This is a genomic window from Streptomyces sp. NPDC088246 (genome assembly GCF_044741025.1).
Classification (GTDB): Bacteria; Actinomycetota; Actinomycetes; order Streptomycetales; family Streptomycetaceae; genus Streptomyces.
Genome location: NZ_JBIURV010000042.1, coordinates 1 through 51,271, shown reverse-complemented (window position 1 = coordinate 51,271; position 51,271 = coordinate 1). Strand labels below are relative to the sequence as shown.

The 51,271-nt window shown below is 69.0% G+C and carries 38 protein-coding genes and 5 pseudogenes; 19 read left to right on the top strand and 24 right to left on the bottom strand.

Annotated elements, in window-relative coordinates:
* Positions 1 to 1,508 precede the first annotated feature (1,508 nt).
* The 3 genes and pseudogenes from ACIPEK_RS36645 to ACIPEK_RS36635 form a co-directional block, all read left to right on the top strand.
* Positions 1,509 to 6,275 carry an RHS repeat-associated core domain-containing protein gene (locus ACIPEK_RS36645; protein WP_402005405.1) on the top strand — a complete coding sequence of 1,589 codons (4,767 nt, stop codon included), beginning with the start codon at positions 1,509 to 1,511 and terminating at the stop codon, positions 6,273 to 6,275.
* A gap of 9 nt (positions 6,276 to 6,284) precedes the next feature.
* A complete protein-coding gene (locus ACIPEK_RS36640) occupies positions 6,285 to 6,656 on the top strand; it encodes a DUF6193 family natural product biosynthesis protein (protein ID WP_402005402.1) in 372 nt (123 codons plus the stop codon).
* 147 nt (positions 6,657 to 6,803) lie between these two features.
* Positions 6,804 to 7,262: pseudogene (locus ACIPEK_RS36635) on the top strand (LuxR C-terminal-related transcriptional regulator); the annotation flags it as partial.
* On the opposite strand, the gene ACIPEK_RS36630 reads toward ACIPEK_RS36635, so the two are convergent.
* On the bottom strand, positions 7,254 to 7,871 hold the full coding sequence (locus ACIPEK_RS36630; protein WP_402005400.1) for a hypothetical protein: 618 nt from the start codon (positions 7,869 to 7,871) through the stop codon (positions 7,254 to 7,256). The pseudogene ACIPEK_RS36635 and the gene ACIPEK_RS36630 overlap by 9 nt on opposite strands.
* A 73-nt stretch (positions 7,872 to 7,944) precedes the next feature.
* On the opposite strand from ACIPEK_RS36630, the gene ACIPEK_RS36625 reads away from it, so the two are divergent.
* Both ACIPEK_RS36625 and ACIPEK_RS36620 read left to right on the top strand, forming a co-directional pair.
* Positions 7,945 to 8,511, top strand: coding sequence for a tetratricopeptide repeat protein (locus ACIPEK_RS36625; RefSeq protein ID WP_402005397.1), 567 nt, complete (start codon positions 7,945 to 7,947; stop codon positions 8,509 to 8,511).
* 803 nt (positions 8,512 to 9,314) lie between these two features.
* On the top strand, positions 9,315 to 11,090 hold the full coding sequence (locus tag ACIPEK_RS36620) for a hypothetical protein (RefSeq protein WP_402005394.1): 1,776 nt from the start codon (positions 9,315 to 9,317) through the stop codon (positions 11,088 to 11,090).
* Positions 11,091 to 11,220: 130 nt separating this feature from the next.
* On the opposite strand, the pseudogene ACIPEK_RS36615 reads toward ACIPEK_RS36620, so the two are convergent.
* A pseudogene (locus ACIPEK_RS36615) lies at positions 11,221 to 11,502 on the bottom strand (site-specific integrase); the annotation flags it as partial.
* Between the two features lie 38 nt (positions 11,503 to 11,540).
* Positions 11,541 to 11,840: a hypothetical protein gene (locus tag ACIPEK_RS36610; RefSeq protein ID WP_402005416.1), complete on the bottom strand. Its 300-nt coding sequence runs from the start codon at positions 11,838 to 11,840 to the stop codon at positions 11,541 to 11,543.
* A gap of 306 nt (positions 11,841 to 12,146) precedes the next feature.
* Between ACIPEK_RS36610 and ACIPEK_RS36605 the strand changes: the two genes are divergently transcribed.
* Together ACIPEK_RS36605 and ACIPEK_RS36600 are read left to right on the top strand one after the other, a co-directional pair.
* Positions 12,147 to 12,395 (top strand): hypothetical protein, encoded by a 249-nt coding sequence (locus ACIPEK_RS36605; RefSeq protein WP_402005391.1) that lies wholly within the window; start codon positions 12,147 to 12,149, stop codon positions 12,393 to 12,395.
* On the top strand, positions 12,392 to 12,793 hold the full coding sequence (locus ACIPEK_RS36600; protein WP_402005388.1) for a DNA-binding protein: 402 nt from the start codon (positions 12,392 to 12,394) through the stop codon (positions 12,791 to 12,793). The genes ACIPEK_RS36605 and ACIPEK_RS36600 overlap by 4 nt, the downstream gene beginning before the upstream one ends.
* Before the next feature lie 279 nt (positions 12,794 to 13,072).
* Here the strand turns inward: ACIPEK_RS36600 and ACIPEK_RS36595 are convergent, their stop codons facing one another.
* Positions 13,073 to 14,080, bottom strand: coding sequence for a helix-turn-helix transcriptional regulator (locus ACIPEK_RS36595; RefSeq protein WP_402005385.1), 1,008 nt, complete (start codon positions 14,078 to 14,080; stop codon positions 13,073 to 13,075).
* Positions 14,081 to 14,206: 126 nt separating this feature from the next.
* On the opposite strand from ACIPEK_RS36595, the gene ACIPEK_RS36590 reads away from it, so the two are divergent.
* Positions 14,207 to 14,944 (top strand): NIPSNAP family protein, encoded by a 738-nt coding sequence (locus ACIPEK_RS36590; protein ID WP_402005382.1) that lies wholly within the window; start codon positions 14,207 to 14,209, stop codon positions 14,942 to 14,944.
* 74 nt (positions 14,945 to 15,018) lie between these two features.
* On the opposite strand, the gene ACIPEK_RS36585 is transcribed toward ACIPEK_RS36590, so the two are convergent.
* The 12 genes and pseudogenes from ACIPEK_RS36585 to ACIPEK_RS36530 form a co-directional block, all read right to left on the bottom strand.
* On the bottom strand, positions 15,019 to 15,315 hold the full coding sequence (locus ACIPEK_RS36585) for a toxin-antitoxin system YwqK family antitoxin (protein WP_402005379.1): 297 nt from the start codon (positions 15,313 to 15,315) through the stop codon (positions 15,019 to 15,021).
* Positions 15,316 to 15,352: 37 nt separating this feature from the next.
* Positions 15,353 to 16,204 (bottom strand): immunity 49 family protein, encoded by an 852-nt coding sequence (locus ACIPEK_RS36580; protein ID WP_402005376.1) that lies wholly within the window; start codon positions 16,202 to 16,204, stop codon positions 15,353 to 15,355.
* Positions 16,205 to 16,215: 11 nt separating this feature from the next.
* Entirely contained in the window at positions 16,216 to 19,131 is a 2,916-nt protein-coding gene (locus ACIPEK_RS36575; RefSeq protein ID WP_402005373.1) for a hypothetical protein, read from the bottom strand.
* Entirely contained in the window at positions 19,128 to 19,568 is a 441-nt protein-coding gene (locus ACIPEK_RS36570; RefSeq protein ID WP_402005370.1) for a DUF6507 family protein, read from the bottom strand. Before ACIPEK_RS36570 ends, ACIPEK_RS36575 begins: the two co-directional genes overlap by 4 nt.
* A gap of 27 nt (positions 19,569 to 19,595) precedes the next feature.
* Positions 19,596 to 19,907 carry a pore-forming ESAT-6 family protein gene (locus ACIPEK_RS36565; RefSeq protein ID WP_402005367.1) on the bottom strand — a complete coding sequence of 104 codons (312 nt, stop codon included), beginning with the start codon at positions 19,905 to 19,907 and terminating at the stop codon, positions 19,596 to 19,598.
* A 43-nt stretch (positions 19,908 to 19,950) separates the two neighbouring features.
* Positions 19,951 to 20,283: a hypothetical protein gene (locus ACIPEK_RS36560; RefSeq protein ID WP_402005364.1), complete on the bottom strand. Its 333-nt coding sequence runs from the start codon at positions 20,281 to 20,283 to the stop codon at positions 19,951 to 19,953.
* 116 nt (positions 20,284 to 20,399) lie between these two features.
* Entirely contained in the window at positions 20,400 to 21,818 is a 1,419-nt protein-coding gene (locus ACIPEK_RS36555) for a DUF6177 family protein (RefSeq protein WP_402005361.1), read from the bottom strand.
* A gap of 35 nt (positions 21,819 to 21,853) precedes the next feature.
* Complete coding sequence (eccCa, locus tag ACIPEK_RS36550) at positions 21,854 to 25,828, bottom strand: type VII secretion protein EccCa (protein WP_402005358.1); 3,975 nt, start codon at positions 25,826 to 25,828, stop codon at positions 21,854 to 21,856.
* 22 nt (positions 25,829 to 25,850) lie between these two features.
* On the bottom strand, positions 25,851 to 27,086 hold the full coding sequence (locus tag ACIPEK_RS36545) for a MinD/ParA family protein (RefSeq protein WP_402005355.1): 1,236 nt from the start codon (positions 27,084 to 27,086) through the stop codon (positions 25,851 to 25,853).
* A gap of 58 nt (positions 27,087 to 27,144) precedes the next feature.
* On the bottom strand, positions 27,145 to 28,500 hold the full coding sequence (gene eccD, locus ACIPEK_RS36540) for a type VII secretion integral membrane protein EccD (protein ID WP_402005352.1): 1,356 nt from the start codon (positions 28,498 to 28,500) through the stop codon (positions 27,145 to 27,147).
* 241 nt (positions 28,501 to 28,741) lie between these two features.
* Positions 28,742 to 29,032: pseudogene (locus ACIPEK_RS36535) on the bottom strand (hypothetical protein); the annotation flags it as partial.
* A gap of 145 nt (positions 29,033 to 29,177) precedes the next feature.
* Complete coding sequence (locus ACIPEK_RS36530; protein ID WP_402005349.1) at positions 29,178 to 29,519, bottom strand: hypothetical protein; 342 nt, start codon at positions 29,517 to 29,519, stop codon at positions 29,178 to 29,180.
* Positions 29,520 to 29,767: 248 nt separating this feature from the next.
* Here ACIPEK_RS36530 and ACIPEK_RS36525 point away from each other — a divergent pair.
* The 3 genes and pseudogenes from ACIPEK_RS36525 to ACIPEK_RS36515 form a co-directional block, all read left to right on the top strand.
* Positions 29,768 to 29,923, top strand: a pseudogene (locus ACIPEK_RS36525) (phosphotyrosine protein phosphatase); the annotation flags it as partial.
* Positions 29,924 to 30,343: 420 nt separating this feature from the next.
* Entirely contained in the window at positions 30,344 to 30,691 is a 348-nt protein-coding gene (locus ACIPEK_RS36520; RefSeq protein WP_402005414.1) for a transcriptional regulator, read from the top strand.
* Positions 30,688 to 31,359 (top strand): nucleotidyl transferase AbiEii/AbiGii toxin family protein, encoded by a 672-nt coding sequence (locus ACIPEK_RS36515; RefSeq protein WP_402005346.1) that lies wholly within the window; start codon positions 30,688 to 30,690, stop codon positions 31,357 to 31,359. The genes ACIPEK_RS36520 and ACIPEK_RS36515 overlap by 4 nt, the downstream gene beginning before the upstream one ends.
* 605 nt (positions 31,360 to 31,964) lie before the next feature.
* Here the strand turns inward: ACIPEK_RS36515 and ACIPEK_RS36510 are convergent.
* The 7 genes from ACIPEK_RS36510 to ACIPEK_RS36480 all read right to left on the bottom strand — a co-directional run bounded on the left by ACIPEK_RS36510 (position 31,965) and on the right by ACIPEK_RS36480 (position 41,449).
* Positions 31,965 to 33,236, bottom strand: coding sequence for an LAETG motif-containing sortase-dependent surface protein (locus ACIPEK_RS36510; protein WP_402005343.1), 1,272 nt, complete (start codon positions 33,234 to 33,236; stop codon positions 31,965 to 31,967).
* 659 nt (positions 33,237 to 33,895) lie between these two features.
* A complete protein-coding gene (locus ACIPEK_RS36505) occupies positions 33,896 to 35,101 on the bottom strand; it encodes a VWA-like domain-containing protein (protein ID WP_402005411.1) in 1,206 nt (401 codons plus the stop codon).
* 131 nt (positions 35,102 to 35,232) lie between these two features.
* Positions 35,233 to 36,564, bottom strand: coding sequence for an AAA family ATPase (locus ACIPEK_RS36500; RefSeq protein ID WP_402005340.1), 1,332 nt, complete (start codon positions 36,562 to 36,564; stop codon positions 35,233 to 35,235).
* Positions 36,565 to 36,677: 113 nt separating this feature from the next.
* Positions 36,678 to 38,216 carry a hypothetical protein gene (locus ACIPEK_RS36495; RefSeq protein ID WP_402005337.1) on the bottom strand — a complete coding sequence of 513 codons (1,539 nt, stop codon included), beginning with the start codon at positions 38,214 to 38,216 and terminating at the stop codon, positions 36,678 to 36,680.
* Between the two features lie 191 nt (positions 38,217 to 38,407).
* Positions 38,408 to 39,184 carry a polysaccharide deacetylase family protein gene (locus ACIPEK_RS36490; RefSeq protein ID WP_402005334.1) on the bottom strand — a complete coding sequence of 259 codons (777 nt, stop codon included), beginning with the start codon at positions 39,182 to 39,184 and terminating at the stop codon, positions 38,408 to 38,410.
* A 752-nt stretch (positions 39,185 to 39,936) separates the two neighbouring features.
* On the bottom strand, positions 39,937 to 40,536 hold the full coding sequence (locus tag ACIPEK_RS36485) for a hypothetical protein (protein WP_402005331.1): 600 nt from the start codon (positions 40,534 to 40,536) through the stop codon (positions 39,937 to 39,939).
* 343 nt (positions 40,537 to 40,879) lie between these two features.
* Positions 40,880 to 41,449: a hypothetical protein gene (locus ACIPEK_RS36480; RefSeq protein WP_402005328.1), complete on the bottom strand. Its 570-nt coding sequence runs from the start codon at positions 41,447 to 41,449 to the stop codon at positions 40,880 to 40,882.
* Positions 41,450 to 41,533: 84 nt separating this feature from the next.
* Here ACIPEK_RS36480 and ACIPEK_RS36475 point away from each other — a divergent pair, with 84 nt between their 5' ends.
* The 4 genes from ACIPEK_RS36475 (at position 41,534) to ACIPEK_RS36460 (ending at position 47,433) form a co-directional block, all read left to right on the top strand.
* Positions 41,534 to 41,746: a transcriptional regulator gene (locus ACIPEK_RS36475; RefSeq protein ID WP_402005325.1), complete on the top strand. Its 213-nt coding sequence runs from the start codon at positions 41,534 to 41,536 to the stop codon at positions 41,744 to 41,746.
* Positions 41,747 to 42,176: 430 nt separating this feature from the next.
* Positions 42,177 to 43,103 carry a serine/threonine protein kinase gene (locus ACIPEK_RS36470; protein ID WP_402005323.1) on the top strand — a complete coding sequence of 309 codons (927 nt, stop codon included), beginning with the start codon at positions 42,177 to 42,179 and terminating at the stop codon, positions 43,101 to 43,103.
* Between the two features lie 4 nt (positions 43,104 to 43,107).
* Positions 43,108 to 45,309: a protein kinase gene (locus ACIPEK_RS36465; protein WP_402005320.1), complete on the top strand. Its 2,202-nt coding sequence runs from the start codon at positions 43,108 to 43,110 to the stop codon at positions 45,307 to 45,309.
* A gap of 39 nt (positions 45,310 to 45,348) precedes the next feature.
* Entirely contained in the window at positions 45,349 to 47,433 is a 2,085-nt protein-coding gene (locus tag ACIPEK_RS36460; RefSeq protein ID WP_402005317.1) for a PQQ-binding-like beta-propeller repeat protein, read from the top strand.
* A 106-nt stretch (positions 47,434 to 47,539) separates the two neighbouring features.
* On the opposite strand, the gene ACIPEK_RS36455 is transcribed toward ACIPEK_RS36460, so the two are convergent.
* Positions 47,540 to 48,670, bottom strand: a complete 1,131-nt coding sequence (locus tag ACIPEK_RS36455) for a site-2 protease family protein (protein WP_402005408.1) — start codon at positions 48,668 to 48,670, stop codon at positions 47,540 to 47,542.
* 220 nt (positions 48,671 to 48,890) lie between these two features.
* Here ACIPEK_RS36455 and ACIPEK_RS36450 point away from each other — a divergent pair, with 220 nt between their 5' ends.
* The 4 genes and pseudogenes from ACIPEK_RS36450 (at position 48,891) to ACIPEK_RS36435 (ending at position 51,186) form a co-directional block, all read left to right on the top strand.
* Complete coding sequence (locus tag ACIPEK_RS36450; RefSeq protein ID WP_402005314.1) at positions 48,891 to 49,475, top strand: TetR/AcrR family transcriptional regulator; 585 nt, start codon at positions 48,891 to 48,893, stop codon at positions 49,473 to 49,475.
* Positions 49,476 to 49,553: 78 nt separating this feature from the next.
* Positions 49,554 to 50,045, top strand: a pseudogene (locus tag ACIPEK_RS36445) (MFS transporter); the annotation flags it as partial.
* A 46-nt stretch (positions 50,046 to 50,091) separates the two neighbouring features.
* Positions 50,092 to 50,850, top strand: coding sequence for an SDR family NAD(P)-dependent oxidoreductase (locus ACIPEK_RS36440; protein WP_402005312.1), 759 nt, complete (start codon positions 50,092 to 50,094; stop codon positions 50,848 to 50,850).
* Positions 50,851 to 50,907: 57 nt separating this feature from the next.
* A complete protein-coding gene (locus ACIPEK_RS36435) occupies positions 50,908 to 51,186 on the top strand; it encodes a hypothetical protein (protein WP_402005309.1) in 279 nt (92 codons plus the stop codon).
* Positions 51,187 to 51,271 lie beyond the last annotated feature (85 nt).

Below are 51,271 nucleotides of genomic sequence, written 5' to 3'. Positions count from 1 at the left end.
ATAACCCCCCCCCCCCCCCCCAAAAAACAACCCCCCCCCCACCACTACCCCACCCCCACCCACTCCACATATCAACCCCACCCCAACCCCCCCCCCCCCCCCCCCCCCCCGGGGGGGGGGGCCCCCCCCCCCCACAACTCCCCTGTCAGTACATGCAAGGAAATCTGATCTCAATCACGTCTTGCCTTCAAGGGGGCATGAGGGGCGCACGGTGCTGTGGGGCCCTTCATCGCCCGGATGGTGATCGCGGCCGGGCCTGATCAGGAAAACCACTGGCAGGCCCGGACATCGATCACGGCCATGTCTCCACTTCTGGGCGCTGCTCGGCAACCGGCTGTCGCAGTTGCTGACTTACCTCGGTGTCGATGCTCCGCGCCAGTCTGCGCTGATGCTTCACCTTCGAGTGCTGGGGGATCGCCTGGGCGTGCTCGGCGGACTGGCCAGCGCAGACGCGTAGTGCTCATCCGACAGCCTTCCCCCAAGGTTCAGAACCTGCAGATGCTAGCGTTCAGCGCTGGGCCGGATGACGCACAGTCTGAAAATCACCGGCCGTGGACTGAATAGCGGCACAGCGAAAGATCCCGCAGCCCGTGCGCTGATATCTCGCCCTGCCTCCTTGCCGGGCTGCGGCAGTGGGCACAGACAGGCATGGGGCGACGACATCGGCCAACGGCTCCGGGAGCTGGAGAGTCAGCACGAAGACTGACGACCTCACCGGTACCGGCTGCTCTGCAAGGACGCGATTCGGGACAGGCTGCACTACCCTGCAATTGCCGTGCCCCATCCGTGCCCTTCGGAGCGGACAACAGCGGTCAAGCACGGTCACCAGAGCCCACGCTGCGCCCGCCTTCGCAGACCAAACAACCAGGTCAGCGGCCTGATCACTGACGCAAGCGCGGTGATTCCCAAGCTCAGAGGGCGAGTTCAATTCTCGTCACCCGCTCCATAGTTTGAAACTCAAAGCCCCAGGCCAACGGCGAATTCGAGGGGTCGTTGCAACACTGCTGGTCAGCTGGCTAGGTCCAGTAGCTTAGCGAGGCGCTCGGCTGGGGTTTCCCAGTCGAGCGTTTTGCTTGGGCGGCCGTTGAGTTCGGCGGCCACATCCGCCACCCCGCACCGGATCCGCACCTGGATGGCGCACCCTCGACCTCGGCTCGGGCAGCGAACGGCGGCAGCCTCCAGCGGGCCACCTCGACCAGGGGGCGTCCTCGCAGTCACTCACGGAGGGTGCGGGCTGCCATACGCCCCCACCTCGAAGGGGAGAACCACGGCGTCAAGACGTCAACGCCTTCACGCCGCGGCTGCCCGTCTGTCAGCGCCCGCCGGCCCCGAAAGGTCTTGGTAAGGCTGCCCGGGAATGAGATCCTGTTCGCATCTGCATTCAGTGAACGCAGTTATGTACGGGGGGACTTCACGCTGTGGCCGTAACTGTGCCCGATTGGGCCGACACCCTGCTTGACGTCATCGGCGTCAATTGGCCGAACGTAGATGAAGACGCGTATCGAGACATGGCCGATGCCCTCCGGGAGTTCGCCGAGGACGTAGAAGACGACGGTCACCTTGCCAACCAGCACGTGCAACGTTTGCTGTCATCCGGCCACGGCGAAGCCCTCGACGCGCTCAGCGGCCACTGGGGCAAGGTCAAGAACAAGCATGTTCAGGACCTGGCCGGCGGCGCTCGCACGATCGCCGGTGCCCTGGACAACGCAGCCACGGCGATCGAGGCCATGAAGTACGCGGCACTTGTCCATCTGGGCGTGCTGGCCGGCAAGGCGGGCATCTCCATGGCCCTGATACCGGTGACCGGCGGGCTGTCCATGCTCATCGGCGGAGGAGCGATCGCGGTCGCCCAGCAGGCCATCCGCCGGGTCATCAAGGAGTGCTTGGAGGAGGTAGTCAGTTACATCGTCTCCGCTCTGACCGAACCGGCCGTCGCCGCGCTGGAGAGCATGGCCGCGGATCTGGCGATACAGGTCGGCGCCAGCATGCTCGGTCTGCAGGACGGCGTCGACATGAACCAGGTCGGCCAGTCGGGGAAGGAGGGCTTCAACGAAGGAGTGGCGGGGGCCAAAGAGTCCTTCCAGCTCGCTTCGGCCAATGGCCCCGGGACCACACCCGGCAAGGGCGTGCACATCGAGCACGCGGAGCACGACCGGGCCGGCACCAGCCTGAAGCTGGTCAGTGTCGACGTTCACGGCAAAACGGCGGGCAGGCTGGCCAAGGCCGGGACGCACCATGGTCGAACCCGGGGCAAGGACGATATCGCCGGCGCCCTGGACCCCGTGATCGACAAGGCGATGAAAGCTCTCGGCAAAGCCAACAAGGCGATGGGAAACCACCTCGGCGAGGGGCTACCGAAGGCGGTCAAGGAGATATCCGAGGCTCAGAAGAAGATTGATCTGGATATCAAGGACGGGCTCACCAAGGTCCGCCATGGTGACGGAGAATCCGTCCCGCGCCCTGGAGCGCGTCGGGACTCCGCTCGCACCAAGGCGGATGCTCTGAAGGGCGCCAAGGACGAGCCGCGCCGTAACAGCATCTCACTGGACAAGAAGACCTGTGAGAACGACCCGGTGGACGTCGCCACCGGTGAGATGACCCTGCCGCAGACCGATGTGGCCCTGCCCGGAGTCCTTCCTCTCGTCCTCCGCCGGACACATCTCTCCAACTACCGCTACGGCCAGTGGTTCGGCCGCAGCTGGGCATCCACGCTGGACGAACGGATCGAACTCGACCCACTCGGCGTCGGCGCGGTGTGGTCACGGGAGGACGGTTCACTCCTCATCTATCCGCGACTGCCGCTGCCCGGAGACGACGATGGCGTCCTGCCCCTCGAGGGTGCCCGTCTTCCTCTGGTGTACGGCGGACAGGACAACGGAGAGACCACCTACCTCGTCACCGACCCGTACACGGGCCTGACACGCTCATTCCGTGGCGGCCCGTACAACACGTCCCCCGCCTACTGGCTCAGAGAGATCGAGGACCGCAACCTCAACCGGATCTCCTTCGCCCGCCTCGGCGACGGCAGTCCGACAACGGTCGCCCACTCCGGCGGCTACCGGATCAATCTGGCCGTCGAAGACGCCCGGATACGCGAGATGTCCCTGCGTACGCCGGACGGTCCGGCCACCGTCATGCGCTACGACTACGACCCTCTGGGCAACCTCGCCGGCGTCGTCAACTCCTCGGGACTGCCGCTGCGTTTCACGTACGACGCGGACGCCCGGATCACGTCCTGGACCGACCGCAACGACTCCACGTTCCGCTACGTGTACGACGACGCCGGCCGGGTGGTCCGCACGATCGGCCCGGACGGCTACCTGTCCTCCACGTTCGCATACGACACCCACCCGGAAACGGGCGACCGCGTCACCCGGTACACGAACTCTCTCGGCGCGACCAAGGTTCACCACTTCAACGACCGGCTCCAGGCGGTCGCGGAGACCGATCCGCTGGGCGGCGTCACCCGCCGCACCTTCGACCGCTACGACCGGCCCCTCTCCCGAACGGATCCGCTCGGCCGGACCACCACGTACACCTACGACGATCATGGAAACCTCACCCGGATCGAGCACCCTGACGGCAGCTCGGCCTCGGTCGAGTACAACGACCTGAACCAGCTCACCGCCGTCACAGGCCCGGACGGCACCACGTCGCGGCAGGAGTACGACGAGCGAGGCAATCCGACGCTCTTCACCCGGCCGGACGGGTCCACAACCCGACTCACCCACGGCCCGAAGGGCCAGCTCACCGGTGTCGATGACTCCCTGGGCGCGCTGGACCGGGTGCGCTGCGACGCAGCCGGCCTCCCCTTGGCCATCCGCGGCCCGCTCGGCACAGTCACCCGGTACACCCGCGACGCCTTCGGGCGCACGGTGAGGATCACCGATCCGCAGGGCCACGTCACCGAGCTGGAATGGACCGTCGAGGGCAGGCTTGCCCGGCGTACGGGGCCGGACGGAGCGCAGCAGTCCTGGGCCTACGACGGCGAGGGCAACTGTCTCGTCCACACCGACGCGGCGGGCGGCGAGACCCGCTTCGAGTACACGCACTTTGATCTGGTCTCCGCACGCACCACACCCGACGGCGTGCGCCAGGAGTTCACGCACGACTCCGAGCTGCGCATTTCCCGTGTCACCAATCCCCAGGGCCTGACCTGGGACTACACCTACGACTCGGCGGGACGCCTCAGCTCGGAGACCGACTTCGACGGCCGCTCTCTCAGCTATGCGCACGACGCCTGCGGGCATCTCACCTCCCGCACGAACGCTCTGGGCCAGACGATCCGCTACACGCGCGACACGGCGGGCCGAGTCACCGCCAAGGACGCCGACGGCACGGTCACCCGCTTCACCTACGACGTCCACGGCCGTCTCGCCTCAGCGACGGGCCCGGACACCGAGCTGTCGTACGTACGCGACAGCTCGGGCAGGGTCCTCCGCGAGATCTGCGACGGCCGCGAACTGAGTAACACCTATGACGAGGCCGGCCGCCGCACTCACCGGGTCACCCCTTCCGGGGCTGTCAGCACCTGGTCCTTCCCCGTCGGACTGCGGGCCGAGCTGAACGCTTCGGGGCAGCAAGTGGTCTTCGCATTCGACGAGACGGGTCGCGAGACGACCCGCCGGATCGGTGACGCGCTGACCGTAGAGCACGCCTACGACCCTGCGGGCCGCCTGACCGACCAGCGTGTCCGCACGCCCGACGACCGGATACTCCAGCACCGCTCGTACACGTACCACGCCGACGGCCATCTCACCTCGGTCGATGAACTGACCAGCGGGCACAAGCGGCTGGAGCTGACCCGAGACGGCCGGGTCACGGGTGTCGCCGCGGAGAGTTGGTCGGAGCGGTACGCGTACGACGAGGCCGGGAACCAGACCATGGCAACCTGGCCGGGCGCGGACGACGTCGCCGGCTCACGTGAATACGCCGGGACCCGCATCAGCCGGGCGGGCAGCATCCGTTACGAACACGACGCCCAAGGCCGGGTGGTCCTACGCCAGAAGGCCCGCCTCTCCCGCAAGCCCGACACCTGGCGCTACGGCTGGGACGCCGAGGACCGCCTGGTCTCGGTCACCACACCGGACGGCACGCGCTGGCGTTACCTCTACGACGCCCTGGGGCGCCGCACCGCCAAACAGCGCCTGTCGGGGGACGGAGCGACGGTTGCCGAGGAGGTGACCTTCACCTGGGACGGCGACACCCTGTGCGAACAGACCACCTCCATAGCGGGCTCCCCAGACTCCGTCGCCCTCACCTGGGACCACGACGGCGTGAAGCCGGTCACCCAGGTGGAACGACGGCTCGTGGACCAATCGGAAGTCGACCACCGCTTCTTCGCGATCATCACCGATCTCGTCGGTACACCCCGCGAACTCGTCGACGAGCAGGGCCAGGTGGCGTGGCACACCCGCGCCACCCTGTGGGGCACCACCTCATGGAACCGCGACGCCGGCGCCTACACCCCACTGCGCTTCCCGGGCCAGTACTTCGACCCCGAATCGGGCCTCCATTACAACCGCCACCGCCACTACGACCCGGAATCAGGCCGCTACCTCTCCCCCGACCCCCTCGGCCTGACCCCCGCCCCGAACGCGGTCACCTACGTCGACAACCCCACACGATGGATCGACCCGCTGGGGCTGGCAGGCTGTCCCCACCGGGCTGGGGAGCACCGGCACAGTGTGGTGTTGGGGGTGGACGTAGCACCGGACCGGGCATCGGAATCGCTGGCACGGTACCTTCGCAACGATCCCTCGGACTCCGAGTACGACCGGACCCGCGGCAGTGACCTGGGAGCACACACCTACAACGGACCGGACTACGCCGGCCGGGAACCCGGTGGCCCGGTATGGATGACGAACGTGATGGGGGCCGTGGGGGATCGCGGTACCACTCTGTCGATCACGCTCGACGGAATGCCCAACAGTGGCGGCAAGATAGGGAACTGGAGCTCGCCTGAGGACATTGTGGATGCGTTCCAGACAGCGGCGCAGCATGGAGCTCAGTTCAACAGCAAGCATGAGGACAACTACCCGGGCCGAGGCGACGGCACCGCCTGGGAAATGAGCGAAGTCGCCTACGCAGTACGCAACTACGATGGGGCCACCGCTTGGGGAGACCCCGATGACGAACGTCCTGGTCGATCGTGGGAAGAGATCCACTGGTACACCCGCAATGAAGAGGGAGGCTACACGGAAGTCAGCGTGCCCAAACCAGACATTCCAGAGATAAAACCGGACCTGTCGAATCTACCGGAACACTTGAGGTAACGAAATTTCATGGCGAGCAATGAAGAAGCCCGGAGCGCGGCTGAGATCGTGGCTGCGGAGTGGTCCGCTGTGCTGTCTTACGGACCCGATCGCATCGATCTGGCCGTACCCCGAACTGCTTACGCCCACCCGCCCTTGCGACAGCTCTACCCCATGGTCAGCCACGGCGTTCTGTACCTGAGCCGGTGCACCCAGTGGCCGTGGACACGTGACGTCGGTACGGCCTATCCGCTGGTCAAGGGTGGCTACCGAGTGCGTCGAGAGTCCGACAAAACTCTCCTCGGCGAGGTCGACACCGTTGAAGAGGCATACGAGTTGATCGCCGCCAATCTTCCTGACGGCTGCGGGCCAGCAATCGAAGGAACCCCGGACGATCTCTGATCGTGGCCCACTTTCGCAAACCTCGAATCTGCGCGCATTCGCGACGTGACTCCAAAGCGTAAAACCTTGGACCACCGGATGGCGAACATCGGTAAGGACACGCGAGCATATCGATGCCCGAGGGCCAGATGATTACCAAGCTCAGAGCTGGCAGGCCCTCGCGTGGCCGACCCACTGCGGGTGGTCATCGTCACCACCTTCGACCTCGACGAGTACGTCCGCGGCGCCCTGCACTCCGGGGCCGTCGGCTTCGTACTCAAGGACGCCGGCCCTGCCTTGCTCGTCGAGGCTGTCCGCGCCGCGAACAGCGGCGACGCCCTGATCTCCCCCTCCATCACCCTGCGCCTGCTACGCGACCTCGCCCCCGCCCGGAAGGCGACCGCGGCCCGGCCCGTCCAGCCGCTCTCCGCCCGCGAGATCGAGGTCGTCCGCGCCATCGCCAGGGGCCGTACCAACCAGGAGATCGCCGCCGCCCTGTTCATCTCCCTGAGCACCGTCAAGAGCCATCTGGCGACCATCCAGACCAAGCTCCAAGTCCGCAACCGGGTCGAGACCGCCGCCTGGGCCTGGGAGAGCCGGCTCATGGACTCCGACCAGTCACCCTGACCAGGAGACCACTGCCCGGCCGTCGTTGCAGTGCTGACTGCGTTTCAGCCCAGTCCAGGGCGGTCCGGACTTCGGATCACGGGCCGCTCCGCAGCAGGTCAGAATGTCTGCGTCCGCGCCCGGTCGGCTGGGTGGTCTCGGCCTGACATGGACAGCATCACCCGCCGGACCAAGACCGCCCCTCCCGGAGCTGTCCGCGTCGGCCAGGGCGAGGTGGCGGCCGTGCGCCACATGGTGAAGGCCCTCGGCGACTCGGCCTCCGAGCTCGGCGGCGGCCACGCCCGCCACCTGGCCGTCCGCCACCTCACCCAGGACGTAGCCCCCTGGCTGGAGGGCCGCTTCACCGAGGCCACTGGCCACGAGCTGTTCGCCGCGACCTCCCAGCTCGTCCACCTCGCCGGCTGGATGGCCCAGGACGAGGGAGACACCCCCGAACTGCGCGGACTCGCCCAGCGTTACTACGCGCACTCGTTCCGCCTGGCCGCCGAGGCCGGCGATCCGGAGCTTTCGGCGACCGCACTGCGAGGGCTGGCCGTGCAGTGCGTCGATCTGGGCTACCGGGCCGAGGCAGTCCAGCTCGGCGAAGCCTGCGTCGAATACGGCCGGCACCTCGACAACCCGCGCGGTCGCCTACTACGAGGCCACCCTCGCCAACGCCGCCGCTCAGGACGACGACCGGCGTATGGCCACCAAGCACCTCGCCATGTCCGAGACCGCCATCGCCAAGCCGGCAGCCGCGGACGGCAACTCCTGGGCCGCCCACTACTCCCCCGGCCGCTGGGCCCACGAATCCAGCATGATCCTCTCCCGCCTCGGCGACCTCGACGCCGCCGAGGAACACCTCCACCTCGCCCTCGACATCCACGGCCTCGACCGCCGCCGCACCCGCGCCATCGTCCTCGCCGACCTCGGCGGCGTCCGCCTACGACAAGGCGACATCGACGGCGCCATGGCCACCTGGCGCGACTTCCTCGACTGTGCCGACGGCATCCGCTCGGTGAAGGTCCAGGCCGCCCTCCAGGACATGCGCGTACGCCTCCGCCGATACAGCGGAGTGCCGGAAGCCCAGGAATCGCGTGAGCGGACGGCACACGCTGCAGGCTGGCCCTCTCCCAGTGGCGTCACTCTCGGCGGTTGCACCCCTTCGGCCATGCCTCCCGGCGGCCCAAGCAGGGCTCCGGCGAGACGGCCGAGCATGAGGCCCTCGAAGCTCCCCGTGGCGCTTTGGCGGACGACGGTCCTGGGGTGAGATCGGAGGTGCTGCACATCACCTCCGGAGTTCCCACCAGAAGGCGTGCCACAACGTGCCAGTAAGGGCGGTAAACAGCGGTCAACAAGGGACCTGCCGAGGCGCCCACAACAAGGCCAAGCGGGGATGTTTCCGCAGTTCAGACGCTGTGCGCAAGCCCAAGTGCTGGGTGATTCCCAAGCTCAGAGCGCGAGTTCGATTCTCGTCACCCGCTCCACGAAAAAGCCCCAGGCCAGCGGTCGGGGGCTTCTTTGTTGTCCGGATGCCGGGCGGCACAGGGGAAGCCAGTCGAGGGCGGAGGCAGGAAGCATGCTCTCCTGCTCACCCGCACGAGCCTTGCGATCACCGATCACCCGATGAGCAGTGTTCAGTCCGAGGAGGCCAGGGTTGGCTCGATAGGCACAATGACTCCTGCGATTCCCGTCAGCAACTTCTCCAGAGGTTGCTCCATCACCGCCACGATGAACGTAGCGTGCATAGCCATGGGAAACCTCATACACCCCCGGGCATGGGCGGAACGATCACCAGGTATGCCAGTGTTGCCAGGCGCAAGGTCGACCTGGCTCATCACACTTCACGCGCTGATCAAGGAGCTGTCTGCCAACAAGAAGCCGGCCTCAAGCGATCATGTGCCACCACCTCGGACCGGTGGACTGGACCGGCACCAGCTTCAGCGGCTCGTCCGCGCCGGACTGCTCTCTCACGAGGGGGCGACCCTTATGCCCAGTGCCGCTGCCGTCTCTTGGCATCAAAGTGGCGACCCTGCCGTGCTCGTGGAAGCGCTCCACTGCAACGTCAGGTTCGTGGGCGAAGCCATGGACGCCTTGTCCTCCGGGTCTCGTACACATGATCAGCTGCTGGGGCTGGCCCGCGATGAGTTCGACCTGCAGTGGGACACCGCGGCTCCTGTGCGCGACCGCACGGGGTGGCTCGCTGTCACGGGAATGGTTGACCTCTTCGACCGTCAAGTCCACCTGACAGAAGCAGGCCGACGCGTCTTGGCGACCATCGAGCTGGGAAAGCCCGATCCCGACGAGACCGACACCGTCGTGCAGCTCGCCCCCACACCCGGAGCCATCGCCATGCTTGTCGAACAGCTCGACGAAACCGGCCTCAGAGGGAGGGCGGACGGCGCAAATCTCTATATTCCGGGAGTCGCTGCTAACGGCGGGGTGTTGGATGCACTGCAGGTACTCACCGAGGCGGCCATTCCGTCGGTCAGTGACGCGGACTTCGTGCGATTCGTACAGAGCACCTTCCCCAAGGCCCAAACTGTGGCCACGGCACGAACGGCCAAGGACACCCTGAAGGCGCTCGGGCTGATTCAGCGGACGTCATCCGAGAGCTGGACCGCCACGCCGGCTGCCCTTGCTTGGGTCGAGTCGGGCGAACCGCTGGACCTTGCACGCACTGTTCATTCCGCGATCGCATTCTTCGGTGAGGTACTGGGAGAACTTGGCCAGACGGTTCGACCCACGACCGGCACGCTTACGGAACGCAGTTCGCTTTACCTCCCCAACCGCGGGAAGCCTCTGTCTCGCAGCGCGGTCAATACCCGTCTGAACCTGCTGGATGCCTGTGGGCTCGTCACCCGGCTCTCGCAGACCACTTACCGTACGACGGCTCTTGGGCGAGCGTTCAAGGAGTCGCTGCCCTGCTTCCAGCCGAACGGCGCCGCGGGTCGCGCTCCGTCCGACGGAGCCACCGAAAACCACCACGGCGACAGCCCTTCCGGCACCACTCACCAATCCGTTTCCCTGGGTTCGCACATCGCGGCGGTGCTGGAGGATGCCGCACGGGACAGCGCGAACCCCAAGCGCTTGGAGAAGGCCGCCGTCGTCGCGCTGGGCTACCTGGGCATGCCGGGCCAGCACGTGGGCGGCCCCGGAGCGGTGGACGGCCATGTGCGCTTCGGTGTCGGTACGGACTCGCGGATCCTGGCCATCGAGGCAAAGACTTCAGCCACTGGTCCGGTCAGGGATCAGCCGTTGTTCGGGTTGTCGGAGCATCGAGTGGGGATCGGGGCACATATTCACCTCCTCATCGGGCCGGGCTTCGAACGTCGCATGCTCAAGGAAGCCGACGACGATCCCGCCATCGCCGTGATCGATACCGGGCTGCTGGCCGAAGTCGTCCGTCGCCAGGAACAGACACCGCTCACCCTGACCCAACTAGCACCCCTCGTTGACCCAGCCCTGAAGGCAGCTCAGCGCGGCGACGCTCTGCGCGCGTACTGGGAGGCCCAGGCCATGCGCAGCCGACTCGAGTACGCCCTGGTCGACATCTTGAATGCCGAAGCAGAGGACCCACTGGAGGAGGGTGGCTGGCTCGATCTCACGTCGATCCGACGCGAGCTTCGGACTCGTGGGTACCGCGTCGACGAGGGCACGGTCGTGGAAGCCCTCGAATTCCTGGCTTCCTCCCGGATCGGCGTAGTTCAACGCTCTGAGCAGCGCTACCGCTGCGCGGCCAGCGTCCACACAGCAGGGCAGCGCATCAGGGCACTCGGATACCAGTGGGCAGCAGCGACACAACCCCATCAGCAAACGCGCTCAAGAGACGAAGCTGCCCATGCATAGCTGACCTCTCGAGCAGATTGGGTCGCTGGGCACTGCCCCGAAAGCTGGGTCTCTCGAACAGACTTGAATACCGAATATCCGCGCCAGACGCCTGATTATCAGCGGCTTCACGCCGAGCCCTCACAAGCTAGTCCAGGCCGGCCGCCGCCTCACGCCGCCGCTCGAAAGTCCGAGTACTGGTAGATGAGCGCGGCCCGTCCGGTCGACCGCCCCGCTCGCACCATCGTGTCCTTCAGCGTGGCACTGGACCGGCTTACCAGGGTGCAACCGGTGCAACGAAGACCGTAGAGGACGAAGCCGCTGGAGAGACCCACCTTCGAGCGAGTAGCGCGCCACTTACGCCCGAACGTGGAGCGCGGAACGGCTTGCCGTTCTCCCCCACGAAAGACAGTCCGTCCGGGCGCTTCTCAGCGTCGGCCCGCCTGCCGGAGTGCCGCGGAAGAAGCCCGTCTACATGAGATTGGGCAGGGCAAGCACGAGGGCGGTCGAGAGGCAGATGCTGAGGATGAACTTCCGCCACCTGAAAGGACGTCGTCGACCCCTGGCATCCACGAGCTGCGCGATCCAGGCAGCCAGGAGCACGCAGAGTGACCCTAGTGAGGCATGCCCGAGATGGCCGCCCTGCAGCGCCGTGGAGAGGTAGAAGACGCCCGCCATCTGAACAGCGACCGTAAGCACTACGACAGCCAGGACGATGCCAGCCTTCCTCTCGGCTTCCTCCTCCTCCGGCGTAACGATCCTGACTCGCACGTATCGAGGCATCGCTCTCCAACCAAGTCGAGAACAGACCGTATTGGTGATCACGCACCCTATCGAGATCCACGCCGATGACCCCAACCATGCGCCATCACCCCTGGCACACGAAGGGCGCGCCTTGCCTGTCGACGGAGAGGCGGCGACGGTTCCTACAGGTCGCACCGCTCGTCGAGGCCGAAGAGGGGAGGCAACGTCGCGACGTGTGGCGCCCCATCCACATTGTGTGGCCAGTGTCACGGAGAGTGGCAATGGGCCAGCAATACACAAGCCCTTGCGCGCATACTCCAGTATGCTTGCTACATGTCCTCAACGACTCGCATCACCGTCACGCTCCCCAGCGATCAGGTGGCGGAGCTCCGCAAGCTCACGGACAACGTCTCCAGCTATGTAGCGGAAGCCGTGGCCCGCCAGATCCGGCACCAGCTTCTGGGCGACGACCTTCGTCGGCACGAGGAAGAGCATGGAGACTTCAGCGACGAGGAGCTCGCCGAGGCCCACGCGAAGATCTTTGGCGCCGTCGGTTCCTCCAAGGGCGCGGACGCCGCGTGAGCGAGCGCATCGAAACCGTTGTCCTGGACTCGGAAGGACTCTCCGCCTGGATCACGCAGGATCGCAAGTTCCTCGCGATGTTGCAGGTCTTCCACGACATGGGAGCTGACCTCGCGATCGGGGCGAACACCATCGTGGAAGTCAGCCATTCCCGTACCAATATCCCCCGCCTGAACTGGGCCCTGTCCCGTATCAAGGTAGAACCGGTCACCGAGCGAGCAGCCAAAGCGGCAGCGGAGCTCCTCAAAGGCGCCGGGCTGCACGGACACAAGTACGCCGTCGACGCAACGGTCGCCGAGGTAGCGCTCCGCCAGCCGAAACCCGTCGCCCTGCTGACGTCCGACAGCGACGACATGGCCAAGCTCTGCGGCAGCCAGGTCCGCATCATCCCTCTCTGACCCTCCAGCCCACCCGGAGCATGCACCTCGGCAGGTTCTGTTGCACTGCCGCCACCCGTGCCCCATCCGTGCCCAGCGGAGCGGACAACAGCGGTCATGTACGGCGCCCGGAGACCACTCCAACCTCGCACGTCTCGACCAAACATGCAGGTCAGAGCCAATACGGCCGTTCAAGAACCGTTGATTCCCAAGCTCAGAGCGCGAGTTCGATTCTCGTCACCCGCTCTTCCACGAGGCCCCAGGTCAGCGATCTGGGGCCTCGTCGTTGCCCAGACTTCTCTAGACGTCGCGGACCAGCGCACCACCTGGCCCCTTGTTCTCGTAGGCTCGGGCGAGTATCCCTACGGTGGCGGCCATGGCCTGGCGGAGTTCGGCCGGTGCAACGACCTCTACATCCCCACCGAGCCTCAGCAGCTCGCCGCAGGCGTGCTCGGTGCCCTCGACCGGGATGACCGCCTCGACCCATCCGTCGTCGCCGACAGCGGTCGCGGTGGATTCGACTGCCCGCACCACCTCCGGGGGGACGTTGTCGGGCAGGCGCCGGCGTCCCCGGGGAGACAGGCGGACGGTGGCTGTGCCGGTGTAGCGGCGAGCCTGGAAGTCATCGAGGTAGGAGACCCAGTACGCGCCCAGGTCGAAGTCCTGCGGCCGGTCGAACCGCTCGCCGCCCAGCACCGCGTCGAGGACTTGGGCGACGCGGTAAGTCGCGGTCCCCTTGTCGGTGGCGGCCACGAGGTACCAGGTACCGGACTTGAGTACCAGGCCGTAGGGGTGGAGGTGGCGATCCACCTCCTGCGGGGCGCGCCAGCGGCGGTAGCGCACATCCACCGCACGCCGGGTGAGAACCGCGTCGACGAACAAGGGGAGATGCGGTATCTGTTCGGGTTCCCGGTACCAGCCGGGGGCGTCCAGGTGGAACACGGCCGCGGCCCGTGCCGCCTCCTCGCGCAGTCCTGCCGGCAGCGCAGCGAGAAGCTTCAGCCGGGCCGCCGACATCTCGGCCGTGAATCCCAAGTCGGCGGCGGGCCCGGGCAGTCCGGCAAAGAACAGTGTCCGCGCCTCGCCCTCGCTCATCCCGGTGAGACGGGTGCGGTAGCCGTCGAGCAGCTGGTAGCCGCCCCCGCGGCCCGGCTCCGCGTAGACCGGGACCCCTGCGGACTGCAGGCGCGCCACGTCACGGTAGGCGGTGCGCACGGACACGTTCAGCTCGTCGGCGATTCCCCGCGCGGACATACGGCCCCGCGATTGCAGCAACAGCAGCACCGAGAGCAGTCGACTGGCAGACATGCGCGCATTCTCCCCGGAAACCCTGACAGCACCTGTCACACAGCTCCCCTACCGTCGAACCACTTCCCGGCTACGACCGAACAGGCCGGGAGCCCTGCACGGAGAACACCGAACAGGAGTCTTGCTGTGCCACCCACCGAACTCGTCGGCCCACCGGCCGTGATCGAGCTTCGCCAGTACACGCTGCGTCCCCGCCGGCGCGACGAACTCATCGAGCTGTTCGACCGGGAGTTCGTCGAATCCCAGGAAGACGTGGGGATGAGTGTGCTCGGCCAGTTCCGGGACCTCGACGATCCGGACCGCTTCGTCTGGTTGCGCGGATTCCGGGACATGGAGGCGCGCCATCGCGCGCTCACGAACTTCTACGGCGGACCTGTCTGGGCCAAGCACGGTCCGCAGGCGAACGACACCATGATCGACTCCGACGACGTCCTCCTCCTGCGCCCGGTGTCGGCCGGGGGCGGCTTCACCGGCTCCCTGTCCGGGCGGCCCCCGGTCAGCGCTACGACGCCTGACCGGTTCGTGTCCGCCACCGTGTGGTCCTTCCCTCCCGGACGGCAGGACGGCATCGCGTTGATCCGGGACGGCCTCCTCCCCGCGCTCCAGAAGACGGGACCCGCACCGCTCGCCTTCCTGACCACCGAGCATGCGCACAACACATTCGCCGGGCTGCCGGTCCGCGCCGGCGAGAACGTCGCCGCGATCTTCACCTCGTACCCCGACGAGAGTGCGCACTGTCGACACCTCGCCGACATGCAAGCCCACCCCCTCACACGGGACGAGATCCTGCCGGGTGTCGAGCGGGAACAGACAGCAGCACCTCGGGTACTCCGGCTCGGGCCCACCGGTCGCTCGCTGATCTGACTCCGAAGCGACGCAGCGTCTGACCGGCGCGGGTGTGGAATCCACCGACATCCGTACCGGGCTTGACGTACAGCTCAGAAGCCAAACGCAACGGTGTTGATGTCATCGTCGAAGAATCGCCGCGCCTTCAGGGCTCCATTGGGATGCCATTCCCTGAACTCACCCGTCGCCACACCGTTTCGCACGGTCCCCAATGACTTCCGGGAACCGTCCGGATACCACCCCTGCGACAAGCCGTCTCGGATGCCTTCGGCATAGACGTCCAGGTAGACCATCTGCCCGCCCACGTACTCGGCGACCTCCCCGGTGAACGGCTCACCTCGGTACAGCACGCGATGACCCGGGTCCCCGTCGACATCCGGGGCATCCACGTGGACGCGACGCACCGGGCTCGTAACGCAGTCCGCCTTACGTGGGGAATTCGCCGCACCAGTTGCCGGCGAGGAGGGTGGCGGGCAGGTATTCGGACTCGGCCTCGATCGGAATGCCCTCGTTCTGGGCGAAGCAGGCCACGGCGAGCGGAGCGAGGGCGACGAGACCCGAGACCCGGGCCGCCCGGCCCCCGTCGGTCCAGTACTCCTTGTGCCACTCCAGGGCTGCGGCGAGGGCGCGGTTGAAGCCGGCGTGGTCCCCGCGAACGACGCGGTGGAACATCTCCATCGGCGGATACATCAGCTTGCCCGCGGCTTCCGGATGAGTGGCGGCTGCCGGGTCCGTGCCGTCGATCGCGGCCACCAGCTTCGCGCTGAGGCCGTCACCACCGAGCCAGTAGGTCTGCAGCGCGTCGATCCAGGCGTATTCGAACGCGTCGAATTGCGCGTTGTTGTCCCGGAGCAGCGACAGCGGCACCCGGCACAGGGCCGTGATCCTGTCCCGCTCCCGGCACACCACGGCCAGGTAGAAGGCGGTCAGCCAGGTACCCGGCGTCACGTACTGCTGTGGGCCGGTGGCCCGGAGCGTACGGTCCTCGTGCGCGATCCGGCACTGCACCTGGCCCTCGGCCGCGGTCGCGGCGGCGAACACGGCCGAACCGACCTGCATGGCGTTCACCCAGGCATCCCACGTGGGAAAGATCGACCCCCGCGGATCCGTCAGGCAGCGCACCTTGGCCACCATGAGCGTGGTGTCCAAGGCTTCGCCCAGACCAGTCGAGTCCGCCTCCAGACCACCGATCCACTCCTCCGCACTCTCCTTGAGCACGGTGAGCGCTGCTTCTGCGTTCTCTGTGGGGAAGGGATGGCGGGGGATGACCGAAACCAAGGCATTTCTCCTTAAAAGAGCTTGAAGTCTTTGAGTACGGCTCCAGCATACGTACCGGTGTTTTCGGAGGCCTGGACGAGAACGTAACGCAGTGTCTTGTCCTTGATGGCGTCCTCGATCTCCTTGATGTACTTGGCTTCGCCCGGTGATTCGATGACGCGATCCTTCATGTCGGCCACGATGGTGCGGACGTAATCGAGACTTCCCTGCTTCACCATGAACGTGCCGCCGCTGGGATGACCATTGCTTTGACGCCAATCCAAGGTCCCGTTGGGGCTCTTGGCCTCGACGATGATGAGGTTGCCGTCCTTGTCACGCCAGAGCTGGTCGAACCTCTTCGAACCGTTCGCCGTCTCCGGCAGGTCGGTCAGCTCGTGAGCTCCTTCGAACTCCACCTGCCGGAGCATGTGCCGGCGGGCGGCTTCCTCACCGAGGGCCTCACCGAGCTTGCTGTTGTTCGCGGCGCCCTCGCCGATCGCGTTGAAGTTCTCCTGCGCGTGGGCCAACTCGTAGGCGTTGTCGAAGCTCGGGTTCTGCTCGAAGGCCTTCTCCCACTTGGTCAGCTCCATGCCGGCCATGCGCTTGGCCGCGACCTTGTCCAGGTGCTTGAGGTCATCGGGCACGACTGTGGACCGGCCCCTTTCCAAGGTGTCGAGGTGGAACCCGCCCGGGTGCGCGTACGGAATCGAGGACGCGGCCATCCAGCCGCCGCCCGGCTTCTCGACCAGTTTCGGCAGGAGCTGGCCATCGACCAGTTCCTCCGCACTGTTCCGGTAGCCGGGCCCCCACTTGTCGTAGTGCTCGGCACGCCAGATGGGGTCCTCGTTGGCCAGCCGGACATGTTCGCGGGTGATCGCCGCGCTTTCGGCGGGCGTCCGATCCTTGGCCGGCACCTCACGGGCGGCCTCGTACTCCGCGTGGTGGGCCGCGCGGGTCGCCTCGTCAAGGGGTGCCGAGGGCGAAGGGCCGTGGGGGTCGGCGCCGCCCGTACCGCCGGGGCCGTCCGGGTGACCACCGCCCGTGCCGTCCGGGTGGGAGCCGCCCGAGCCGGGGCCGTCGGGGTGGCCGACCGGTGAGAGGTCGCCGGGGTGGGAGCCGCCCGTGGTCGGCCCGTCGGGGTGGGAACCGCCCGAGCCGGGGCCGTCCGGGTGGGAGCCGCCCGTGGACGAGCCGTCGGGTCGGCCGACCGGGGACAGATCGCCGGGGCGGGAGCCCCGGGGGGTGTTGTCGAGGTCGTTGCGCGGCGTGCCATCCGGGGCGTGGCCGCCCGGAGTGTGGTCGCCCGGGGTGTGGCCGCCCGGGGTGTGGTCGCCCGCGCGGCCCGTGGGGCTGTTGTCGAAGCCGTGGGCGCCACCGTGGGCGCCGTTGTCCACCGCGTGGACCGGGTCGGAGATGTCGCTGCCGACGCGGATGACGTCGTCGCCGCCTCGGCCGCCGACTCCCACCAGGACCGGGGCCTCCTGGAGGACCGGGACTTCCGTCTTGGGGGTGTTCGCGCCCGTGCCGAGCTTCGGGGACGGCTCCGGCCTGGCGTCGCCGGCCTTCTGGTAGAGGCTGCCGTCCTCCTTGTAGAGGTTGCCCGCCTCGTCGGCGTACTTCGCGGGGCCGTCGAATGGCCACTTGACCGTGCCCGGGGGCAGGGAGGTGGTGCCCTCGGGGAGCCTGATGGTGTCGTCGGAGACCTTGATGGCCCCCTCGGGTATCGGGGTGTCCTTGGGCAGCTGAATCGTTCCGTCAGGCAGTTCCATGGCGCCCTCGGGCAGGCTGAACGCACCCTCATCGATCTTGGGAACCTCGACCTTCCCCATGCCCTTCAGACCGGCCATCACATCACCGATCTTCGAGACACCGGCCCCGGCACCCTTGAACACATACGTCATCGGATCGATCGCACGACCCGCCTTGCCCGCCAACGAAATCGCCTTCGCCGCAAGCCCCGCCTTGCCCGCACCCGCCGCTGCACCACCGGCACCACCGGTGAACACCGTCGTCAACACGTTGAACGTGACCGCACCCGCCGCGCGGGAAGGGTTCGAACCCCACTGATCCCACGCAAGAAGCGCCTTGCCGGTCTCCTTCATCGCCGTCCGCGAATCACGAATCCACGGCGGCAAATCCTTGTCGTCCGCCATCCAGAACACCGCCGCCGCCGGCGTCGCGGTGATCACCAGACCCGTCGCGAGCTTCCCCAGCCCCGTCCACGCCTGCCCCGCCGCGTCCCAACCATCGACGCCGACCAGCGTCCCCAGACCCTTGATCGTGCCCCACACGCCATCAACGATCAGTCCCTTGCCGAAGTCATAGGCGTGCTCCCACACCTGCCACCACGGAACCGACTCCTCCACCGCGTCACCCCACGGCAAGGACTTCGCCTGCTTGAGAGCCTCGGCGTCATAGCCGTACATGCCCTCACCGTTGGAGCCGTCGTTCACCTTCAGCGGCGCACCACACACCAACGCCACGATCTTGTCGTGCGCGTGCCGCTCCGCCGCCTGGAACTGCGTCCACACCTCGGCGATCTTGTTCCGACGATCAAGGTTCTCATCAATGAGATCCCCGTCCTCGATCCAGTCCTCATCGTGCGAGACCTTCGACTGGAACGACGCCGCCTCCGCCTTCAGCTCCTCCAGCTTCTTCACCAGAGGCCGGATCTCCTGCGAGTACGTGCCCAAAGCCCCCGCGATGGTGCGCATGTCGCCACTGAACGACAACGTGATGTCCACGACAGGCTTCGTCACCGCGAACAACTGCTCCGCCTCGGGAGCCTGGTAATACGCCGACATCCCACCGAACGTCGTATGGACCGACGAGCCGGCATTCGCCAACGCGCCGCCATCCGCCGACAGCGCCTTCACCTTCTCGTCCAACACCGACAACTGACCCGTGAACACGGGCACATTGGCAGCATCAACCGGTGCGTTGCTCACTTGGCGCCTCCCGCGGCGTCCTTCAACTGGTCCAGGCGCACATTCTTCGCCGCGTCCTGGGCCTCCTTGGCCGCTTCCAGGTCACCTTGGACGTACTCGTTCGTCGCCTTGGCCGCGCCCAGGACGGCGGCCTGGATGCGGTCCACCACGGACTTGAGGTCCGTCTGCCGCTTCTCCAGGTACTGGCTGAGCGCGGCACCCACCGGTCCCGTGCTGCCCCGGTGCGACAAGGGCACCTGCCCCGTCGCCACCGGCCCCTGCATGGTGGGTGAGGGCACCTTGGCCGCCGACCCCGGAATCGCCGTACCGGCCGCGTAGGCGGCCTCCGACATGTCCGACATCAGCCTGTTCAGTGCCTTCTCCAGATCAGCCGCCCGCTCACCGGTGAGCTTGAGCTGGCTCTGCACACCCTGCGGCTTGATGTCCCACGACGTCATGGCTCCCCCGAAGCTCCGACAACCCACTCAGCCGATGTTGTCGACCGCGGCCTTGGCCCGCGCCAGCGTCTGCTGCGCCGTCGCGTCGTTCTTCTCCAGCGTCGTCTTGAGCAGCCGGATGATGTTCTTCACCTCTTGCGAGGCGCTCTTCCAACGCAGTTCCTTGGCGTGATAGTCGTCCGCCACACCGTCCGCCGCGAAGTCCGACATCGCCGCGTTCACCTGCGCCTCGCGCGCCGCGATCACCTGCTCCAACTGGCCGATGACCACTTGGATGTTGCCCTGCGCCTCGGTCGACGCACCCGTGTCGTAGGACCGACGGTCCGTGTCACCGGCCATCACACATCACACTCCCCGTGTGGTTGAAAGGATCTGAAGAGGATCAGCGGCCGGAGAACCGGGCCGCGTCGAAGTTGCCCGCGCCCATCTGCGTGCGCGCGTTGTCGCCGTGCTCCTGATCACCGGCCCCGAAGGCCTGCTCCATGCCGGACTGGCCGCCCAGGATGGCCGACAGCGAGGCGTTCAGTTCCTTCGTGATCCCGTCCGACCGCAGCTTGAACGAATCGAACGCGACCTTGCCCTGGCCGTTGAACTTGCCCTCCAGGGGCTGCGCCGCGTTGATCAACTGCTGGATCAGTGTTCCCAGGTCGGTACTCGAGTTACGCGACCCCGACATCAGGCTCGTCAGAACCTGCGCCCCCATGTCGAACTTCATTCCACTCCCCCACACACTCGAATGATCGTAAGTATGTTCATTTCTATGAACTCATATCGCTAGTGCAACCAGCAACCCAGCAGCTGTGACAAAGGCCTGACAAATCCGCAGTCCCGTCACTCGCCCTTCAGGTGACGCACCAACCGCTCGAAGTCGCTCCACCCCGAAAGGTCCGAAGGATCCCCCGGGAACGGGTAGTACAGCGCCGGGCGGGCCTTCGGTCCCAGTGTGACCGGCTGCACTGACAGCGGCGTGCGCCGTGCGCGGTCGCCCGGCATCGCCCGGACCTCCTCGGAGCCCAGGGCAAACGCCAACGGCACACCGGGGCCCTCGAAGCGGGCCGGTACCGCCAGGTCACGGCGTGCTTTGCGGAGCTGTACGAGCATGGAGCGCAGGGTGTGGCGGGTGGCGAGCGCCTCCGCGAGCCGCGGCAGCGCGTCCAACGGCGGTTCCTCGTGGGCCCCGTAGCCGAACGCGAGCGTGACGTCCTCCTCCACGCCCGCCTTCGTACGGGTCACCCGGACGCCGGCGACGCCCGGCCGCGCCGGGCTCCCGACGACCACGAACCAGCTCGGCTCGGGCGACCGCGCGTGGGCGACGTCGGTCAACCGCGCCGGGGACCAGGGCAGATTGGCGGGCTCGGCGGTCGCCCAGCCGGCCGGTGCCTCGCCGGTGAGCTCGCGCCAGACCGTCTCCAGGGCGCCGCCGAGCACCAGCCGGTCGTCGGCGGGGTGGACCGTCCGGAAGGAGACGGCCAGTTGGCGTTCGCCGGTGTCCGCGAACTCCCGGAACGAGGCCGCAACCGGGGTGCGCGGATCGTCCTCGGTCGCGTCCGGCTGCACGACCGTCGCGAACATGCCCTCCTGCCAGCGCAGCACGGCGCCCGAGCGGCCGTCGTAGTAGCCGTCCCGTTCGTCCTGCACGACCCAGCGCGAGGGCCAGCCGGGCAGGGCGTCGCGCACGGCCGGGGTGAGGGTGCTGACCGCCGGGCTGACGATCTGGAGTCCGCGCTCCGAGGCGGCGGCGGCCCGGAAGGCGTCCGAGAGCCAGGCCGTCATCGCGACCACGGGCCGGTCCATGATGACGACGGCGACCTTGTCGGTCAGGACGTCCACGGCGGGTTGCGCGGCGGCCGGCGCGGGGGCGACGCCCACGCCCTCGGACGGAACCACGGCCACGGAGAGCGCGGCCTCCGGCGGCCAGGCCGTGCCGCCGGTCAGCGCGGCGACCCGGGCCGCGAAGGTGCCCGCCAGCCGCTCGGCCTCCGCGACGCCGGTGGTGGCGCGGGCCTCGGTCCACCAGAACGGCACCGGTGGCTCCACGGCCCCGAACAGCCGCGCGGCCTCGCCAGGGACCTGTACGAGCATCGGCGCCTCGACGGCCACCAGCGGCCGGCCCTGCGCGTCGCAGAGCTGTACGACGGCGCCCTCGCCAGTGGTGTCCACCAGCTTGTCCGGGCCGCCGGAGAGCAGCCCTGCGAGCACGCTCCAGGCGTCGGGCATCCGCGGGGTGAGGGCTATGACGTCCTTGGTCATTGGGTCGTACGGTCCTTAGTGGTCTGGCGGTTTCGTCACTCGGGCGTGTACACGGTCTGGATCAGGCGATGGGTCTGCCCCCGTCGGACGAGCACACCGCGTCCGGCGGGCTGCTGCGAGGCGTACACGCCGGGGAAGAGCTGGCCCTCGCTGCGGTCGCCCGCCATCACCACGGCCGAGGCCCCCGATTCGCGCAGCCCCTGCACCAGCGGCTCGTACATGCCGCGCGAGGCGCCGGCGACGCGGCGGGTCAGCACGAAGTGCAGGCCGATGTCGACCGCCGACGGGATGTACGGCAGGAAGGGAGCGAGCGGCGGCTGCCCGGCGGTGGTGAGCACGTCGTAGTCGTCCACGAGTACCACGATCCGGGGACCGCCGCCCCAGCTGCCGGGTTCCAGGTCGTCCAGGGGGACACTGTCGTCGGGCATCCGCCGTTCCAGCTCGGTGGCGATGCCCGCAGCCAGTCCCGCGCACATCTTGGCGTTGTACGCGTAGCCCCCGTTGAACTCCTCGGGGATCGCTCCGCGCAGGGCGCGGCGCGGGTCCATGATGGCGAAGACCAGCTCCTCCTCGCCGTACCGCTCGATGAGTCCGGCCGCGATGGTCTTCAGCAGGTTCGTCTTGCCGCATTCGCTGTCGCCCATGACCAGCAGGTGCTGGTCGTGCGCGAAGAGGTCCAGCAGTACGGGCGCCAGTGCCGTCTGGTCGAGGCCGATCGGCACCCGGCGGGGTTCGGCGGCGGGTCCCGGCAGCAGGTGCGGCTCCAAGACGTGCGGCAGTACCCGTACCGGCTGGGCGGCCTCTCCGCTCCAGGTGGCGCGCACCTGGCGGGCCGTGCGTTCCAGTACGGCGCCCAGCTCCGCCTGGTCGGCCAGGCCGTCGGTACGGGGCAGCGCGACCTGTGCGAACAGCTTGCCGTCGGTGAGGACCCGGCCGGGCTCGTCGGACGAGAGGGTCTCGGCGAGCTTGCGCTCGATGCTGGACTCGCCGGGGTCGTTGAGGCGCAGCTCGACCCGGGTGCCGAAGTTCGACTGAGTGGCGATGCGGACGTCGTTCCAGCGGAGCATGCCCGCGACGACGTGGATGCCGTAGCCGCCGCCGCGCTTGAGGATGTCCACGACGGCGTCGTCGAGTTCCTCGAAGTCGTCGCGCAGTGCGCCGAAGCCGTCGATGACGAGGACGATCTCGGCGGAGGCCAGCTGCGGCAGCCGGCCCGCCGCGTGCAGGGTGCGCAACTGCTCGACGGAGTCGATGCCGTGGTCGCGGAAGAGGTCCTCGCGGGTGACGAGCATGTTCCGTACCTCTTCGACGGTACGGGCCGCGCGCTCGCGGTCGGCGCGACCGGCGATGCCGCCGACGTGCGGCAGACCGGACAGGGCCTGGAGGCCGCCTCCGACCAGGTCGATGCCGTAGACGCCGACCTCGCGCGGGGTGTGGGTCAGTGCGAGAGAGAGGACGAGGGTGCGCAGCAGGGTGGTCTTGCCGGACTGCGGTCCGCCGATGACGGCCGCGTGGCCGCCCGCGACGGTCAGGTCGAGGTACCACTCGCCCTGCCACTGCTTCGTCGGGTCGTCAAGCAGGCCGAGCGGCACGGTGAGCCGGCCGCGCCGCTTGGCGAGTTGCATCCCGCGCGGGCCGGCGTCCAGCGGGCCGGCGACCGTGTCCAGCGCGATCGCGGTGGGCAGCGGCGGCAGCCAGATCCGGCGCACGGGGGCGGCGGCGTGCTCCAGTTGTCCGACGATGACACCCATCTCGGTGGGGCCGGTCTCGCGGCGCCGGGCGGAGGCCTCCTGCGGCCCCTGGTTGTCCAGGTCGGCGAGGGTGTTGAACGCCTCATACTCCAGGGCGAGGGGACCGGTGTCCTCCTCCTCGGTCCGTCGGACGGGCCCGCGGTAGCCACCGGACACGTAGCTCGCCTTGAAGCGCTCGTAGTGGCTGGTGTCGACCTTGAGGTAGCCGAAGCCGGGCAGCGGGGGGAGGTGGAAGGCGTCGGTGGTGTCCAGGACCGTGCGGGACTCGTCGGCGGAGAAGGTGCGCAGGCCCAACCGATAGGAGAGGTAAGTGTCCAGGCCCCTGAGCTTGCCGCCCTCGATGCGCTGGCTGGACAGCAGCAGGTGCACGCCGATGGAGCGGCCGATCCGGCCGATGGACAGGAAGAGGTCGATGAAATCGGGCTTGGCCGTGAGCAGTTCGCCGAACTCGTCGATGACGACGAACAGGTGCGGCAGCGGTTCCAGGTCGGGCCGCCGGTCGGCGCGCAGCGCGGCGTAGTCGCCGATGTCGGCGACGTTACCCGCGTCCTTGAGGACCTGTTGGCGGCGCTTGACCTCGCCCGCGAGGGAGGCGTGGACGCGCTCGACAAGACCGGCCTGGTTCTCCAGGTTGGTGATGACACCGGCGACGTGCGGCAGGTCCGCGAACGGGGCGAAGGTCGCGCCGCCCTTGTAGTCGACGAGGACGAGCGCGAGGTCCTCCGGCGGGTGCGTGGCGACCAGGGCGAGCACGAGGGTGCGCAGCAGTTCGGACTTGCCGGAGCCGGTGGCGCCGACGCACAGCCCGTGCGGGCCCATGCCCAGCTCGGAGGACTCCTTCAGGTCGAGCAGGACCGGCTCGCGGGAGTCGCTGACGCCGATGGGCACGCGCAGAAAGGCGCGCTCGCCGCGCGGCGCCCACAGTCGGTCGAGGTCGAGGCGGGCCACGTCGTCGATGCCGAGCAGGTCGGCGAAGTCGACGGGTCCGGACAGCGGGGCATCGATCAGGGACTCGGCGGACAGCCGCAGCGGCGCGAGCATCCGGGCCAGGCCCTCGGCGAAGGAGATGCCGACCTCGTCCACGGTGCCCTGGGCGCTGATCGGCTCCTCCTGGCGCAGGTCCTCGATGAGGACCCGGTCTCCCTCGACGGTAATCCGTACGCCGACGTGGCCGGGCTCCTGGAACCGCTGGTCGAGCAGGTGCAGGACGGTGACGCCCATCTCGCGCAGGCCGACGGCCTCGTCCGGGCGCGGCAGCTCGACGGCGTTCTCGCCGTGTCCGTCGGCGACGACGAGCAGCCGGGAGGTCATCGACAGGGCGTCCTTGCCGGATAGGCCACGACGGACTTCGGCGGCGTAGGAAGCGCGGCGGCGCAGTTCGGGGCCGAGCCGGCGGGCGAGCTGCGCCGCCGAGGGGGCGATCCGGCGGGCGGCGACGGGGCCGTCGAGCTGCTCGGTGTCGAGCAGGTGCGGCATCCACTTGGCCCATTCCCAGTCGTCGAGCCGGTCGCCGGGCACGGCCAAGGCGATGGCGACGTCGTCGGGTGCGTGGGCGGCGGCGGTCTGCACCATCAGGGCGCGGGCGACGCGTAGGCAGTCCTCGCGGGGACCGACGACGGTGACGTTGCCGACGCGGTCGAGGGGGACGGTGAGCGGGAGTTCGGTGCCGTTGCGGAACCGGGTGGTCAGGGCCGAGGCCTCGTTGAGCATGAAGAGGTCGGGCGGGGTGAGGACGGAGGAGCCCTGGTCCGCGATCCGCAGGTCGCGTACGGGCATCTCGCCGGTCCCGACGCGCACGCGCAGGAAGTCGGCGTCGACGCGGCGGCGCTCCCACAGCCGGGCCGGGTCGCGCACGATGTCGTAGAGCGCGTGGGGCGGCGGGTTGAGCACGTCGGCGCGCTCGCCCCGTTCGCGTTCGTCGGTGGCGAGTTCCTCGCGGAGGTCCTCCAGGTAGGCGAGGTACGCCTCGCGCTGGGTCCGGCGGGTGCGTTGGGCCTTGCCGCGCTGGGAGAAGACGAGTCCGACGGAACCGATGACGGTGACGACGAGGATGAGTGCGCCGAGGGCGGCGAACTGGCTGTTGCGGACGACCGTCATCATCACGACGGACGACATGACACCGGCCACGGGCAGCAGCGACATCGCGATGTTGCCCGCCTTGCCCTCGGGCAGATTGGGCGGTGCCTCTATGACGCGCGCCTCGGAGGCGGTGGGCGGCCTGACCGTCCGGGCCGGGCGGTGGATCAGTCGGGTGCTCATCTTCGTCGTCCGTCGTCGTCCGTCAGTGGCGCTTCTGGGAAAGCTGGAACGCGTCCGCCGCGATGCGGGTGGCGGCCGTCCTGGTCGCCTGGGCGAGCAGGACGGTGCGGATCGCATCGCCGTCCGCGAGGTGGCGGTCGTACGGCAGGACGTGGACGCTCGTCCCGGTGGACCGGAGCGTGCGCACCGCCTCGTCGGTGTTGATGCCCGAGTGTGGGGCCTGCTCGGTGAGGACCACGACGGTGCCGCCGATCACGTGCGGGGGCAGGCCCTGCATCCACTGGAGCACCGCGTGCGTGCTGGCGACGCCGTCGAGGGTCGCGGGGGTGGTCAGGACGCAGGCCTGGGAGGCGGTCAGTGCGACGCGGGCCACTTCCGCGGGGAGCGTCTCGCAGTCGACGACCGTGACGCCGAAGTAGCGGCGCAGAGCGACCATGGCGCGTTCGTAGGAGCGGAAGTCCAGCATGGCGCCGATCTGGCCCTGGCTACCGGGCAGCAGCCAGGCGTTGTCGCGGAGCTGGACGAGGTAGCCGGTGATGTCGAGCAGCGACATCTGCGGTTGGACGATGTCAGCGACGTCCCCGGTGGTCCAGCGCAGTGACTCGGCACCGAGACGGATGGGCAGCGAGCCGAGGGCGGGGTCGGCCTCGACGAAGAGGACGGGGTCCTGGCGGTAGTGGGCGTACGTGGTGCCCAGCAGGGCCGCGACGGTGGACTTGCCCGCGCCGCCGCGGATGGAGGTGACGGCGATCTGGCGACCGGTGGTCACCGGCTGCTGGAGCGATTCGGCGATGCGGGAGACCTCGGCGACCTCGCGGGCCACGGATGAGGAAACGGTTCGCCAGATCGCGCGGGCGGCCCGGGCCGTGAAGGGTTCGCCGTTGCGGGGCTTGCGGCTCGCTCCGGCAAGACTCGGATCGACCGCGGGGCGGGAGTCGGGGGTACGGGTCGCGCGGGCGCCGGCGTGGGCAGGGCCGTGTGCTGGGGCGTGGTTCTGCGGCTGTCGGGCGGCAGGCGGGACCTGGGGGGCGGGGTGCGGGCCGGCGGCGTGCGGGACCTGGGGGGCGGGGTGCGGGGTCGCGTGCGGGGCCGGGGCCTGCGGGGCGACGGGCAGCGCGGGATCCTGACCCTGGCCGGGGGGCACGGGCGGGGTAGCGCTCTGCCCGGCGGGCCCGGGCCCGCCCTGCGGGGCGGGCTGCCGGCCGCCGCCCCTCAGGTCCCGCAGGACGTCACCCTGCCAGTTGTCTGCGTTTGACATGTGCCCCTGCCCTCTTCTTCCGACCTGCTGCCCCGCGCGGAGCGCCTGCGCGTGAACCTCAGAATTTGTCGAGCAACTGCCCGTAGATGCCGAACACCCCGACGGCCAGCGGGAACAACCCCACCACCCCGACGGACTCGACGAAGTCGGCCATGCGCCGCAGCCGTACCTGCACGTGGTCCGGAGGCTGCATCGCGAGCCCGAGCAGCGGCAGCAGCGCGGCCACGCACAGCACGGCGAGGGCTCCCGCGCCGCCGCCGTGTCCGATCCACAGCATCACGAGGCGTACGAGGAGCAACCCCGCCGCGGCGATCAGCGCCACGACCTCCGCGACCAGCGGGAAGGCCCGTGACCTCGACAGGAGCACCACGGCGACGAGCGTCGGCAGCACCACGGTCCACACGCTCGGTTCGCCGGCCAGCGTGAGCAACCAGCCGGCCGCCGCGGCGGAGACGGCCGTCGCGATCGTGGCGAGGGCGAGGCCCCGGTGCGTGGCGGCGAGGGCGTTGCCCACCTGGTGCCGGCTCACGGAGGTTCCGCCAGAGCGCCGGTCGTCGAGCGCTGTCAGCCCCGAGGCCATCAGCGCGAGGCGGGGCAGCAGGCCGAGTAGAACGACGGAGAACATGGCCATGACCGCGCCGAGTCGGGCCGGGTCGTCCTGAACGGAGGCGACCACCTCCCACACGGCGGTGATCGTGGCGATGGCGGCGGCGCCCGTGAATCCGCCGCGACCGAGCGGGGAAAACCAGCCGAGCATGACGAGGGGCAGGACGAGCGCGGCCGCGACGGCGGCCAGTCGTGCAATCCCCGCCCACTGGTAGGCGTCGGCGGCCGTCCACGCCGTGAGGATGCCGAGTCCTCCGGAGGCGAGCAGGAGAGTCGTGGCCAGGCCCCGGTTTCCGTTCCCGACGCGGGCGCCGAGGGCGCCGGCGGCGAGCAGGAGGACGGTGACGACGAGCAGGGCGCCGGCCAGGGCGTCGAGTGCGAACTCACGGCGGGCGAGCAGTGCGGCGGTCACCGCGAAGGCGACGGTCGCCACTCCCGCGCTGCCCCTGCGGGCGGCGGGGCGCCAGCGCCAGGCCTGGAGGTCGAGATCGTCGGCCACCAGGTCGACGACGTCGTGAACGACGGGGGCGGGCGGCGCGGAGTGGGTCCTGACCAGCCGCAGGACCGCGCCGTCGGCTATGCCGGCGCCGGCCAGCGTGCTGTCCTGCGGCAGCGCCGAACCGTCCGACGTCACCAACTGGCGTGTCATGGGCCGCGAGGCGGCACGGTCGTCGAGCAACTGCAGGATGTCCGGAAGCAGCTGCCCTATGGGGGTGTCCGAGGGGAGGACCATGTCGGCCCGGCGTCGCTCGCCGACCAGGGTCACCCGGGACAGTTGCGCTCGGGAAGTCGTTGCTGTGCTCACCACTTGCGGGAACCTATCATCGCGGCGTTGCGGCCCTTCAGCGTCAAGGTTTCTACGAATGGGTCGGCTTGGGCGTCTTCGTCGCCTACGGCGGCGGCAACGTGCGTACCTTGGACGGGCGGAGGGACTTCGTCGGGGTTGCCGACCTGGCCGGGGTCCCGGCCTTCGAGGACGTCGTGGACGGCGGCCCGGATGCGTGCCCGGACGCCGCCTTGAAGGCCGTCTTCGACGGGGCCGACGCCTGCGAGGGGGTCGGGGGCGCCGACGGCTGCGCGTACGGCTGCACGAGTCCCCGTTGTTGCTGCCTCTGTTGTTGCTGTTCGGCCTTCTGCTTCGCCAGCGTGGCCTGGATGAAGGACCATCCGACGCATCCCGCGCACAGGACGGCCGCGATGGCCATCCCCGCGAACACCTTCCCGAGCCGTTCGTCCGCAGTGCGTCGCGCCCGCCCCGCCCCGAAAAGCAGCGCGTCGCGCATCCTGCGACGGCGTACCGCCACCGACTCCAGCAGTTGACTGTCGTAGTCCCGTGCCATGTGTCGTCCGTCGCCTCCCCCGCTGTTTCGCCTGTGCAACATAGAACATCTGTCGGGTTCGGGTACACCCCGGAGGCTCCGCGCGTCGCGGTCCGGGTCACGGCGGGGAGAGGCGGGCGACCAGTTCGGCCAGCTCCACGCAGACTTACTCGATCTTCAGGCGGACGTTCTTCTGCTCGGTGACCAGGGCGGACAGGAGCAGGGCCGTCAGGGCGGCCGAGCCGTTGAGGGCCATCAGGTTGGCCATGATCTCGAAGAGGCTGTGGTTCTCGAAGGGGCCCGCCCGATCAATGGCCGCCGCGATGGCCAGTACGGAGATCAGCAGCGAGCAGGGCGCCGCTCCCAAAGGGGTCACCGACTTGAATGCGTCCACGCTCCAGAACGCCCGCCGCATGGTCGCCCTCTTGGCCTCAGAGGATCCCGAGATGCCCGCGTGCGAGCTGCTCGAGCGCATCGACGAGTTGGCCGCGAGCATCAGCTCGGCCACGGAACGGTCGGAGTGTCGCAACTGCCGGAAGCCCATCAAGCTGGGTCCCGGCGAAGACAACTGGGTGAATTGCAACGCTGCCCGCAACCGAGGCTGCAGGGCGGCGTCCTTCGACTACGACGCCGAGTCTGCATAGGACGAGTCCTTGGCCCGCTCCTGGAAGGCCCAGCCTTCGGCCTGATGAACAGCTGATGCACGCAAGCCTGCGCTATTGCCAGTCACACCCGCCGGCACGCAATGCCTGCCGCGGCGACACCTGCCCCGTCTTCCCGGGCAAGCGCTACCTCGACTGGAAGCCCGAAGACCCTGCGGGCCAGGACATCGAGGCCGTCCGCCCATCCGAGACGAGATCACTCGAGGGCCTGATCGCGGAGGTCACCCCCCGCCCCCTCCAGCTGACTGCTTGCGGGAGCAAGCCCGGGCATCAGCGGCCTACCAGCGAGAGGCGCTCGCGGGCGATCCAGGCGGCCCGCGCCCTCTACGAGGAAGTACCGCGAAGGACGTGCCCCAACCGTGCCCTTAAGGACGGTCAACAGCGGTCAGAGCCTGATCCCGGAGGGCCTTCGAGAGGGGTCCGACAGAGCCTGTTTACGCAGGTCAGTCATGATGTGAATGCCCTCCGCGCAGTAGATTCCCAAGCTCAGAGCGCGAGTTCGATTCTCGTCACCCGCTCCATACAAAAGCCCCAGGCCAGCGGCCCGGGGCTTTTCTGTTGGCAGCTTCGCCCCGGGCGGGGTGGCGCCGGTTGGGCCCGTCTCCTGCTCGCAGGAGTGTTGTATGCGGATCAAGCAGCTCGCTGTCGGCTCTTCCTGGATAATCGACGTATGGCATCACAGCCCGGTCTTTCCGATCTCCGTCGTGCGAAGTTCGCCCGGCGCCTACCCGCAGCGCTCTCCGAGCTTGCCGGCCCCGAACACGGCGCAGTGAGTCTGCCGCTCCACCTTGCATGGTCGGGGCTGACCACGTTCGACCTCGACCGTCCGCGGCTGCGGATGAGTTACTACCGCATCGTCCTGGCCGAGGGCCAGCACGACGACCTGATCCAATACCTCAACCGGGACCTTCTCGTCGGCCTGTGGCCCACACTGCGCACACTGGTCAGCCGTGATGTCCGTGAGGTCTGGGAGAGCGCCTTCGGCGAGCTGGCTCACAGCACCCAGGCCGCTGCGTGAATCTCACGGACCTGCACCGCCGCTTGCTGGCAGACGTGCTCGCTGTGGGCGGCACCTACCCCCTCGCGCTCACCGGCGGCTATGCGGTCCAGGCACACGGCTTGGTCGACCGGCTCAGCCAGGACCTCGATGTCGCAACCGAGAACCCAGATCGTATGGAGGACATCGCTACCGTCGTACGTACCGGACTGGTGCAGCGCGGATGGCGCGTAAGAGCCCTGGAAACAGACCCGCTGTCCGCACGTCTGATCGTCACCGATCCTGCCAGCCGTGAAGAGTGCGAGGTCGACATCCTCAAGGAGGCACTCTGGAGGCCGCCCGTACACACCGATCACGGCTTGGTGCTGTCCCTCGAAGATGTCGTCGGCACCAAGGTCCGCGCCTTGGCCGACCGTGGACTCGCCAGGGATCTGATCGATGTACAGGCCGCCACGGACCGCTGGAACCCCGTCGAACTCGAAGAACTCGGCCGGCGCCATGCCCGCGACTCCTTCGACCTCAGCGAGCTTCAAGCTCGGCTGGGCGGAGCCGACTGGATCGACGACACGGAATTCGCCGCCTACGGACTCGACGAGCAAGCGATCACCGGGCTGCGGCAGTGGGCACAGGCTTGGGCCGACGACATCGGGGAACGGCTCCAGGAGCTTGAGGCTCCGCACGAGGACTGATGGCCTCACGGATGCCGACCACTCGACAGGAATACTTCGCGGCAGTTGCCCGCCCCTCGGCCGCCGTGCCCCATCCGTGCCCTTCGGAGCGGTCAACAGCGGTCACGTACGGGTCCCAGGGACCACAGCCAACCACCCCACTCCAGGAAAACACGCAGGCCAAAGCAACTTCGGCCTGCCAAGAACCGCTGATTCCCAAGCCCAGAGCGCGAGTTCGACTCTCGTCACCCGCTCCATGAAAAAGCCCCAGGCCAGCGGCCGGGGGCTTCTTTGCTGCCTGGACCTGTCCGACCTCGCCGTGCCCTCCGCGTGCCCCAACTCCGGGAGAGAGGCGTAGCTCGTCTCGGGCACGAGGGCGGTGTGCCGCAGGCGGCCGGCGCCTCGGTGCGGAGCAGGCGCCAGGCGGGCTGCCGAGAAGGTCTGGACTGCCTGCTACGGGCCCTGCCGCCGCGCTCCGGACTCCGGGCCCGTAGGCGTTGGTCCGCCAGGTGACTACGCGCCGGGGCGGCCGTGTCACCACAGCGGGCTCGGCACCGCTCGGTGTCGGGCCCGCTGGGCGGTCAGCGCGTGGGCCGGGGTGCCTGGCCGGCACCCCGCCTCATGCGTCAGGCGTGGGAGCCGGCCTTGCGACGGCGTGCGACGAACACCGCGCCCGCGCCGATCGCCAGGGCCGCGCCGCTCGCGAGGGCGAGCTGCGACGTCGCGGAGGACGAGCCCGTGGCGGCGAGGCTGCCGTTCACGGGACCGGCCGACGCGCCGCTCTGCGGCTTGAGGTCCGAGGTGTTCGGCTTGGTCGTGCTGGGCTTGGCGTCGTCGACCTTGCCGGGCTTGCTTCCCGCGGCGGCGATCAGGAACTCGTAGCCCTCGAGGTCCGGGTTCCCGCCGCAGGTGCCGTTGTCGTTGAAGTAGTCACCGGCGACGAAGGTGACGCCGTTGCCCGCGGGGGCCGAGGCGTCGACCGTGAGGCGCATCTTGACGTCGGCGTGGGCACCCGCCTTCAGCGGGCTGATGGCGTCCATGTAGTGCTCGTTGTCGACGGTCTTCCACGTCGAGGACGAGGCGGACGACCACTGCAGGTGCACCAGGTCGTCGATGTCCTTGAGCCCGCTCTTGTCGGTCGCGTGGACGTAGGCGAACGGAAGTACCTCGTCCATCGTCTTGTCGGTGCCGTTGGTCACCCGGAGATTGAAGTTGACCTTCGTGCCGGCGACGACTGTGGACGGCAGACCCGTGACAACCGTGGTGAGCTTGGCCTCGGGGACGCAGTCCTCGCCGTCCTCACCCTCCTCCTTCGCCTTGGCCAGCGCCTTGTCGGCGGCAATCTTGTCAGCGAGCGCCGCCTTGGTGGCCTTCTGCGCCTGGTCCAGCTTCTGGGCTGCGGCGACCCGTTCGTCGTCACGCGCGTCCAGGGCTTCCACGACCTTGGCATCGGCGGCGGCCTTGGCATCGGCGGCGGCTGTGGCGGCGGCTTCTGCCTTGGTGAGAGTCGTCGCCGCGGCGGCCTTCTCCTCCTCGGTGGCCGTCTCCGGGAGGGCGTCGACCGCCGCCTTGGCGTCGACGACCGCCTGGTCGGCGTCGGTCTTCGCGGTGGCGGCGTCGGCCGCCGCGGCCTCGGCGGCCTTGGCCGCCACGGCCAGCGGAGAGGTGTCGGACAGGAGCGCTTCCAGAGCCGCGCGGGCGGCACTCTCGGCTGCTACTGCGTCGTCGTACGCCGCCTTCGCTGCGGCGGCGGCCTTTTCCAGCTCCGTGATGGTCGGCTTCTCCTGCGTCTGCGCTGCCGGCTTGTCGGCGGCGAACGCGGGGGTGACTGACAGCAGGAGGGCAGGCGTGGTCACCGCGGCGGCAACAGCTGTGGCAAGAATCCGGCGAATCTTCACAAGAGCCCTTCGGGGTCCGAAAAGAGAAGAAGGGGTCGCAGCGGAATGGGACACGCAGATGCGACTCGAGGTGATCGTATGGCCGGGGCAACGGTCCACCGTCACAAGTTTTTCACCTGTTCCGGCCAACACCACAACACCGGGACAGACAGAAAAGACGAAAGGGTGCAGTTGCTTTCAATGCCTGTACTTTCGCTGTGAGGAATGCCACACGGCCCTGGACGCGTCGTTCTAAGCCTCTCCGGCACCGCCCCACCCGGCGAGCGCCTGCACCTGCGCGTACGCGGCCCTGTCGCCGGCAGCGCATCCCATCTGGGCAGACATCGCCTATGACCTCGACTGTCCTGAAGACCTGGAGGCACTGGTCCACTGCGCTCACAACCTGGACGGACGGGAGGAGAGCCGGGGCATTTCCGTCGAGGAACTCAACAGGGAAGCAATCGAGGCCGCGAAGCAACTCCTGAGCAAGAGAACAATGAAGGTGCCCCAGGACTGACCATCGACTTGCGGGAAGCTTCGCTGATCGAGACGCTGACGGACGTCCGTTGGAAGGACAACTCATCCATTCACGTCCGAAGGTCGAGCGTCGGAAAGGCTCCCCCTCCCCCCTCCCCCCACGAACAGCAGCCCGGCCGGCGACACCGCGCCGCCGCGATTTCTCAGGTGATGGTGACGACACGCGCCCAGGGCGGCGGGGTGTCCGGGACATAGTCGGGGTTCTCTTCATCCGCAACGCGGACGGGACGGGGGAAGAGACCGACAACGGTGCGGCAGGGCGGCTTCGCGGCGGGCCACGGTGTCTGGTTGTCCGTCAGGGCAACGATCACGTCAGGGCGGGGCCGGGAGCGGAGAGCCCGGGCGAAGCCGGAGCGCAGATCCGTTCCCCCGCCGCCGACCAGTTCGATGTTCTCGGCGCGGCAGAGCGGGACGGCGACCCCGGCCGCCGCGTCGCAGGAGATCACCGAAACCAGGTCACGCCGCCCGCCCACCGCCCGCGAGATCGCCGCCACCTCCAGCAGCGCGCTGCCCAGCTCGGCGTCGCTCACCGACCCGGAGGTGTCGATCACGACGCAGACCCGGGGCGGCGTATGGCACAGGCTCGGCAGCAGCACTCCGGGGACACTGGCCGAGCGCCGGGACGGACGCCGGTAGCTATGGTCCTCGCCCACCCCCGGCGCACTTGCCGCGGAGCGGATCGCCGCCCCCAGCAACCGCCGCCACGGCTGCGGTGGATGGAACGCCTCGTCGGCCCACCGGCGCCATCCCTCCGGAGCGTCGCCCGGCCGGCCCCTGATCCCCTCGGCGACCCGGAAGCGGACCGCGTCCCGCTGCTGCTTGCTCAGCCCGTGTGCCCCGTCGGGCCCCAGCTCCCACGGCCGGCCCTGCCCGTCGGCACCACTGCCGCAGTCCAGCCAGGCCAGGTCCCCGGTGAGCCCTGACATCGACGCCGTCCGCAGGTACTCCTCCATCAACAGCCCGTCGGGCAGCCGCAGCAGAGACGGCAGCACCGCCCCGGCAGGCAGGGGCAGACCGTCACCGTAGATGTCGTCGTTGATCTCGAAGTCGGCGGCGATGTTCCGCCGCAGCCGCGCACCCGGCCCGTACTCCTCGTGCTCCCGCGCATACCGCTCGCCCCGCCCGTGATGGTCCCGGAGCAGATGGGAGACCTCGTGCACCCAGACGCCCGCCAGTTCCTCCACCGGGGTGCGCGCCACGAAGCCGGGGGAGACGTAGCAGCGCCAGTGTGCGTCCACCGCCATCGTCGGCACCGACCGGTCCTCCACCACGTGCAGCGCGAAGAGTGCGCTTGCCAGGTAGGGACGGACCTTCACCGCGTGCAGCCGGGCGGCCAGCAGTTTCTCCATGTCCAGCGGTAGTCCGGGCGGGCCGTACGGCGTGCCGGAGCCGGCCGGTGGCGTCGGCACGGTGGCCCGCACCGGGCGCGGCGGCGCGGGCCGGGCCATCGGGCGCGGCAGAGGGTGCTTCGCGCCCCCCGTCATCGGCCTACCGTCGTCGCACGCCGGGCATCGGCCGCCGCCGCGACCCGCCCCACCGACCGGTCCGCCCGTCGGGCGAGACCGATCACCCCGACCAGCCGCTCCACCGCCGCCGGCACCTCCCAGTCGTCGCGCCGCAGCGCGGCCAGCGCCGTCGCGGGGGCGACCAGCAGGTCCGGGGCGCCGGTCTCCAGTGCCCGGACCAGCACCGCCCAGCCCGCCTCCCACCGCGCCCGCTCGGGCCGCGCCCCGACGGCGGCCACCACCGCCTCCAGCGCAGCCTGACGCAGATCGCCCCGCACCGGCAGCTCGGCGGATGCCGGGTCGGCGAGCAGCGACTCCGGGTCCGGCAGGTCCATCCGGTCCAGATGGGCGAGGAGTTCGAGCCCCGGCCCGTCCCCCACCGTGCCCCGCACCAGCAGCGCCAGTACCTCCCGGGAGACGGAGGCCGCCGTGCCGAAGGCGAGCAGGGCCAACGCGGCCTCCCAGCTCCGGGGCGAGGGCCAGGCACCGCCGCGCCGTGCCTCCGTGCTCGGCAGCCGGTGGATCAGTGTCGGCCGGGCTTCCAGGAATCCGCAGACTGCGCGCCGGGCGAAAGCCACCGCCTCCGGCAACCGCTCCGGCACCAGCCGGGGCAGCTCCGCCCGGGGCCAGACCCCGCCCAGCCCGCGCACCACCACCTCCCGGTCGTGCACCCAGTACAGATGCACGAACCGGTTGGCCAGCGGCGGGCTCAGCTCCCACCCGTCCGCCGCCGACGCGCTCGGATTGGCCGCGGCCACGATCCGTACCTCCGGCGGCAGTTGCAGCGCACCGACCCTCCGCTCCAGGACGACCCGGAGCAGCGCGGCCTGGACGGCCGGTGTGGCAGTCGAGAGTTCGTCCAGGAAGAGCAGCCCCCGCCCGGCCCGCACCAGCTCCACGGCCCACTGCGGCGGCGCCATCGGCACCCCCTGCACCGCCGGGTCGTCGCCGACGATGGGCAGCCCTGAGAAGTCGGTCGGCTCGTGGACGCTGGCGATCACGGTCGTCAGTGGCACGTTGAGGGAAGTGGCGAGCTGCGTCAGGGCCGCGGTCTTGCCGATGCCCGGCTCACCCCAGAGCAGCACGGGCAGGTCGGCCGCGACGGCCAGGGTGAGGGCTTCGAGCTGCTCGTCGGGGCGCGGCTCGGTGGTGGTCGTGCGCAGGAGGGCCAGGAGGTCGTCGGCGACGGCGAGTTGGGTGCCGGTTCCGGATGCGCCGACGGGGGTGGGCGCGGGCACACCGACAGGGGCGGGGGCGGGCGCACCGACGGCCTGGACCGAGGCGGGCAGGAGGGTACTGGAGGTCATGGGCATCACCTTGGGTGGGATGAGGGAACGGGACGGGACGGCCCGTCCCGGATGTCGTGGGCGTGCCGCGCGCAATGCGCAGTGCGAGCACGGGACTCAGGTAAAGCGGCCGGTCAGCCGGTACTCAGGTTCAGGCCGGTACGGGGCCGGGCCCGGCTGCTCTGCTTGAGGCGCATTACGGGAGGCGTACGGCGGTCGAGTCGGGGGCGGTGGCCCGCCTCCGCGTGCCTCGGGTCCGAGGCTTTTCCGCCCGCTACCGAACCGGCACCGGGGTGCACGGCGACCAACCCCGAGCGGAAGAGCCCGTGGTCGATGCGGCGGGCCGCAGCCGACTCCAGCTCCTTCCGCAGCGGCCCGTCGCGCAGGACCGCACCGGGACCGAGCAGCCCCTCGACCACGGCCAGGGCCCCAGTGACGTCGCCATGGCCCAGCCGCTCCCGGACCGCAGGCAGTGCCTCCGGGTCACGGTGCACCTCGTCGATGGCGCGCAGGCAGGGCAGCGGGGGCCCGCCGAGCGCCACCAGCAGCTCCTCCCGGCGCAGTTGTGCCGGGTCGTGATCGATCGCCGTAAGTGTCCCGTCCCGCAGCGCTATCCGGTGGACCTCACCCCGGCACTCCACCCGGTGCGGATCACCGGGCTGGGGGGCGGGGCCGGTCGCCGGTCCCGAGCTGGACGACGCCGCTGAGCCGAACGCCGCCAGTGCTGTGGCGACGAGCGGATGCAGCCGATCGGTCGCGACCAGCCCGGCCCGCAGCAGCTCCAGATCCGGAAGGACCCGGGCCGCCACCTCCGGCAGCACCGGAAGCGCCGCGACCTCCTGCGGCGGCAGCGTCTCCCGCAGCGGCCGGAACGTCGGGGCATGGCTGTCGTCGGGGGCGACGAGTTCGAGCACGGCGCGGCTCCGCGTACCGAGCCGTACGGTGAAGGCTCCGCGAGGGCAGCCCTCGGCCTGCAACAGCAACTCCGCCTCGGCAGCCCAACTTGCCGACTCCCACGAGACATCACGGACGGCGGGCCGACCCGGCAAGTCCGGCAAGTCCGGCACGTCTGGCCCAGCGGGTGCGTGGGGCAGGTCGGGCGGCACCAGGGATGGCGCCCCGCCCGCACCGCACCGCACCGCCAGTTCGCCGCTCCGCTCGGAGTCCCAGAGATGCCGGTGCAGGTCGAGCCGGAAACGCCGGTTGGGATGCGGATGCGGATGCGGATGCGGAAGGCACCCTGGGCCGTTCCCGGACTCCTCCCACAGGGCCAGGGACATCCGCTGTCCGGCGTCCGCCCAGGCCGGCGGTGTCCGCACCACCAGCTGCAGCGGCGTGGCGCCGGACCTCCGGTAACGGGCCAGGGAGATGGTGAGGCCGGCGCGGAGCCGCCCGTCGGGGGCGATCCGGGGCATGTGCCAGCGGAGCAGATCCGGGGCCAGGCGGCGCAAATCTGCACGAAGGTGGGTGACAAGATCAGTGCCGTGGCGGTCACGCACGGCGCGCAGATCGAGATCGATGTCGACCCGGGCGGCGGCGCATGCCCCGGCCCAGTCGCCAACCGCACGCCGTGCGGTCGCGGTCTCGATCATGGACGGTGGCACGGCGTACTCGCGCACGTGATGCCACATCAACAGGTGGGCCGGAATCGCATTCGCGAAGTGATGTGCCATCAGCACTCACCTTGCGCGAACGATTCCCCCGATCCGTACGAGGAGTAGTTCTTCATCCCCGGCATCATAAGCACCACGATGATGCTCTGTCAGTCCCGTTCGACCGCCCGTCGGCCTTCCTCGACGCACGCCGCAACACCCGCAGTCGCGCGGCGGGGTCCGGGTCCGATGTCAGTGCGGGCGAGCCTCACTCACCGCACGGGGAAGCCGAAGGAGTACCCCTGCTGCTTCAGCCAGGGCAGCACCTCGCGCAGAGCGGCCAAGGTCTGGGAGCGATCCCCTCCCGCGTCGTGGAAGAGGACGGTCGGCCCGTTGGAGATTTCGCTCTTGACGGTGGCGACCATGGTGTCCACACCGGGACGCTCGAAGTCTTTGGAGTCGACGTTCCAGCCCAGCGGCCGCATCCCCCGGGACGCGGCGAGCTGCCGGCTGTACGGGGTGAAAGCACCGCCCGGGGCCCGGTAATACTGCGGCCGGACGCCTCCGGACGCCTTGGTGATCATTCGTTCGGCATCCAGGATCTGCTGGGACTGGTATGCCTCGGACTTGGTGTCCATGGTGGTGTCGTGCGAGATCGTGTGGTCGCACAGCCGGTGCCCGGCCGCCACGACCTCCTTGACCAGGTCCGGGTACGCCTGGGCCTGCGTGCCCACCATGCAGAACGTAGCCTTCACACCGCTGTCCTTCAGCAGTTGCAGTATCTGCGGTGTCCAGACCGGGTCCGGTCCGTCGTCGATGGTGATGTTGACGCCCCGGGCGCCGCGGTCCGAGGCATGCGCGATGTCCGCCGACACCTTGGCCACCTGGTCCTGGCGCTGGGCGTCCGGCGCAGAGACACGCGCTTGAGGACCCCCTCCGACGGGGCCGGCCTGTGCGGTCCACACCGAGGTGGCAGCGGCCACCACTGTCACGCCGAGCGCCGCCGCGAGAAGCCGACCGTGCCATGCCCTTCCCTTGTGCCTCGCCATGTCCGCCCGCCCCTTTGCTGTCTCCGCCGATGCCGTGCTCCCATGAAGACATACGAACGCCCGTACACGATCCCTCTGTTACCGATCGCTGACGAATTCGCAGGGGGCCGGCGACAAACACAGGAGCTCCGCGTCGGATGAAGGGGCGCAACGGCCTCGAAAAGGTGCCGCCGAGGGCGGCAGACACCGATCCGCACGGATTGCGGCGGAGGCACCCACGCATTCGTCGAATGGTTCGCGAAGCAGGGCCGATGGCTGCCCCACTCGGTCGGCATGACCATCACCGGGCAGACTCACCAGTCCGTGCTGACAGTCCTGCCCTCCGCCTGGATGCCCGCTATCGAACCCGGCGGCGAGATCCGCGACGGCTGCTGGGTCGCCAAGCTCGACGGAGACCGCCTGACCGGCCTGGCCGAAGGGCATGCGGCTGTTCGTCCGCGAGGAGCGGCCGCACCTCGGCACCCAGTTGCGCTTCACCGACGCCGACGCCCTGCGGGCTCACCCACCGCTGGGACTGGACCGACGTCATCACCAGCGCGATCGGGCGACTCGACGCCCTCCCGAACCCCGGTTGATCAGCAGATCCACCTGTCCCGAGGAGCCTGAACCATCCCACCGGAAACATGGACCCCGGCGCCCACCCAACGCGACAATCGGGCCAGCGGCCTGCCCACACGCCCCAACAAACGAAGGAGAGCCCGTCAGCAAGCTGACGGGCTCACGCGAAAGACCGAGGCTAACCTGCCATCAGGTCAGATCGTCGGTGTTTCATCGACGATCTCCTTGTGCGGTTCGACAATGAACCTCCAGCCATCGCTGGGCTCCAGGAACCGCACTCGGGTCGGGTAGATGTCCAGGGCACGGCGGTCGCGGTTCTGGCTGTTCGTGTTCTTCCGCGCCCGGGCCGGCTCCTCGTACAGGTCGACCTTGACGTCCGGCACCGCGACGGTTTCCTCGCTCCAGCGCTGAACGATCCCCGCGCCGAACGCGTCCCGTGCGGCGGAGTAGAGCGACTCCAGGGATTCCTTGCTCCCGTCAGGCACGAAGAGGGCGAGGTTCAGAAGGACGCCGGCACTCTGGAGAACCTCGATTTCTTCCCCTGCCTTGTCGGCAATCCAGATCCCGCGCTCTTCGACATTGTCCGGGAGGACATGAATTTCCTCACCGAAGATCGTCCTCGCAGTGAAGGACCCTCCCTCGAAATTCTTACCCGGCCCCGTAAGGAAAGCCGGGGCGTAGCAGTCGAGAGGAAGGCCATCCATCTCCGCCGAGACGAAGATGTCGTCCTGGAGGCCCAATTCCGCAACCTCTGCGGCCGTAAGACGTCGAGCCGTAACCTTCTCGGTATTCACGCCATTCCCCTTTTTTCGTGGCGTCCTATAAATTCATTAGGACTATATCATGAAAACGAACAGCCAGTCCCTTTGCGCATATCTTTGCGCTCACGACAGTACAGTCAACCCTCCGAGTAATTTCTTCCGACAGAACAGTAGACAAATCCTCTCGAATCGCCGACGAAACGCAGCCTCGTAGAGAAATATGATGAGGCCCAAGAGGTGACTCACCGCTTCGGCGGGCTCAGAGCGCGCGTTCGATTCTCGTCACCCGCTCCACGACGAAGGCCCAGGTCACAGAGCCGGGCCTTTCTTGTTGCCTGGACTTCTTGCAGGCCTCCGGGCGGGCGAGGTCAGCCCATTACCATCCGAAGCCCTTGGTAAAGGCCATTTGCATCCTGCGGATGTCGGGGTCGTCAGGCCGGCGCTGGGCAAGGACGTACATCGCCGCTGTTCCTACGGCGGAGGTGCGCCCCCGGTCTGCGAACGTCATGAGGGTGCTGCGAACCTCGGGCAAGTCGGGCCACCCTGTTTCGAGGGCGTCAACGATCGCCATCTCTACACTGCTGTCCATCTCCATACCGCTGCCGGAGATGCGGGCGAGACAGCACAATGCACTGCCAGCGACGATGTCCTGCGGCCATTGCTCTCCGAGGGCCTTGATGGCCGTAATATATACGTAGCTTATGCCACCAGTGTGGAGTAGACGGATAATCGCGTCGCGGCAGACGGGGTCGCCCGGCCACCCAGAGGCGAATGCCTTGATCGCCGCGACCTGGACCGCGAGGTGTTCGCTGTCGGCCAGGGCTGTGATGGCCTCCATCACCCCAGGGTCGCCCGCCCAGTGCGCAGCTGAAGCACCAGCGACAGCCTCATTGATCCACTTGTGCCTGTGCGGCAGCATGCCGAGCCGCACCACCGTGCCGGACAACGCGATCCCCCTCCCGACCGACGTCTCCCCTGACGCCGCACCGTCGACCTGCCGCTGCACCTCGCGTGGTCCAGCCTGTCCCGGTTGGATCTCGACCGACGCCGGTTGCGGATGAGCCGTTACCGGTACCGGATCGTCCTGGCCGAGGGCATGCACGACGCCTTGGTGCAGTACCGCAACCAGGATTTGCTGATCAACATGTGGCCCGCTCTCCGCACCTTGATCAGCTGCGACATCCGCGACGCCTGGGAGAGCATCGTCCCAGAGCTGACTCACAGCACGGCAACCGCTACGTGAACCTCACAGACCTGCACCGGCGGCTCCTCGCGGACCGTGCGCACCGGGCTGGAAGAACGTGTTGGCGCGTAAGAGCCTGTCGGGTGACCTTCGATCGGATAGCGGACGCGGTCTGGTGCGTGCGATTCCAAGGCGCCGGGATGTCCTCGTAGCGGAGCTACTAGGGCATTTCGGCAACGCGGGAAGCGTGCGTGCCAGGGCGTGGCTGCCCGGTCAGAGGTCATCCGACAGGCTCTAAGGCCGTTGGAGACCGTTCCACTGCCCCGGGCAGTTGCGGATGCCACGCGTGCTCCGGGCCGTCAGGCATGTTCCTTCTTCATCCCGAGCCGGCAAGCCGGTCCTGAGGCCCGCCGCCCCGACCCTCCAGTCGGCCCGCGCCGTCACGCGGGTAATCTCATCTGGCCGTTGTCGTGGCTGGGGGGATTCGCAGATGGAACGAGCACGCACGGAACGCTCACGCCCGGACGGGTCGCGACGGATCGGCCCGTACCACCTCATCACCCGCCTCGATCCGAGCGGCCCCGGCCAACCACCGGTTCCTGTACGCCGGTTCATCGGGCGCAGCGCGGACGGTGACCGTACGGTACTCATCAGCGCGCCGCTCGACGGCGCCGATCCGGGGCGCTTCCTCGCCGAGGCCGACGCGGGCTGCCGGCTCCTCGGCCCGTGGGTACTGCCCGTCGCCGAGCTTGCCGCCCCGTCCGAGACCCCCTGGTACGCCTCTCCGTACCTTCCCGTACTCCCGCTCCCGGTGGCGCTCGCCGTACACGGCGGCCCGCTGCCCGAGCGCACGGTCCGAGCCCTGGGCGCGGCCCTGGCCGAGACCCTTACGGGTGCGCACGCCATCGGCATCACGCACGCCGGTCTGTCCCCCGCCTCCGTACTCCTCGCCTGGGACGGACCGCGCCTGACCTGCTTCGGCGCGGTCCGCACGGCGGCCCCGGACGGCGAGCAGCGCACCGGCCTGCCCGGGCTCGAGCCCGGCAGCCTGGCCCCTGAGCAGGCATCGGGCGGGCGGCCCCGGCCGCCCGGCGACATCTACGGGCTGGGTGCGGTTCTGGCATACGCGGCGACCGGCCACTCGGTCCCCGACTCCGCGGAACTACCCGAGTCACTGCGTTCGTTGGTCGCGCGCTGCCTGGCGCGCGACGCCGCCGCCCGCCCGACCGCGCCCGAGGTACTGCGCGCGCTGCCCGGAGCGTCGTCCACCCCCATGGCGACGGTCCTGGACTCGGCCGGTGCGCTGCTGGGGCCGGGCTGGCTGCCGAGCCGGGTGGTCGCGGCCATGGCGCGCCAGTCCGCGGAGGTCCTCGCCGCGGAAGTCAGTACTCCGATCTCACGGACGGCCAGGATCTGACGCGATGCTTTCCCCTCTGACCCATGACGATCCGGCCGGGCTGGCGGGCTTTCGGCTGCTCGCGCGGCTGGGCCACGGCGGCATGGGAACCGTCTACCTGGCTCGTTCGACAGGCGGCCGCACCGTCGCTCTGAAGACCATGCACCCGTCCATCGCAACCGACCCGGCGTCACGCACCCGCTTCCGCCTGGAGGCGGACGCGGCCCGCATCATCGGCGGCCACCACGGCGCCGTCGTCGTCGACGCCGACCCCCTGGCGCCCACCCCGTGGCTCGCCACCGAATACGTCCTCGGCCCGCCCCTCGACGACGCGATCGACCTCTGCGGCCCCCTGCCGGAGGCGTCCGTACGCGCGCTGGGCGCCGCACTCGCCGGGGCCCTCGCCCAACTCCACACCTCCGACGTCGTCCACCGCGACCTGAAGCCCTCGAACGTGATGGTCACCGCCTACGGCCCGAAGATCATCGACTTCGGCATCGCCCGCGCCTTTGGCGACGACCGCCTCACCCGCACCGGAGCGGCCGCCGGAACCCCTGCCTTCATGTCCCCCGAGCAGGCCATCGGCCAGGAACACACCCCTGCGGGCGACGTGTTCGCCCTCGCCGGAGTCCTTCTTTACGCCGCCACCGGCCACGGTCCCTTCGGCACCGGACAGCCGGCGGACCTCCTCTACCGTGTCCGCTACGCCGACCCGGACCTCACCGGCCTCCCCCAGGCCCTGGCCCCGGTCCTCGGTCCCTGCCTGGCCAAGGACCCGGCCCGGCGGCCCACCACCCATGACCTCGCCGGTCAACTCCACGGCGGTCAGGGCCACTTCGCCGACCATCTGCCCGATGCACTACTGGCAGACATAGCCCGGCGGGCATCGGAGGTCTGGCAGCATCAGCCGGAGCGGCTTCCCATCCCCGCCGATCACGCAACCGCCGAGACCGTCCCGGTCACCGCCGCGCCCGGCATGAGCCGCCGCAAGCTCCTGACCATCAGCGGCAGTTCGCTGCTGGCCGCGACAGGGATCGCCGCGGGTGTGTGGGCATCGACGAGAGGGCGGGACTCGGACACGCCGAAGTCCGCGGGCTCGGGCAACGCTCCTGCGGCTCTGTGGCGGAGAAGCATCGCCACGGCGTCACCCGCCGAGCTGGGGCGTCCGCTGGTGGTCGGCGACAAGTTGATCGTGACCAACGGGGCCGGAATGAGCGCCGTCGAGGCGTCGAGCGGGCGGAACCTCTGGTCCGTCAACCCGGTGCTGAGATCGTGGGACGTGGCCACGGACGGAGCGAAGCTCTTCGCGGTGGACTACTCCCTGTCCCCGAGGGAAGGACTGCGTATCGCGCAGATCGACCTCGACGACGGAGCACTGATGGATCCGGCCGTCAGCGAGAAGGCATACAACGGGAAGCTGGTGGGAAATCAGCTTCTCTGCGTCGGCGGTGACGTCGCTTGGCTGCTCACGGCGCGGGTGCGGAAGGAAGACACCGACGAGTCCAGCGGCGTCGGTCCCGGACGAGGCTGGCTCATCGCCTCCTTCTCGCTCTCGACGGGCAAGAGACGCACCGAACTGATCCTGGACGAGCCTGCGCCCGAGGAGTACCCCTGGGTGACCGGCGTGCGCGCGATCGGCTCGAGCCTGGTCCTCTTCTTCCGTACGGAATCCGGCGGGGTCGACGTACTCGTCTGCGACACGCGCACGGGAACCGGCGTCTGGCGGGCGCCCCTCGGCCTCAACGCCGACGATGCCGCCCGCAGTCCCATCGCCGTGGACGGCAAGCACCTCTACACCGCGTCGGACGCGGTGCGGGCGCGGCGCATGACCGACGGCAAGGAAGCCTGGAGGTACCAGGGAACGAACGTGACCGGGTACGGACCTCCCACAGTGAAGGACGGAGTCGTCTACGCGGTGGAAGCGGCGGGAGCGCGGGGTCTCGTGGCCCTCAGCGCAGACACCGGCGCACTCCTGTGGCGGGAGAAGAATCCCGTGTCGTCCGGACACGAGCTGAAGGTGGCACCCACTGTCGGCGACAAGTACATCTACAAGCACTGTGCGGCGGGGCTGCGCGCGATCGATCTCCGGACCCACGAAACCGCCTGGCTCCACCCGGAGAGTCTCGACAGGTTCACCGCCCTGATCACGGCGGGACTGCTCATCGGCGTCGGCGAAGGACCCATGGTCGCTCTTCCGCTGGAGCCCTCGGACCATGCCTCCTCATAGGCTCCCCACCTCATCACCATGAAGGGCTCGGCTCACACCATGCAACCTCTCAGTTTCGGCGACCCGATCCGGCTGGGGCCGTACCGCATCGCTGGAGTGCTCGGCGAGGGCGGCATGGGCAAGGTGTACGTAGGTCACGACAGTTCCGGCCGCCTCGCGGCCGTCAAGGTGCTGCGTCCTGAGCTCGCGCACAACCGCAACCTCGCCCAGCGGTTCCTGCGCGAGGCCCGGACCGCGCAGGCGGTGACCAGCACCGGCGTGGCGCGCGTCGTCGGCTCGCAGACCGAGGGCGGGCGGCCCTGGATCGCCACCGAGTATCTGTCGGGGCCGACACTGGAGCAGGCGATCACGGACCACGGGCCGCTGGACGACGCCGGCGTACGCGCGCTGGCAGGCGCCCTGGCATCGACGCTGCGGGAGATTCACGCGGCGGGGCTGATCCACCGCGACCTCAAGCCGGCCAATATCGTGCTCACTTCCTCGGGCCCCCGCGTCATCGACTTCGGCATCGCACGCCCCGAGCACGGCCTCACCCTCACCACCACGGGCCAGGCACCGGCCACCCCCGGATACGGGGCACCCGAGCAGATTCTGGGTCAGCGTGTCGGCCCGTCGGCCGACGTGTTCTCCCTCGGTGCGGTACTGGTGTACGCGGCGAGCGGCAGGCAAGCGTACGAAGGTGCGCATGTCGCGGCGGTGCAGTACGAAGTGGTGCACGGAAGCCCCGCCCTCGACGCCGTGCCGCAAGCGCTCCGCCCCCTCATCGCCCCCTGCCTGGCCAAAGAGCCCGCACACCGTCCCCACCCCTCGTCGCTCATCCAGACATTCGCACCCCCTCGCGGCGCACACCGGTTGTGGAAACAAGGCATTCTCGGCAGGCAGATCAAGGAGCACGAGACCCGGACACATCAGCTCACCGCTCTGGCCGGCACCACTGTTCCTGGGGCGAAGCCGTCGCGGCGGCTCTTCCTCACCTCGCTCGCCGCCGGCGGAGCGGTGCTGGCACTGGGAGGAGGCGCAACAGCCTGGTGGCTGACCAGGGGGCCCGATCTGCCCGACGCTGCGGACGCCGAACCGGCAAAGCTGCTGACTTCCGGCGAGTACGAGCCGGGCACGCCGCCAAAACCCCTGTGGGGACCGCTGAAGGCAGCCGCTCCGAGCGCGTCCATGCTGTTGCCGGTGCGGGATGTCGTCATGTTCGCCGGCCCGTCGGGAGGACTTACGGCGCACAGGGTGACCGATGGCCGGCAGAAGTGGTCGCTTCCGGAGGTGTCGCCGCCCGCGGGCTTCCTGCGGCTGACGGCCGATCAGTTCGTCGCGGCCGACGCCGACGGCAACGTCCTTGCCTTCGACGCGTCCACCAGTGAGCCGCGGTGGAGTGTCCCGGCGAAGGCGGAGAGACTACTGGCCACCGCGCCCGACGCGGCGCTCGTGTACGTGCTGACGAAGGACGGCGAGGTGGCTGCGGTCGACACCGAAGCCCGCAAGGTCCGCTGGATCGCGGAGGCCCCCGCAGGCATCGTCATCGACCCGGCGGCCGTGGCCGGTGCCGGACCCGGCCGACTGGTCGTCTGTACAGCGGACGGGCACTACTTCGCCCTCGACTCCGCCGACGGCAACAACGCCTGGCAGTTGGGCGGCCATGCCAGGACGGCGCTGACCCCCGCCATCGAGGAACGATTCGTCTACGTCGGCGGGAAGTCGCTCCTGGCACTCGACCTGCAGAGCGGCGACGAGGTCTGGTCCGCGGCTTCGCAGTCGTTGAACCCCGATCAGGACGGGTGGGGCTCTCCCGCGATAGCCGACGACCACATCGCCGCCATCGACGACGGCCGTCTCTACCGGGTCGACAAGGCCTCCGGCAGCGAAGCCGATGTCTCATGGCCGGACGGCACCCTCCCGTCCCGCACTCCACCGGTCGTCCAGGGCAACACCCTGTGGATCGTCGAGGGGGGCACCTCGTCGGGCGTATCGGCCTTCGGGAACGTCCCGGGCGGCGAATCGGACGGCCGGCTCATGTGGACCTACGAACCCGAGTCGGAAGGTCCCTGGCACATGGCCGCCGCGGGCAACCGGGTGTTCCTGCTGAACAAGGGCTCGGTCGTCGCCCTGCCGGTGTTCTGAACGTACGCTCACTGCCCGGACCCGCCGGTGCCGCCGTTGCCCGAGGCAGCGCCACAACGGCTTCGGGCGGGGGTGCACATCGCCGACGACGCTGCGGGCCCCGGGCTCAGTCGGGCCCTCGGCCCCCCAGTGTGTGCCGCTGGACCAGCCGTGAAATGTCCTTCGCGGTGACGATCCCCACCAGCTGGTGCCCGTCCACGACGAGAATGCGCATGCCAGTACCCGGGCGGAGCTTGTCGAGAGCCTCACTCAGAAGATCACTCGGGGCGGCAACCACGCACTGTGACAGCGGGGTCGCCACCTCGCGCACGCGCAGCTCCTCCCGGCGCGCTCCCGGTATCCGGGCGAGCTTGCCTATCTGAACGATCCCGCTGGGACGGCCTTCGAAATCGAGCAGCGGCACGGCGGAATGGCGCGAGTTCACTGCCACCTCGTCGATGAAATGCCGGATGGTCAGCCAGTCGGCGCCGGTGGTCACCGGGCTGGACATGGCATCGGCGACCTTGACGCCCCGCAGTGATGTGTGGATCACAGCGCGCTGCCGTTCGCTGCCGGCGACGAGCGTGATGAAGAGACCGACGACGACGAGCCACAGCCCACCCGGAACCCCGCGCAGGAAGGAGATCCAGCCGAAGGCCATCAGCAGCCAGCCCACGACCTGACCGCTTCGGGAGGCCGCCCGATCCGCACGTTCCCGGTCTCCGGTACGCCACCACAACAGCGCCTGCACCACCCTGCCGCCGTCGAGCGGCGCAGCGGGAAGGAGGTTGAACACGCCCAGGAACAGGTTCGTCCAGCCGAGCCACACCAGAACGGCGGCGGGCACCGCCCAGCCGAACATCGCGTGCAGCCCGATTCCCGCTCCGAGCGCGGCGCTTCCGATGGCCAGGCTGGTGAGCGGCCCGCTGATCGCCACTGCGAAAGCCACCGCGGCCGTCGGTGGTCGCCCCATCCGGGTCATCCCGCCCAGCGCCCACAGCGTCACATCCTGTACCGCGATCTTCTTCCTGCGGGCAGTCGCAGCGTGTGCCGTCTCGTGGAGCAGGAGGCTGCCCATGAGCAGCACGGCCCCCACGGCACTGGCGAAGGTGTAGACCGCATTCGAGCGCCCTGGGGTCCATGCGGGGAGGGTCTGGCGGCCGAGACCGTACGCGAACAGGACCACCAGCAGCGGCACGCTCCAGTGCATCCGCAGTGGTACCCCGACAACTTGTCCGACACGGACCGAGCCGTTCATCGTCGTCTCCCGCCGGCGCGGCACCCGGTCCATCGGGCAGGACCTCGCGACCTGATTCCATGAACCGACCAGCACGTCACCCACCCACCATTGTCGCTCTCGGAATCTCCCGCCGTCGGCCGGAACCCGGGGCGCGTTCCCTCCTCGGTTCCGTGGACTCCGGTTCCGTCACAACGGGCTTTTATTGACTGATCGTTCTACATAGGCTTAGGGTCTCGGTGTGGCCAGGACCAAGGAATTCGATCCGGACGCCGCGCTGCAGTCGACCCTTGAGCTGTTCTGGCGACGCGGCTACGAAGCGACGTCGATGGCCGACCTCGTCGAGCACCTCGGCATCGGTCGCGCCAGCATCTACGCCACCTTCGGCAACAAGCACGAGCTGTACCTGAAGGCCATGGACCGGTACTCCGAGGGGCGCGATCCGCTCCTCCTCGCCGAGCTGTCCCAGCCGGGACCCGCACTGCCCGCGGTGCGGGCGGTGGTACGCCGCTTCGCCTCGGAGGCCGCCTCCCCCGAGAGCCGGCTGAATGGCTGCCTCATCACCAACACCGCCGCCGAACTGGCGCCGCACGACCCCGCGGCGGCCCGCCGGGTCGAGATCAGCTGGGAGCACATCGAAACCCCGCTGCACTCCGCGCTCGTACGAGCCCAGGCCCAGGGCGAGCTGTCCGAGGATCGCGATCCGCGCGCACTGGCCCGCATGCTGCTCGTCCTGCTGCAGGGCGTACGGATCGTCGGCAAGGCGTCCAGCGATCCCGCCCGGGTGCGGGATGCGGCCGAACAGGCGCTGGCCCTGCTGGACTGAATTCCACCCGCCGGAGCCACCGAGCCGCCTTCTGCACACCCAAATAATGGACCGATCGATCAAATATAAGGGAGGGGCATGACCGCCGGGGGAGCCACCCACGTCGTTGACGTGCAGCACCGATACGTCTTCGTCCTTCTCGGCAGCATCCAGACCACCCTGATCTTCACGCTTGCCACGATCGCCGTACCGCTGCCTCGCATCGGGCGGGAATTCGACTTACAGCGGCCCGACTTGATTCTGCTCGGTGCCGCGTACGGACTGACCTTCGCCGGGCTGCTGCTCTTCGGTGGCCGCCTCGCCGACCGCTACGGCGGGCGGCGTGCCTTCGCCGCGGGCCTTGTCCTCTTCGCCGCCGCCTCGGCCGCCGCCCCGTTCGCTCCCGGCATCGGGGCACTGGTCGCGGCCCGCTTCGCACAGGGCGCCGGCGCGGCCCTCGTCGCGCCCGCCGCCATGGCGGTGCTGCGCGTCGTCTTCCCCTCCCCCACCGCGTACAGCAGGGCCATGGCCACCTGGGGCGGACTCTCCGTACTCGGCGCGACGGGGGTCGCCCTTGCCGTCGTCGCCTTCCTGAACCACCGCACCGAGTAATCCATCAGTCGAAGGAGCTGCTGAAATGAACCGCTTCACCAACAAAACCGTGCTCGTCACGGGCGCAGGCTCCGGTCTCGGCCGCGCGATCGCGCTCGCCTTCGCCGCCGAGGGCGCATCCGTGGTCGCCGCGGGGCGCACCGCGGCCTCCCTGGACGAGACGGTTGCCCTCATCGAGGCGGCCGGCGGCACGGCTGCCGCCGTCACCGCCGATGTCACCGACTCCGGCCGGCTCCGGAACCTCGTACGCGAAAGCATCACCCGCTTCGGCGGGCTCGACATCGCGGTCAACAACGCGGGGATACTCCGCGGCACCGTACCTGTCGGGGAGGTGAGCGAGGAGGACTGGGACGCGGTGCTGCGGACCAATGTCACCGGCGTCTGGCTGGCCATGAAGCACGAGATCGCGCACATGAAGGAGAACGGCGGTGGGGTCATCGTCAATGTCTCCTCCAACCTGGGCGCACACCTGCGTATCCCGAACGCCGCCGCGTACATCACCTCGAAGGCAGCGGTCTCCGCGCTGACCCGCGCCGCCGCTCTCGACCACATCCACCAGGGCATTCGCATCAACGCGGTCAGCCCGGGCGCCTCCGCCGCTCCCATGTCGGTACGGCCCGGCGAGACCGAGGCCGACCGTGCCGAGCGGGTGAAGTCGGAGAACCCACTCGGCCGGGTCGCGGAGGCCGAAGAAGTGGCGGCCGCGGTGCTCTATCTCGCCTCACCCATGGCCGGCGCGGTGGTCGGCACCGACCTGGTCGTCGACAGTGGGTCATCAGCCTGACAGTTCGTAGACAGAGATGACGTCCCCGAGCAAGAGGCTTCACCACGACGGGCTGGAATGCAGGGCGCATCCCCGCAGGCCGCCCACATCGACCTCGACGCCGACCGGATCACCCGCGTCCTGAACTCGGCGGCACTCCACAGTCCGGGGACAACACCCGGCCGGCCCGGACCGAGCGCACTCCGGATGCCATCGGCGGCGGACACGAACCGTGCCCGCCGCGAAGTAGGCGGCCTGAGCAACGTCCCGTCGGTGGCGCGCCGGCGCCTCGGCCTCCGGTGCGCAGGTCTCACGGCCGCGCCCCCGGCGCCGAAGGCTGCCGAGGTGGGACTGTAAAACGTTCGGTGTAACTCCTGATCACGGAAGATGCACCGATGACCAGCAACAACATGACCGAGGCCGAGTCCATCGAGCTGTCTGA

Bases quoted from the DNA above. Each gene is read 5' to 3' on its own strand.
- ACIPEK_RS36645 (WP_402005405.1), top strand. From the start codon at position 1,509: ATGGCCGATGCCCTCCGGGAGTTCGCCGAGGACGTAGAAGACGACGGT.
- ACIPEK_RS36640 (WP_402005402.1), top strand. From the start codon at position 6,285: ATGGCGAGCAATGAAGAAGCCCGGAGCGCGGCTGAGATCGTGGCTGCG.
- ACIPEK_RS36625 (WP_402005397.1), top strand. From the start codon at position 7,945: ATGGCCACCAAGCACCTCGCCATGTCCGAGACCGCCATCGCCAAGCCG.
- ACIPEK_RS36605 (WP_402005391.1), top strand. From the start codon at position 12,147: ATGTCCTCAACGACTCGCATCACCGTCACGCTCCCCAGCGATCAGGTG.
- ACIPEK_RS36595 (WP_402005385.1), bottom strand. From the start codon at position 14,080: ATGTCTGCCAGTCGACTGCTCTCGGTGCTGCTGTTGCTGCAATCGCGG.
- ACIPEK_RS36570 (WP_402005370.1), bottom strand. From the start codon at position 19,568: ATGACGTCGTGGGACATCAAGCCGCAGGGTGTGCAGAGCCAGCTCAAG.
- ACIPEK_RS36565 (WP_402005367.1), bottom strand. From the start codon at position 19,907: ATGGCCGGTGACACGGACCGTCGGTCCTACGACACGGGTGCGTCGACC.
- ACIPEK_RS36560 (WP_402005364.1), bottom strand. From the start codon at position 20,283: ATGAAGTTCGACATGGGGGCGCAGGTTCTGACGAGCCTGATGTCGGGG.
- ACIPEK_RS36555 (WP_402005361.1), bottom strand. From the start codon at position 21,818: ATGACCAAGGACGTCATAGCCCTCACCCCGCGGATGCCCGACGCCTGG.
- eccCa (WP_402005358.1), bottom strand. From the start codon at position 25,828: ATGAGCACCCGACTGATCCACCGCCCGGCCCGGACGGTCAGGCCGCCC.
- ACIPEK_RS36545 (WP_402005355.1), bottom strand. From the start codon at position 27,086: ATGTCAAACGCAGACAACTGGCAGGGTGACGTCCTGCGGGACCTGAGG.
- ACIPEK_RS36520 (WP_402005414.1), top strand. From the start codon at position 30,344: ATGGCATCACAGCCCGGTCTTTCCGATCTCCGTCGTGCGAAGTTCGCC.
- ACIPEK_RS36505 (WP_402005411.1), bottom strand. From the start codon at position 35,101: ATGGAGAAACTGCTGGCCGCCCGGCTGCACGCGGTGAAGGTCCGTCCC.
- ACIPEK_RS36500 (WP_402005340.1), bottom strand. From the start codon at position 36,564: ATGACCTCCAGTACCCTCCTGCCCGCCTCGGTCCAGGCCGTCGGTGCG.
- ACIPEK_RS36495 (WP_402005337.1), bottom strand. From the start codon at position 38,216: ATGGCACATCACTTCGCGAATGCGATTCCGGCCCACCTGTTGATGTGG.
- ACIPEK_RS36490 (WP_402005334.1), bottom strand. From the start codon at position 39,184: ATGGCGAGGCACAAGGGAAGGGCATGGCACGGTCGGCTTCTCGCGGCG.
- ACIPEK_RS36470 (WP_402005323.1), top strand. From the start codon at position 42,177: ATGGAACGAGCACGCACGGAACGCTCACGCCCGGACGGGTCGCGACGG.
- ACIPEK_RS36465 (WP_402005320.1), top strand. From the start codon at position 43,108: ATGCTTTCCCCTCTGACCCATGACGATCCGGCCGGGCTGGCGGGCTTT.
- ACIPEK_RS36460 (WP_402005317.1), top strand. From the start codon at position 45,349: ATGCAACCTCTCAGTTTCGGCGACCCGATCCGGCTGGGGCCGTACCGC.
- ACIPEK_RS36455 (WP_402005408.1), bottom strand. From the start codon at position 48,670: ATGAACGGCTCGGTCCGTGTCGGACAAGTTGTCGGGGTACCACTGCGG.
- ACIPEK_RS36440 (WP_402005312.1), top strand. From the start codon at position 50,092: ATGAACCGCTTCACCAACAAAACCGTGCTCGTCACGGGCGCAGGCTCC.
- ACIPEK_RS36435 (WP_402005309.1), top strand. From the start codon at position 50,908: ATGCAGGGCGCATCCCCGCAGGCCGCCCACATCGACCTCGACGCCGAC.